The 55,488-nt window shown below is 50.5% G+C and carries 47 protein-coding genes and 1 pseudogene; 12 read left to right on the top strand and 36 right to left on the bottom strand.

The genetic code is table 11. From position 1 onward, the window contains the following. Positions 1-85: 85 nt before the first annotated feature. The 19 genes from meaB to EFBL_RS06040 all read right to left on the bottom strand — a co-directional run bounded on the left by meaB (position 86) and on the right by EFBL_RS06040 (position 25,596). Positions 86-1,039, bottom strand: coding sequence for a methylmalonyl Co-A mutase-associated GTPase MeaB (meaB, locus tag EFBL_RS06130; protein WP_096181256.1), 954 nt, complete (start codon positions 1,037-1,039; stop codon positions 86-88). A 103-nt stretch (positions 1,040-1,142) separates the two neighbouring features. Continuing rightward, a complete protein-coding gene (locus tag EFBL_RS06125) occupies positions 1,143-2,288 on the bottom strand; it encodes an acyl-CoA dehydrogenase (RefSeq protein ID WP_096181255.1) in 1,146 nt (381 codons plus the stop codon). Positions 2,289-2,299: 11 nt separating this feature from the next. Further along, positions 2,300-3,442: an acyl-CoA dehydrogenase gene (locus EFBL_RS06120; RefSeq protein ID WP_096181254.1), complete on the bottom strand. Its 1,143-nt coding sequence runs from the start codon at positions 3,440-3,442 to the stop codon at positions 2,300-2,302. A gap of 229 nt (positions 3,443-3,671) precedes the next feature. Continuing rightward, complete coding sequence (locus EFBL_RS06115) at positions 3,672-4,454, bottom strand: enoyl-CoA hydratase-related protein (protein WP_096181253.1); 783 nt, start codon at positions 4,452-4,454, stop codon at positions 3,672-3,674. An 8-nt stretch (positions 4,455-4,462) separates the two neighbouring features. Then, the gene (locus EFBL_RS06110; RefSeq protein ID WP_096181252.1) at positions 4,463-5,317 is read right to left on the bottom strand and encodes a 3-hydroxybutyryl-CoA dehydrogenase; all 855 of its coding nucleotides are present in this window, start codon (positions 5,315-5,317) and stop codon (positions 4,463-4,465) included. A 15-nt stretch (positions 5,318-5,332) separates the two neighbouring features. Continuing rightward, entirely contained in the window at positions 5,333-6,514 is a 1,182-nt protein-coding gene (locus EFBL_RS06105; RefSeq protein ID WP_096181251.1) for an acetyl-CoA C-acetyltransferase, read from the bottom strand. A 143-nt stretch (positions 6,515-6,657) separates the two neighbouring features. Beyond that, entirely contained in the window at positions 6,658-8,694 is a 2,037-nt protein-coding gene (locus EFBL_RS06100; protein ID WP_096181250.1) for a heterodisulfide reductase-related iron-sulfur binding cluster, read from the bottom strand. A 199-nt stretch (positions 8,695-8,893) separates the two neighbouring features. After that, positions 8,894-9,646 (bottom strand): lysine 5,6-aminomutase subunit beta, encoded by a 753-nt coding sequence (gene kamE, locus EFBL_RS06095; protein WP_096181249.1) that lies wholly within the window; start codon positions 9,644-9,646, stop codon positions 8,894-8,896. Continuing rightward, a complete protein-coding gene (gene kamD / locus EFBL_RS06090) occupies positions 9,643-11,217 on the bottom strand; it encodes a lysine 5,6-aminomutase subunit alpha (RefSeq protein ID WP_096181248.1) in 1,575 nt (524 codons plus the stop codon). The genes kamE and kamD overlap by 4 nt, the downstream gene beginning before the upstream one ends. After that, positions 11,198-12,232 carry a lysine 5,6-aminomutase reactivase subunit KamB gene (gene kamB, locus EFBL_RS06085; RefSeq protein WP_096181247.1) on the bottom strand — a complete coding sequence of 345 codons (1,035 nt, stop codon included), beginning with the start codon at positions 12,230-12,232 and terminating at the stop codon, positions 11,198-11,200. Before kamB ends, kamD begins: the two co-directional genes overlap by 20 nt. 63 nt (positions 12,233-12,295) lie before the next feature. Beyond that, a complete protein-coding gene (kamA, locus tag EFBL_RS06080; protein ID WP_231705697.1) occupies positions 12,296-13,591 on the bottom strand; it encodes a lysine 2,3-aminomutase in 1,296 nt (431 codons plus the stop codon). A 30-nt stretch (positions 13,592-13,621) separates the two neighbouring features. Continuing rightward, positions 13,622-14,662: an L-erythro-3,5-diaminohexanoate dehydrogenase gene (gene kdd, locus EFBL_RS06075; RefSeq protein WP_096181245.1), complete on the bottom strand. Its 1,041-nt coding sequence runs from the start codon at positions 14,660-14,662 to the stop codon at positions 13,622-13,624. Between the two features lie 466 nt (positions 14,663-15,128). Further along, on the bottom strand, positions 15,129-16,562 hold the full coding sequence (locus tag EFBL_RS06070; protein ID WP_096181269.1) for a sigma-54 interaction domain-containing protein: 1,434 nt from the start codon (positions 16,560-16,562) through the stop codon (positions 15,129-15,131). Positions 16,563-16,716: 154 nt separating this feature from the next. Continuing rightward, complete coding sequence (locus EFBL_RS06065) at positions 16,717-17,985, bottom strand: methyl-accepting chemotaxis protein (RefSeq protein WP_096181244.1); 1,269 nt, start codon at positions 17,983-17,985, stop codon at positions 16,717-16,719. Between the two features lie 163 nt (positions 17,986-18,148). Further along, positions 18,149-20,359, bottom strand: coding sequence for a YcdB/YcdC domain-containing protein (locus EFBL_RS06060; RefSeq protein WP_165912712.1), 2,211 nt, complete (start codon positions 20,357-20,359; stop codon positions 18,149-18,151). Between the two features lie 38 nt (positions 20,360-20,397). Further along, positions 20,398-22,656, bottom strand: coding sequence for a YcdB/YcdC domain-containing protein (locus tag EFBL_RS06055; protein WP_165912713.1), 2,259 nt, complete (start codon positions 22,654-22,656; stop codon positions 20,398-20,400). A 144-nt stretch (positions 22,657-22,800) separates the two neighbouring features. Next, complete coding sequence (locus EFBL_RS06050) at positions 22,801-22,968, bottom strand: XapX domain-containing protein (RefSeq protein ID WP_096181268.1); 168 nt, start codon at positions 22,966-22,968, stop codon at positions 22,801-22,803. Positions 22,969-23,013: 45 nt separating this feature from the next. Further along, positions 23,014-23,439 (bottom strand): YwiB family protein, encoded by a 426-nt coding sequence (locus EFBL_RS06045; RefSeq protein WP_165912714.1) that lies wholly within the window; start codon positions 23,437-23,439, stop codon positions 23,014-23,016. Positions 23,440-23,949: 510 nt separating this feature from the next. Then, the gene (locus EFBL_RS06040) at positions 23,950-25,596 is read right to left on the bottom strand and encodes a bifunctional metallophosphatase/5'-nucleotidase (protein WP_096181240.1); all 1,647 of its coding nucleotides are present in this window, start codon (positions 25,594-25,596) and stop codon (positions 23,950-23,952) included. A gap of 227 nt (positions 25,597-25,823) precedes the next feature. Between EFBL_RS06040 and EFBL_RS06035 the strand changes: the two genes are divergently transcribed. Both EFBL_RS06035 and EFBL_RS06030 read left to right on the top strand, forming a co-directional pair. Beyond that, entirely contained in the window at positions 25,824-26,003 is a 180-nt protein-coding gene (locus tag EFBL_RS06035) for a hypothetical protein (RefSeq protein WP_096181239.1), read from the top strand. Between the two features lie 68 nt (positions 26,004-26,071). Beyond that, the gene (locus EFBL_RS06030) at positions 26,072-26,935 is read left to right on the top strand and encodes a YitT family protein (RefSeq protein WP_231705698.1); all 864 of its coding nucleotides are present in this window, start codon (positions 26,072-26,074) and stop codon (positions 26,933-26,935) included. 415 nt (positions 26,936-27,350) lie between these two features. On the opposite strand, the gene speB is transcribed toward EFBL_RS06030, so the two are convergent. From speB to EFBL_RS05970, 9 genes are all read right to left on the bottom strand, one after another. After that, positions 27,351-28,223 carry an agmatinase gene (gene speB, locus EFBL_RS06025; RefSeq protein ID WP_096181267.1) on the bottom strand — a complete coding sequence of 291 codons (873 nt, stop codon included), beginning with the start codon at positions 28,221-28,223 and terminating at the stop codon, positions 27,351-27,353. Between the two features lie 33 nt (positions 28,224-28,256). Next, on the bottom strand, positions 28,257-29,090 hold the full coding sequence (speE, locus tag EFBL_RS06020; protein ID WP_096181237.1) for a polyamine aminopropyltransferase: 834 nt from the start codon (positions 29,088-29,090) through the stop codon (positions 28,257-28,259). Positions 29,091-30,678: 1,588 nt separating this feature from the next. Beyond that, a complete protein-coding gene (locus EFBL_RS06000) occupies positions 30,679-31,173 on the bottom strand; it encodes a hypothetical protein (RefSeq protein WP_131927783.1) in 495 nt (164 codons plus the stop codon). 19 nt (positions 31,174-31,192) lie between these two features. Then, complete coding sequence (locus EFBL_RS05995; protein WP_096181232.1) at positions 31,193-31,729, bottom strand: hypothetical protein; 537 nt, start codon at positions 31,727-31,729, stop codon at positions 31,193-31,195. Positions 31,730-31,741: 12 nt separating this feature from the next. After that, a complete protein-coding gene (locus EFBL_RS05990) occupies positions 31,742-32,236 on the bottom strand; it encodes a hypothetical protein (protein ID WP_096181231.1) in 495 nt (164 codons plus the stop codon). 370 nt (positions 32,237-32,606) lie between these two features. Then, positions 32,607-33,218, bottom strand: coding sequence for a response regulator transcription factor (locus EFBL_RS05985; RefSeq protein ID WP_096181230.1), 612 nt, complete (start codon positions 33,216-33,218; stop codon positions 32,607-32,609). Then, a complete protein-coding gene (locus EFBL_RS05980) occupies positions 33,202-35,409 on the bottom strand; it encodes a sensor histidine kinase (RefSeq protein WP_096181229.1) in 2,208 nt (735 codons plus the stop codon). The genes EFBL_RS05985 and EFBL_RS05980 overlap by 17 nt, the downstream gene beginning before the upstream one ends. Beyond that, a complete protein-coding gene (locus EFBL_RS05975) occupies positions 35,410-36,372 on the bottom strand; it encodes a polyprenyl synthetase family protein (RefSeq protein ID WP_096181228.1) in 963 nt (320 codons plus the stop codon). Beyond that, positions 36,369-36,563, bottom strand: coding sequence for a hypothetical protein (locus EFBL_RS05970; protein ID WP_096181227.1), 195 nt, complete (start codon positions 36,561-36,563; stop codon positions 36,369-36,371). The genes EFBL_RS05975 and EFBL_RS05970 overlap by 4 nt, the downstream gene beginning before the upstream one ends. Before the next feature lie 234 nt (positions 36,564-36,797). Here EFBL_RS05970 and EFBL_RS05965 point away from each other — a divergent pair, with 234 nt between their 5' ends. Then, positions 36,798-38,939: a transglycosylase domain-containing protein gene (locus EFBL_RS05965; protein ID WP_096181226.1), complete on the top strand. Its 2,142-nt coding sequence runs from the start codon at positions 36,798-36,800 to the stop codon at positions 38,937-38,939. Between the two features lie 126 nt (positions 38,940-39,065). Continuing rightward, a complete protein-coding gene (locus EFBL_RS05960) occupies positions 39,066-40,253 on the top strand; it encodes a pyridoxal phosphate-dependent aminotransferase (protein WP_096181225.1) in 1,188 nt (395 codons plus the stop codon). 27 nt (positions 40,254-40,280) lie between these two features. Here the strand turns inward: EFBL_RS05960 and EFBL_RS05955 are convergent, their stop codons facing one another. Beyond that, the gene (locus tag EFBL_RS05955) at positions 40,281-42,827 is read right to left on the bottom strand and encodes a sensor domain-containing protein (protein WP_165912716.1); all 2,547 of its coding nucleotides are present in this window, start codon (positions 42,825-42,827) and stop codon (positions 40,281-40,283) included. A gap of 220 nt (positions 42,828-43,047) precedes the next feature. Between EFBL_RS05955 and EFBL_RS05950 the strand changes: the two genes are divergently transcribed. From EFBL_RS05950 to EFBL_RS05930, 5 genes are all read left to right on the top strand, one after another. Then, positions 43,048-43,257 (top strand): hypothetical protein, encoded by a 210-nt coding sequence (locus tag EFBL_RS05950; protein WP_096181223.1) that lies wholly within the window; start codon positions 43,048-43,050, stop codon positions 43,255-43,257. A 263-nt stretch (positions 43,258-43,520) separates the two neighbouring features. Continuing rightward, positions 43,521-43,793 (top strand): AbrB/MazE/SpoVT family DNA-binding domain-containing protein, encoded by a 273-nt coding sequence (locus EFBL_RS05945; RefSeq protein ID WP_165912717.1) that lies wholly within the window; start codon positions 43,521-43,523, stop codon positions 43,791-43,793. 18 nt (positions 43,794-43,811) lie between these two features. Then, complete coding sequence (locus EFBL_RS05940) at positions 43,812-44,228, top strand: type II toxin-antitoxin system VapC family toxin (RefSeq protein WP_096181221.1); 417 nt, start codon at positions 43,812-43,814, stop codon at positions 44,226-44,228. Positions 44,229-44,474: 246 nt separating this feature from the next. Further along, entirely contained in the window at positions 44,475-44,717 is a 243-nt protein-coding gene (locus EFBL_RS20900; protein ID WP_096181220.1) for a hypothetical protein, read from the top strand. Then, positions 44,689-45,429 carry an SIR2 family NAD-dependent protein deacylase gene (locus EFBL_RS05930; protein ID WP_096181219.1) on the top strand — a complete coding sequence of 247 codons (741 nt, stop codon included), beginning with the start codon at positions 44,689-44,691 and terminating at the stop codon, positions 45,427-45,429. The genes EFBL_RS20900 and EFBL_RS05930 overlap by 29 nt, the downstream gene beginning before the upstream one ends. Before the next feature lie 576 nt (positions 45,430-46,005). Here the strand turns inward: EFBL_RS05930 and EFBL_RS05925 are convergent. The 4 genes from EFBL_RS05925 to EFBL_RS05910 all read right to left on the bottom strand — a co-directional run bounded on the left by EFBL_RS05925 (position 46,006) and on the right by EFBL_RS05910 (position 49,240). Continuing rightward, entirely contained in the window at positions 46,006-46,695 is a 690-nt protein-coding gene (locus tag EFBL_RS05925) for a LutC/YkgG family protein (RefSeq protein WP_096181218.1), read from the bottom strand. Continuing rightward, complete coding sequence (locus EFBL_RS05920) at positions 46,688-48,127, bottom strand: LutB/LldF family L-lactate oxidation iron-sulfur protein (protein ID WP_096181217.1); 1,440 nt, start codon at positions 48,125-48,127, stop codon at positions 46,688-46,690. Before EFBL_RS05920 ends, EFBL_RS05925 begins: the two co-directional genes overlap by 8 nt. Further along, on the bottom strand, positions 48,124-48,864 hold the full coding sequence (locus EFBL_RS05915) for a (Fe-S)-binding protein (protein ID WP_096181216.1): 741 nt from the start codon (positions 48,862-48,864) through the stop codon (positions 48,124-48,126). Before EFBL_RS05915 ends, EFBL_RS05920 begins: the two co-directional genes overlap by 4 nt. 157 nt (positions 48,865-49,021) lie before the next feature. Continuing rightward, on the bottom strand, positions 49,022-49,240 hold the full coding sequence (locus EFBL_RS05910) for a hypothetical protein (protein ID WP_096181215.1): 219 nt from the start codon (positions 49,238-49,240) through the stop codon (positions 49,022-49,024). Between the two features lie 140 nt (positions 49,241-49,380). Here EFBL_RS05910 and EFBL_RS05905 point away from each other — a divergent pair, with 140 nt between their 5' ends. Continuing rightward, positions 49,381-50,082, top strand: coding sequence for a hypothetical protein (locus EFBL_RS05905; RefSeq protein WP_096181214.1), 702 nt, complete (start codon positions 49,381-49,383; stop codon positions 50,080-50,082). A 51-nt stretch (positions 50,083-50,133) separates the two neighbouring features. On the opposite strand, the gene EFBL_RS05900 is transcribed toward EFBL_RS05905, so the two are convergent. Beyond that, entirely contained in the window at positions 50,134-50,520 is a 387-nt protein-coding gene (locus tag EFBL_RS05900) for a hypothetical protein (protein WP_096181213.1), read from the bottom strand. 339 nt (positions 50,521-50,859) lie between these two features. On the opposite strand from EFBL_RS05900, the gene gerQ reads away from it, so the two are divergent. Both gerQ and aceA read left to right on the top strand, forming a co-directional pair. After that, positions 50,860-51,366, top strand: coding sequence for a spore coat protein GerQ (gene gerQ, locus EFBL_RS05895; RefSeq protein WP_096181266.1), 507 nt, complete (start codon positions 50,860-50,862; stop codon positions 51,364-51,366). 767 nt (positions 51,367-52,133) lie between these two features. Then, the gene (gene aceA, locus EFBL_RS05890; protein ID WP_096181212.1) at positions 52,134-53,414 is read left to right on the top strand and encodes an isocitrate lyase; all 1,281 of its coding nucleotides are present in this window, start codon (positions 52,134-52,136) and stop codon (positions 53,412-53,414) included. A gap of 10 nt (positions 53,415-53,424) precedes the next feature. Here the strand turns inward: aceA and EFBL_RS05885 are convergent, their stop codons facing one another. Continuing rightward, entirely contained in the window at positions 53,425-54,966 is a 1,542-nt protein-coding gene (locus tag EFBL_RS05885) for an HD domain-containing phosphohydrolase (protein ID WP_096181265.1), read from the bottom strand. Between the two features lie 302 nt (positions 54,967-55,268). Next, positions 55,269-55,488, bottom strand: a pseudogene (locus EFBL_RS20895) (hypothetical protein); the annotation flags it as partial.

Genomic DNA, 55,488 nt, shown 5'->3' with positions numbered 1-55,488 from the left:
CTTTCAATGCGCGTGCTGTTTCCGACATCCCATTACACTCCTTTCAAACCGACTCAACCTATGTATATGCAACGTATAAATGAAACTACTTTGGGTGACTGACTGTCGTATTATACCATTCAAGAACCTGATCCGCAACTTGATAGGGATCCAGCTTGCCCGCATCCACTTCTGACAGGATTTGCTGCCAGGAATGGTTTTGCACCATCCATTGGCGGATGCTCCTGTGGATCCGGTCTTCGATGATACCCAGTATTTCGTCCTGCCGCCGTTTCTTTCGTTTTGTTTCCCACCGGCCGCTTTTTAGCAAATGGCTTCGGTGGCTGCTGCAGGCCTCCCATAGTGACTGGAAGCTTTTCGGGTTGCGCGAAGTGGTTCGCACCACAGGGGGACGCCACTCGAGATCATGCAGCAAGTCCAGCATGTTGTTGATTTCCCTTTCCGTTTTGTCCGCGCCGGGAAGATCCGCCTTGTTGATGTCAAACACATCTGCAATTTCCATGATACCGGCCTTCATGGTTTGAATGTGGTCCCCCGCCGTCGGATTCATGACCACAACAGTCGTGTCCGCCACATTCATGATATCCAGTTCCGACTGCCCGACTCCGACCGTCTCAATCAGGATGACGTCCGCACCATATGCGTCCAGGACCCGGACGGCTTCTTTCGTCGTCCTGGCAAGCCCCCCCAAACTTCCTCTTGTCCCCATCGAGCGGATAAAGACACCGGGATCCAATGCGTGGTCGTTCATACGCACCCGGTCTCCAAGAATCGCCCCTCCGGTGAAAGGGGAAGTCGGGTCAACCGCAATTACGCCCACGTTCAAGCCAAGTTTACGCAGTAAAAAAATCAGCTGGGCGGTAAGCGTACTCTTGCCTGCTCCCGGAGAACCGGTGATCCCCACCAGATAGGCTTTTCCGGTATGTGCATGCAGGGCTTTCAACAGCGCATGTTTCTCCGGACTGTCGTTTTCAATTAATGTAATGGCCCTTGCCACCGCTCGCCGGTCGCCCTTGACAATCCTTTCCGCCAGTTCCATATCGTCTCACCTTGTCAGTGTCTAATAGAAATAACAGGAGCCCAAAACGGACTCCCCTCTATTGTATCGAACGCTGTTATATTTCAACAACAAACTTTACGGCTTATTTTAAAAGATGGCTGGCAATCACGACACGTTGAATTTCTTGAGTGCCTTCGTAAATCTGGGTAATTTTCGCATCACGCATGAACCGCTCCACCGGGTATTCGCGGGTATATCCATAACCGCCAAATACCTGAACCGCTTCTGTGGTCACTTCCATGGCGATGTCACCGGCATACAGTTTGGCCATGGCTGACGCTTTGCCGTATGGCAGACCTTGCCCTTCCAGCCATGCAGCCTGGTAGGTCAGCAATCGCGCCGCTTCAATCTTGGTCGCCATATCGGCCAACTTGAACTGCATGCCCTGGAAGGAAGCAATGGATTGGCCAAACTGTTCCCGCTGCTTCGCATAGTCCAATGCCAGGTCAAAGGCACCCTGTGCGATTCCCACTGCCTGCGCCGCAATCCCGTTCCGGCCGCCATCCAGCGTCATCATCGCGATTTTGAACCCGAATCCTTCGTCTCCCAAGCGGTTCCCGACAGGAACCTTGCAGTTGTCAAAAATCACTTCGGTGGTGGGGCTGGACTTGATCCCCATTTTCTTCTCCTTCTTGCCAACGGAGAATCCGGGGAAATCCTTCTCTACAATAAATGCGGTAATGCCACGCGTCTTCAGAGCACGATCGGTTGCCGCAAACACGATATACACGTCTGCTTCGCCGCCGTTGGTAATAAAGATCTTGGAACCGTTCAGGACATAATGGCTTCCATCCTCGGACAGGACGGCGGTTGTCCTCATTCCGCCCGCATCCGAACCGGAGCCTGGCTCCGTCAAACAATAGGCCCCCATTTTGCTGCCTTCCGCAAGGGGACGGAGGTATTTTTGCTTCTGCTCTTCCGTTCCAAACTTGTAGAGCGGCCAGCTGGCAAGGGAAATATGGGCGGAAAGAGTAACGCCGATGGAGGAATCTATCCGTGACAGTTCCTCAATGGCAATCACATAGGAGACAAAATCCAGCCCCGCACCGCCGTATTCTTCCGGCCATGGAATCCCGGTCAATCCGATTTGGGCCATCTTGTCAAACAACTTCCGGTCAAACACTTCTTCCTCGTCTCGCTGTGCCGCAGTGGGAGCCACATCTTTCAGCGCAAATTCGCGAACCAGCTTGCGAATCTCTTGATGCTCGGGGGTTAATTGAAAGTTCATGGTATCACTCCTCAGTCTTTCAGAAGATTCTTGGCTACCACTATCCGTTGGATCTGGTTGGTGCCTTCGTAAATCTGCGTTACTTTTGCATCCCGCATAAACCGTTCCACGGGATATTCCTTCATATATCCGTATCCGCCATGCAACTGCACTGCATCCGTCGTGACGGACATGGCTGTATCGGCAGCGTAATATTTCGCCATGGAAGCCTCTTTTGAGCAGGGCAAGCCCTGCTGCCTCAATTGGGCTGCCCGATATACAAGAAGCCTCGCCGCTTCCATTTTAGTGGCCATATCGGCCAACATGAACCGGACCCCCTGGAAATCGGCAATCGGTTGGCCAAACTGTTCCCGCTGTTTCACATAAGCAAGAGTCGTGTCAAAAGCGGCCCGGGCTATCCCCAAAGCCTGGGCGGCAATTCCGATCCGGCCGCCGTCCAGGTTGCTCATGGCAATCTGGAACCCTTCCCCCTCTTCACCCAGAAGCTGGGATGCGGGTATTTTGGCGTCTTCAAACACAAGCGCGGTGGTGGATGAACCATTCAGGCCCATCTTTTTCTCTTTCTTCCCGACGGTAAACCCCGGGGTATCCTTTTCCACAATAAAGGCGGAAATTCCGTTGGGTCCCTTGCCTGAATCTGTTACGGCAAAGGTGATGTAAAGATCCGCCTCACCGCCGTTGGTGATGAAGATCTTCGATCCGTTCAGGACATAGGAATCTCCCTGTTTGACCGCCCTGGTGGTTATGCGGGAAGCATCCGATCCGGCACCCGGTTCCGTTAATGCAAAAGCTCCCAACATTTGACCGGTGGCCAATTTTTCCAAATAACGGTTCTTCTGTTCCCCGTTCCCGAACTTCAGGATGGGCATGGTGCCCACTGATGTGTGAACCGCGAGAATAACGCCAAGGGCGGCGCTTGCATAGGAGATTTCTTCAATAGCCAACATGTACGAGATAAAATCCGATCCGACACCGCCCCATTCTTCCGGTATCGGAATGCCCATCAATCCGAGTTCCCCCATTTTCCTGACCAACTCGCGAGGGAAACGGTCCTCCTCGTCAATTTTGGAAGCCTGGGGAATGATCTCTTTCTGGGCGAATTGACGCACCATATTGCGTATTTCCAGCTGTTCCTGCGTCAGAAGAAAATCCACCTTTGTCTCCCCCTACTAATCCCGTGACTGATTCAGATACCTTGCTTTCGGCCATAATCCCACGGGACGATTGGTTGACCGAGCAGAAAACTCTCCGACCGAACGCTCGATCAGCATTCATTGATAAATGTCCGTTCACTCTGGTCGCTCCGGTTCTCCCATTGTTCACCCTTGCTTCTCTGTGTGTTGCCCTTGGTACGGATGCCCGGACCGCCCCCCGGGTATCCGATTACTTTGCCTTGAAGTTGGCCGAACGCTTCTCAAGAAATGCCGTCATGCCTTCCAGGCGGTCTTCTGTGCCGAACAAGGTGCCGAAGACTTCCGATTCCATGGCCAGAGCACGATCCAGATCCATGTTAAAGCCTTCGTTGACCAGCTTCTTGCTGAATTGAACGGCAAACGGTGCTTTCGACAGCATCTTTGCCGCGATTTCCTTCGCTTTGCCAAGCAGTTCTTCAGGTGCAACAACATGGTTTACAAGCCCAATCTGAGCAGCCCGGTCCGCCGTAATCATGTCGCCTGTCATCAGCAATTCCTTCGCGATACCAGGTCCGACAAGGCGTGGCAGACGCTGCGTACCTCCAAACCCGGCCACGATTCCAAGGTTGACTTCCGGCTGGCCGAATTTTGCATTGGTGCTGGCAACCCGGATATCACAAGCCATTGCCAGCTCGCAACCGCCACCCAGGGCGAACCCGTTGACCGCCGCAATGACCGGTTGGGGCAGCTGTTCGATTTTTCGGAAGATCGCATTCCCAAATTGGGAGAATCCTCGTGCTTCCAGCGGTGACTTTCCATGCATTTCCGAAATGTCCGCTCCCGCCACAAAAGCCTTCTCGCCTGCGCCGGTAATGATTGCCGCCTGCACCGAAGAATCATTGGCAATGGAGTCTATGAGCGTTGAAAGTTCCGTCAGCAGTGCGGAATTCAGTGCATTCAGCGCTTTCGGCCGGTTCAGCGTAATGGTGGCAATGCCTTCTTCCACGGAATAGATCAGGTTTTCAAAGTTCATCCGAATCCCTACCCTTCATAAACGTAGAATCCGCGTCCTGTTTTGCGTCCCAGCCAACCCGCCTTTACATACTTTCGCAGCAGCGGGCACGGACGGTACTTGGAATCGCCCAACCCTTCATGCAGTACTTCCATGATGGCCAGACAAGTATCCAATCCGATAAAATCGGCCAAAGTCAAGGGCCCCATCGGGTGGTTCATGCCAAGCTTCATCACTTCATCGATCGCTTCCGGAGCGGCAACCCCTTCGTATACGCAGTAAATGGCTTCATTAATCATTGGCAGCAGGATGCGGTTGGAGACGAATCCCGGGAAGTCGTTGACTTCCACCGGCACCTTGCCCATCTTCTTCGACAGGTCTTCAATGGTCTGATACGTTTCGTTGCTGGTCGCCAGACCCCGAATCACTTCCACCAGCTTCATGACGGGCACCGGATTCATAAAGTGCATGCCGATTACCAGTTCCGGACGTTTCGTGACAGCCGCTATCTCGGTAATCGGGAGGGAGGAAGTGTTGGTCGCAAGGATGGCGCCTGCAGGCGCAATGGCATCCAGCTTGCGGAACACCTCACACTTGATCTCCATGTTCTCGACAGCCGCTTCGATCACCAATTGCGCATCCCTGGCGTCCTCGAGGCTTGTGGACGGTTGGATCCGGGCCAGAATCGCCTGCTTCTCCGCTTCCGACTTGCGGCCCTTTTCCACGTCGCGGGTCAGGTTTTTTGTGATCACGCCAAGTCCCCGCTGGACAAACTCATCCTTCAGATCGTTCAAAATCACCTGCAGACCGGCTTGCGCCGCAACCTGCGCGATGCCGCTTCCCATCTGGCCGGCACCCACCACCATCAGTTTCTGAATTGTCATAATCCTCCTCCTCCATTATTCCACTCGCAGCAGGATGGCGTCGCCTTGGGCGGCACCGGAACAGATGGCCGCAATGCCAAGTCCGCCGCCCCGGCGGCGCAGTTCGTGAATCAGTGAGCCAACTATGCGCGCACCGCTGGCCCCGATTGGATGCCCCAGCGCGATGGCGCCTCCGTTGACGTTGACCTTTTCCTCTTTCCATCCGACGATTTTCCCGGACGTAAGAGTGACTGCGGCAAACGCCTCGTTCACTTCGAACAACTCAATGTCCGCCAGCTGATACCCCGTTTTTGCCAACAGTTTCTGTATGGCGAGCCCTGGCGTCGTTGCAATATAGGGTGCTTCCGCCCCCACCTCCGCGTGCCCAAGGATTGCAGCCAGAGGCTGTTTGCCTTCCGCCTTGGCCCGTTCTTCTGACATCAGCACCAGTGCGGCGGCTCCATCATTGACACCCGGTGCATTGCCGGCGGTGATGGTTCCATCCTTCTTAAACACAGGCGGCAGTGCTGCCAGCTTCTCAAGAGATGTGTCCCGCCGGGGAGCTTCGTCTGTGTCCACAATCGAGACTTCTCCTTTGCGGCCCGGCACTTGCACCGGAACAATCTCATCCGCCATGCGGCCGGAGTCGATGGCTGCAATCGCCCGTTGATGGGAGCGAAGGGCCCAGGCATCCTGCTCTTCCCTGCCAATTCCGTACTCGGCAGCAACCACCGAACCGTGAACCGCCATGGGAACATCATGGAAAGCGCAGCGCAATCCGTCATAAGTCATCAGGTCAATGACGGCCGAATCCCCCATCCGCATGCCCCATCGGCCATTCGGAAGGGCGAAGGGCGAGTTGGACATCGACTCCATTCCCCCTGCTACCACCAAGTCGGCGTCTCCTGTCCGGATGATCTGGTCGCCCAATGTGACCGCCCTCATTCCGGAGGCACAAACTTTGTTGATGGTCTCGGTTGGAGTGGTCCAGGGAAGTCCCGCCTTGATCGCCGCTTGTCGGGACGGGATCTGCCCGGCACCGCCTTGCAGCACCATTCCCATTAGAACTTCCTCCACCTGTTCAGCGGTGACATTCGCCCGCTCCATCGCACCGCGAATTGCGACTGCCCCCAGATCCACGGCGGGAAGCGCAGACAACGCTCCGCCGAATCTGCCAAAGGGCGTTCTGGCGGTGCTGACTATCACTGTTTTCCGCAAGTGATTCCCCTCCCCCAGAGGAAAAAATTTAAGTCATACCCCAACCTTCTTGCAACGCGGAAGCTGCAAAAAGACAGATGAGGCCGGCACAAGAGGATACATTGTGCCGGCTTGTAAAATAAGTTTGTCGCGTCAAGCAGTTCTTACGCAGTGGCCATGTCGAGCAGTTCGACCACGTCGTAGGTTGCTATATTGTCTTCCACTCCTTTGGCCTTGGTTCCGTCGATCATCATGGTCATGCAGAAAGGACATGCGGTTCCAATCATCGTACAACCGGTTTCCATTGCCTGCTCGGTTCGCATCACGTTGATCCGGTCTGTTCCCTTCAGTTCTTCCTTCCAGAAAGAACCTCCGCCGGCACCGCAGCACATGCCGCGTTCCCTGTTGCGTTCCATCTCAACCACTCGCACACCCGGAATCTGGTCAAGGATATACCGCGGAGCCGTGTAGATTTCGTTGTAGCGTCCCAGGTAACAGGAATCATGGTAAGTGATGATTTCGTTCACTTCTTTGCTCGGCTTGAGCTTGCCTTCATCAATCAGCTTGGCAAGCAGTTCGGTACCGTGGATGACTTCCACTCCTTCAAGCCCGAAATCAGGATATTCGTTTTTGAAGGTGTTGTATGCATGAGGGTCGGTGGTAACTATCTTCTTCACATTGTAAGCCTTAAAGATTTCCACGTTGGCTTCCGCCAATGCCTGGAACAGAAACTCATTCCCCAGACGTCGGGCCGAATCCCCGTCACTTTCTTCTTCCTTGCCGAGGATTGCAAAATCAACGCCCGCCTTATTCAACAGATTAACAAAAGATCTTGCAATCTTTTGGTTCCGCGGGTCAAAAGAACAAGCAGATCCCACGTAATACAGATACTCCACCTCGCCGTCGACTTCCGCCATGGTGCGCACATTGAGGTCTTTCGCCCAATCGGCGCGGGTATTGCGGTTTTGTCCCCATTCGTTGGACTGACGCTCGAGGTTCTGGAATGCACGGTTGATTTCTGCGTTTGCTTTCCCTTCGGTCAATACCATCCAACGGCGAAGGTCCATGATCTTGTCCACATGTTCGTTGTATACGGGACACATTTCTTCACAAGCGCGGCAGGTGGTGCAGGCCCAGATTTCATCTTCACTGTACACATTGCCCATCAGCATTGGCAGTTCTTCCGCCTCCGCAGTCGATGCGGCTGCCAGTTCCACGTTCACGCCGGTGCCTGTCGATGCTGCCATTTTCTGTGCCAGGAATCTGTCGCCCACTTCTGTGAGATGGTCACGCATCTTAAGAATCAGATACTTGGGTGACAACGGTTTTCCGGACAGAGTTGCCGGACAGTTAACGTGACAACGTCCGCACTCGGTGCAGGCATAGCCGTCAAGCAGCTGTTTCCAGGTAAACTGGTCAATCCGGCCAACACCGAACTCTTCCACCGACTCGTCGGACAGGTCCAGCTTGCGCAGTCGGCCATTGGGCGTCAGACGGCGGAAATAAGTATTGATGCCTGCGGCAATCATGTGCAGATGCTTTGAACGCGGGATGAAAATCAGGAATCCGAACAGAATCGCCAGGTGTGCCCAAACAAAAATCTCTTCGAACACTTTCAGAACGGTCTCGTTGCCGCCGGCAAACAGACCGCCAAGGAACGACGCAACGGGCGATACCCAACCGGGATCTTTGCCGGTCAGCGCCACTTCAAGACCCATTACAATCAGGTCGGTAATCACAAGACCGCCGATCAGGCCGAGAATGACGTAAGCTTCAGCGGTTTGATCCAGACGCATCGGACGGATGAAGAAACGGCGCCCGGCCGCAATCAGAATCGCAACCAGCACCAGCATGGAGAACAGTTCATGACTGAACACGAACCAGTTCGTCGTGCCGATGAGCGGCAGGTGGCCGCCAAAAATGTGATGCGCCACAAACTCGAGCGTACCGAAAGAGAGAACGATAAATCCCCAAAAGATAAAGAAGTGTCCGAGACCTGCCGGTTCTGCAAGCACCTTTGCCTGTCCAAGCACGTCGCGGAATACGGAGCGAATCCGTTCATCCTGGCCTTCAGGACGCGACTCCGCCTGCCCCAGCATGAGATATTGATATTTGCGATACAATGCGGTCCAGAACAGATATACGGAACCTGCGGCTACCGCCAGGAACAAGAGAATACGCACCATTTCCACACCTTCCAACCCCTTTCCCGGTTTTTCTCTGCATGAACGCTTGTGAAAGCGACCATTTTCGTATCAAACGGTTGGTTGATTCCCTGCAGAAAAATAGAATCTCCTAGTAATACATATACCGCATTACCAGGAGATTTGCGAAATGAAAAATGAATGACCGTTCAGGATTATGACCCTTGTAGTGCTCCATTCCTCTCTTTAGTCCATTTTACGAAGTTTTTCGCAATCTTTCCACCAGTTCCTGAACGATGAAAGAAGCGACATCCGGAGCCAGGGTCCCCGGTCCGAACCCGGCATCATAGCCCAACTCCAGGGCCAGTTGATGAGAGATTCGCGGTCCCCCGCAGACCAGTACAATCCGGGAGCGCAGCCCTTCCGCTTCCAGCAAATCCACAAGCCGGGTCAGATTTGGCAGATGCACATCTTTCTGTGTGACCACTTGAGATACAAGAATCGCGTCTGCTTTCAGTTCCATTGCTTTTGCCAGCAAAACTTCGTTGTCCACCTGCGCCCCCAGATTGAAGGCGTCAATCATCGGGTACCGCTCGAGACCATATTCTCCCGCATATCCTTTCATGTTCATGATCGCGTCGATTCCCACGGTATGAGCGTCCGTACCGGTGCAGGCGCCAATAACAACAATCTTCCTGCCAATCCGAGTCTTGATGAATTCGTTGATTTCCTTGAAATTCATCCGTTTGGCACTTGTCTTTACGACTTCTACGGTTGTCGAGTCAATTGTATGTCTGCACTTGCCAAACAGGACGAAAAACGTAAACCCTTCCCCGATATCCTGTGCATGAACCACCTGCGGTTCGTCAAATCCCATTTTGAACAAAAGCTGCCGCGCGGCTTCTTTTGCCACATCCCCGTAAGGAAGAGGCAAAGAGAAACTCAATTGTACCATGCCGTCGTCCAACGTATCCCCATAGGGACGGATTCGCGCAAGATCCACCTTCATACGGATGCCCCCCTGCCGAGTCCCAATTCTTCCCGCAGCAACTGCTCCACCGGATTGTAGTATCGTTCAGACCGGTCCACGACTCCCGTCAGCCCTTTCCCACCCGCTACGGTTCGCTTAACATCGGCAAACTTCCCTTGCTCCAACGACTCAAACAGACCGATCGATTCGATCTCCCGCAGCAATCCGGTAGCGTCCGCCAACACTTGCCGGGCGCGGCGGGCGATGATCCCGTCCGGTTTGAATTCAATTTCGTCATGCAAATGACGCGCATTCCGGAAGATGTACCTGGCCGCTTCAATAGCCAGATGACGCTCATGAATCAGCGGCGTATGAATGGCCTCACTCATCATCCCCAACAATTGAATTCCCTGCCCGGTCATGATTCCCACCATGTTAAACAAGGCATCCTGTACATGCCCGCGAAAAATGTTTCCCGTCATGTGTTTGGTGGGAGGCATGTACTTGAGCGGCGCCTTCGGAAAGACCTCCCGCGCCAGCTGTGCTTGCGCCAGTTCCAGCAAGAAGCCGTCCTCCAGCTCCGGATTCATCTCAAACGCATGCCCCAACCCCATCTGCTCTTCTTTCAGCCCCGAGCGGAGCGCCAGTTGTTCGTTGATCAACTGGGAAGCCAACACCGTATGTGCCGCCTGTACCGCATCGGCAGTGGTCAGATAATTGTCCTCGCCGGTATTGATGATCACACCCGCATAGGCATTGATCATCCTTGAGAAATTCTGGTCTACAAGGGTGCGCTGCATATTGATGTCACGGAACAAAATCCCGTAAAGCGCATCGTTCAGCATCACATCCAGCCTCTCCAAAGCCCCCATCGCCGCAATCTCCGGCATGCAAAGCCCGGAACAATAATTGCACAGCCGGATGTATCGCCCCAGCTCTTCTCCAATGTCATCCAAAGCCTGCCGCATAATTTGAAAATTGGCCTGGGTGGCAAACGTCCCCCCAAACCCTTCCGTGGTGGGACCATAAGGGACATAGTCGAGCAGGGACTGTCCGGTGGAGCGGATGACGGCAATGATGTCCGCCCCCTGGCGGGCAGCCGCCCTTGCCTGGACCACATCTTCATAGATGTTGCCGGTTGCCACAATCACATAAAGAAAGGGCTGGGGACGTTCGCCGTATTTCCCGATCAGCTCATTCCTGCGTTCCCGGTTGCGCCGGATCCGCTCCAAGGCGGCACGGGCAAGTTCGGCCCCTTTTTCCCGAATGTTCTGTTCCGGCAGCCAAGGGAGATCAAACAGCCGCAAATCCCCTTTTGCCACCGCTTCACCTGTTTCCTGAACCGTCCGTCCTGTCTGCAGCATTGCATTGACAAACGGCTTCGTCACGCCTTCCGCCAATCGGCTGTGTTCTTTTACACGATCCACCACAATATTTGGCAGCGGTATCCCGTCCTCATCCACACCGTCCAATCCGAACAGGCGGAGTACCGTCCGTTCCACGGCCACCGTTGTCTTGGTTCCGATAAAATCGGTCACGCATCCGGCAATCCTGGCAGCCAACGAGCGTGCCCGGCCCACCTGTTCGGGGTCAAGATTCAGTTTGTTCATGCGCACCCTCCTTACAATCCACCACGGGAAGATCCTTCGCAAGGGCCCGGATGCTTGCCAGCAATTCCTGCTGCGGCAAGCGGTAGCCGGAAAGCGAAACGGAATTCACTGTCACGGCTGCGATGCGAATCGGAACTTCCGCCAGTATGCGGCCTCCCTGGTGCTCAAACCGTTTCCATTGGAGCGGTGAGGCCATCATGCGCGTTCCGTCTTTTACTATAAGGGTGGTTACAACTCCGGTTGCCATCTCCAGCACCCCGTCTGTCACAACTCCCGGCAGTGCCAGTGCCATCGCTTCCTGCGGCCAATCCGGATGAGAATCCGGCGGATGCAATAACAGGTTTATGTCCGGAAGCATTCTTGGCGTGACAGACGGCCCCCCTGCCCAGATGCAACCTGAGGTTCTTGCCAACGCGGCCAACTGCCGCTGCCAGTCCTGCGTCACCGCTGGCATCCGCAAACGGGCCAACGCCGCCTTTGTTTCCCGTACAACACTCTCCACCGTGCGGCCCACACTGGCTCCCGTCGCCAGCACAATTCCGTCCGACAGATCGGGGGAGGCACAAGCCATCCGGTCAAATGCGCCATCAATGATGTGGAGCTGCGCCCCCCATTTTTCAAACCGGCCATTCAATTCTTTCGCGTGTGCCACTTGCCGTACGCCCGCCAACAACACGTTTCCCGCTTCCGCAACACGCAGAATCAGGATCTCCCCCATTGCGGACGGAATGCCTGTGGCTTCCACCAACGTCATGCGGGCCGTGCATTCCTCCAACGCTTCCGCTGCCGTCGCGATCAAGGTTCCGGCGACCGCTTGCACAGCAGGCTTGGCAGCCTTGATCAATGCGTCAAAGCGTTCCCCGTCCACCCCAATGCTTTGCAGAGACAGAGGGATACCCGCCTCAGCGGCTTCCGCTACTATCGTATTCAGGGCTGTCGTTTTTCCCGCATGTTTCGCAATTCCGACGATTGCCAACCGCTTGATGCCCGCGGCCCTCACATGTTCAAACAGCATGGGCGACCCTCCCGCCATCGGCATGTTTGCTTGGAACGAACCGCATTACCTGGACTCCCCGCCTTATTTGTTGGACGGTTTCCGGTGGGAACGCCGGTCTGCCCGCTTCAGCCCTCCGGGCTCGAGGCCCAGCGCCTGATCGTTCAGCAGCTTGGCAACCCCTATCGTCTCTTCGTTCCTGTCATGCGTGCAGGTGGGTGGACAGCCTTTGTCCTCGTAGGTGGGTTCATGGTACACAGAGATGACACCCTCAAAGTTCCGCAGCACCACCTTGCCGTGGCCCTGGGAGATCAAATACTGCGGCATCACGGGCACTTTTCCGCCGCCTCCCGGGGCATCCACGACAAACGTGGGTACGGCATAACCGGATGTATGTCCGCGCAGTTGTTCCATGATCTCAAGCCCTTTGGAGACCGTTGTGCGGAAGTGCTGGATTCCATCAGACAGGTCGCACTGATAGATGTAATACGGACGTACCCGAACCTTTACCAGTTCATGCATCAGCTTCTTCATAATGTGTGCACAGTCATTGACCCCCCGCATCAGGACGGTTTGATTGCCCAAGGGGATGCCTGCATCCACAATCTTCCCGCAGGCCGCTTTTGCTTCCGGTGTCAGTTCCGCCGGATGGTTAAAATGGGTGTTGATCCAGACGGGATGGTACTTTCGCAGCATATTCAACAGATTGTCGGTGATTCGTTGGGGAAACACCACCGGTGCCCGTGTGCCGATCCGAATGATTTCCACATGGGGAATCGCCCGCAGGTTGGAGATGATGTATTCCAGTGTTTTATCGTTGACCAGCAGCCCGTCTCCGCCCGACAACAGCACATCCCGCACTTGCGGCGTCCGCCCGATGTAACTGATGGCCTCATCCAACTGCTGCTTTGGCACCGATTGCCCCGGAACTCCCGAGAAACGGCGGCGTGTACAATGTCTGCAATACATGGAACACTGATTGGTGATCAGAAACAGCACCCGATCCGGATACCGGTGGGTCAGTCCCGGCGCGGGAGCGTCCTCGTCCTCATGCAGAGGGTCCTCCATGTCATAGGGGGAACGGGTCATCTCGTCCGACAGAGGTACCGCCTGCATCCGGATCGGACAGTTGGGATCATCCGGGTCCATCAACATCGCATAGTAGGGGGTGATCCGCAGTGAAATCGTCTCTTTCACATGCTTGATCCCCTCGATCTCCTTCTCCGTAAGGTTGATGACCTTTCCCAGCTGGTCCAGGCTATTGATCGTATGGGTCAACTGCCACATCCAATCGTTCCACTGCTCGTCAGTCACGTCTTTCCACAGTTCAATATCTCGGAAATGACGCTGTTTCTTCGCTTCATTCACAGTTTGGCTCATTGCCATCCTCCCCCTCAGATGGTGTGTCGGTCAGCCACCGTAACGTTCTTTGAAAACCTCGTACAGATTCGGGTCTTCCCTCACCAGTTGCAGGGCCAGCTCCGCATGCCCTTTTGTGTATCCGCTGCCAATCAGCATCCGCACATCCTTGCCCACACCTTCCGCCCCCAAAGCGGCGGCGGCGAAAGACGTGGCCATCGAGAAAAAGTAAACAGTCCCCTCATCTTTGGTCGACAGGATACATGACATCTCGGTGCCTGACACATTCACGCAATTGATTGTCAAATCGGCCATCGCACCGTTTGTAACTGCGGCCACCGCTTCCATGACGGCAATCGGATCGGTTGCATCCACATCCAGCACAAAGTCTGCCCAACCCAGACGCTGCAGCAGTCCACATCCCGCCTCCCCACGGTCAATTGCAATCAGCCGTCCCCGTATCCCCAAATTCTTGCGAGCCTGTTTCAATACCAGAAGGCCGGATTTTCCGAAAGCGCCCAATACCGCAACCGTCTGGCCCGGTTGAACCAGTTTGCGGGTTTGCGCAGGTGCCCCGCACACATCGAGCACAGCCAGCGATATCTTCAATGGCATATCATCTGACAGTTTGGCATAGAGCCCGCTTTCGAACAGAATCGCCTTCCCGCGAATGTCCACTTGCCCCGTTTTCTTATTCACATGGAGGATTTCCTCAATCACAAGAGGGGTCAGGGAGAGGGAAACCAGAGTGGCAATCCGGTCACCAGCTTGAAGCTGGCTCCGGTCCCGCAGATCCTCGCCAATTTCCGCAACGTGTCCAATCAGCATGCCGCCGGACCCGGTTACCGGGTTGTGATGCTTCCCCCGCTCCTTTACAATCCGCTGCATGATCATGCCGATCCGCTCTTCATCATCACCCGCTTCTTCCCGAATCTGCCGGAAGGAAGCCGAATCGATGTTGAGAGTTTCCACATCGATCAGGATTTCATTGCTCCAAACCTCCATACTGTTGTCCACCCGCCATGCCGGTTGCGGCAAGACCCCCTTCGGTTCAAGGGATCTGTGCAATCCGTATCGACTCCCCTTTTTCATGAAGCACCCCCTGCGGCATTGTTCTTCGGGCGCCCCCCCAAAAGACCGCCCTACTACACGAGAAAGCCCGTCGTACCAACTAAATATTGCAACAATCATGCCAAAGAAAAATGCTAAATTTTCGGCACAAAAAAAGGCCCGCTGCAATACGAGGCCTAAACAATTTTGGAATAGGTGATTTTGAGGCTCTTATTGACTGCCTAGAAATGAGGATTTCAGGAATAAGAGATTTTCAAGTATCTATTTGAACGTTGGTACCAACGGGGAATATAAATTTGATCGAATAAGCACCTTGGGATCCCTTATTCAGAAAAAACATTTTATCCGTATGAAATAAGGGCACCAAAGTCTCTTAATTTGAGTATCAGACTCAAAAACAAAAAAAGCGGATCCAAAATCCGCAAACAACTTCTGAAGAAAAGTACTCAATAGAGGATTTTTCGATAGCCTGAAAACCAATTTACCGCTATTCCTTGTTTCTCCCCCTGCCGACCCGATACTGCAGGGTCTGACGAGGCATGCCGAGCCGCTTGGCTGCCTGCACCACATTTCCTTTGGTTCGTTCCAGCCACCGCTCAATGATCGTTCGTTCCACCCGATCCAGATACTCCCGCAGCGACAAACCCGATGCTTCAAATTCTTCCAGCACGCCGAGCCCCTTGGCAGTTGAGTTGCCGGAGCCATCTGAGCCAGCGGCATGCTTCCGTTGAACACCCGCCTCCTGTGCAATTTGGGGCGGAATCAACTCGATTCCAATCGTATCCTCCCGAACGAGATTCATAGCACTTTCTATTGCATGCTGCAGTTCCCGCACATTTCCGGGCCAATGGTAGAGCTGAAAGCAGCGCTCCACCTCCGGTGTCAGCCTGTCAACCCGTTTGTGAAACCGTTCATTGTACAACTCCAGAAAATGCCGGGTCAGCAGACGGATATCTTCCTTGCGCTCCGCCAGTCTTGGCAGGTGCAGGGAAACCACGTTCAGTCTGTAATAAAGGTCTGCCCGCAGAAGCCCTTTTTGGATCGCCTCCAGCGGATCGCTGTTGGTGGCCGCCAGAACCCTCACATTTACAGGCGTCACTTTCGTGTCCCCGATTCTGCGCACATACCCTTCCTGCAGCACGCGAAGCAGCTTCACCTGAAGCTCCAGCGGCATCGAGTTGATTTCGTCAAGAAACAGGGTTCCCCCATCCGCCAGCTCAAACAAACCCGGCCGATTCTCGGCCCCTGTGAAACTCCCTTTGACCGTTCCGAACAGAAGACCTTCCAGCAGCGAAGCCGGCATGGCTGCGCAATTCTGGGCAATAAAAGGACGGTTCCTTCTGAGCGAGAAATTGTGGATCGACTGTACAAACAGTTCCTTGCCGGTACCCGTTTCCCCACAGACAAGCACCGATGAATCGGTGGACGAAGCCCGGGCCGCCAGCTCTTTCAATTCAATCATTCGCGGATTGCATGTGATAATGTCGTCAAAGGTGTAGCGGGCCTCCAATTTTTGACGGGGTTTCGCCTTCCGTTGGGAAATCAGACTGGCCTGCAGGTCAATCAGCTTCTCCGCCAGTTCCTTCACTTGCGTAAGATCCTTGGCTACTTCCAGGGCCCCGATCAATTGACCCCGGGAAAAAATGGGCATTGTGCTGTTGACAGTATGCACCGCCTTCCCATGAACGTTGGTATAAGTTTGTTTGACATGATCGACCGGCTTCCCCGTCGCAAGCACCTGAAGCAGCGTACTCGTATCCGGTCCAAGCGAAGGAAACACGTCCAACACATGCTTGCCGATCACTTCTTCCGGCACCAACCCGTCAAGTTTGCCCGCCACTTCATTGTAAAAGACAGTGATTCCGTCCCGGTTTACCGCATGAATCCCCTCGTCGATCGATCCCAGTATCGCATGCAGCATTTCCAGTGTATTGGCCGCTGACGCTTCCAAGCCGTACACCCCCTTGTTTTCTCAGTATTCACTTTATGAGAAGATGCCAAAAATTGGGCATTCAGATGTCAAAAAACCGGCATTATTCGGAAACCCCCGGCATTGTCCGGAGGTTTCGTCGATTTTACCGGCTGATTTTGAATTTGCTGATCAGTTCCTGCAGTTCCAGGGCATGTTCACTCAAAGAGGAAGCAGACCTGGCGATCTGCTCCATGGAGGCCAACTGTTCCTCCGAGGCAGACGCCACTTGAAGGGAGTGGGTTTCCGATTGTTTGGCAATGCTGGTCATCTGCTCAACAGAGGCCAATACCTGTTCCGACCCGGCTGACATCTGCTGGGAGGCGGCCGAAATCTCCTGAATCTGGCCTGCAACTTGCTGCGAAGCGTTGACGATTCGCGAAAAAGAGATTCCCGCAGTCCGGAAAAGTTCCATTCCTGATTGAACTTCTTCCATGCCTTCATCCATGGATTTCACAGCTTTGGCCGTATCTGCCTGGATTTCCTGGATTAACGCCGCAATTTGACCGGCTGACGCCTCCGATTGCTCCGCAAGTTTCCTTACCTCATCCGCCACGACTGCAAAACCTCTTCCATGTTCGCCTGCCCTTGCCGCCTCAATGGCTGCGTTCAGCGCCAACAAATTGGTTTGCGACGCAATACCGGTGATGACTTCGACAATCTGTCCGATGGCTTCTGAACGTTCCCCCAGATGCTTGACGACTGCTGCGGAATGGGTAACCGCAGCCTGTATCGAATCCATCTGTTGCACTGCCTGCTGAACAGAATGATTCCCTTGTTCCGCCTGCTGTGACATCTCAAGCGAAGCCTCGGAAACGACAGATGAACTCTCCGCCACCCGCTGAATTCCTCCAGCCATTTCTTCCAACGCTTTCTTGCTTTCTTCCGCGCCGCGGGCTTGCATTTCAGCCCCAGTTGCCACCTCGTGAATAGAGGCTGCGATCTGATTGGCTGCCTGTGTGCTTTCTGCGGCACTGGCAGCCAGCTGTTCCGACAAGGCTGCCGTCTGATGAGCCGTTTCGTTTACATGGCCGAGAACATTCTCCCAGGTGCCGACCATTTGATTGATCGAAACCGCAATCGGTTTCAGTTCCCCTACTTTGTCCTCATCAAGTCGAGCGGTCAAATCGCCGTCCGCAATCGCTTGAATGTGGGAGATGATTCCCTTCATGGGTGCCATGAAACGCTTGTAGTTCAGAGCGCTGATGATCAATCCCATCATTCCGCCCCCCAAAGAAACCAATGACAGGTTGATCCAGACAGCCTTTCCCCTGATTTCGTTGCCATATACTATCCCGACACCGATGACCATCGCCCCCAAAGCTCCCAATACGGCAGAACGGATGATGTACTTCGCCACTGTCTTCCTCTGCATGCCCTCACCCCATTATTTTAAACCGACTGTTCAGTCAAATATCGGTATCTAAATATTCACTCAGCTATTTCATTTCTCCTGCTCGAAATTTGTCGAAAAGAAAAAAAATATGAGAAAAGCCTTGATCCCTTTCTTTCAAGGAATCAAGGCTGTTTGTTACCTATTATTGCATGTAGACGCCTGAAGATTGTTTTTCCGCAAGATGGTCCCAAACGCGGTTGATCACCACTGCAGCCTGTGCTTTGGTCACGACTCCCCGTGGATCGAAATTTCCGCCGTAGCCGGTCATGATGCCAAGTGACGAAACAATCGCAATATCCCCCACATATCGGTCTGATGTTATGTCCCGGTACCTGTTTATAAACGTGTTGGGGACAGTGGACAGTTTGCCGTACCCCATAATCGTTACCATCACATCTGCTAGCTCTTCGCGGATTAAGAAATCATTGGGCCGGAACCGTTTGGCCTCCGGATCCACCCATCCGCTGTTGACGGCACTTTGAATAAAGCCGAAATTGAAGTCCGAATCCGGGACATCCGAAAACTCAAACCTGCCCGACCATTGATGGTTGGTTGGAAAGCCCGATTTGATCAGGTAGCGCATCATGTCGCCGCGGGTAACCCCTTCATCCGGATACATCTTTCCGTCTTTCAGGTCTTTGTCGATCATGACGCCGCGATCCAGCATCCATTGCAGATATTTCTCCGCCCAATGGCCTTTGATGTCATTCGCAACCGGACGCTTGGGCGGCTCCGGTACTTCCCATTCCCCCTTCACCGCATCCAAATCGTGTGGGTATTTGTCAGCCGGGGGCGCATAAACCAATGCCACCCCTTTTTGTGGACCTTGCTCATAGGGATTTTTCCCCTTCTCAAAGACCGGCAGATATTGCAGGCGCAGGGGGAACGCTTCCGCGAATTTGCCTCTGGCCTGATCCATGGTCACGATGCCCTCTGCGGGCGCGAATTGAATATCCGCATTCCAATCCCCGCCGCTGAAAAATTCTTTGATGTTCCCCGTGTCCGGGTCCATTGACAATGCAATCGTTCCATCACGAAAAGGAATCCCGTTCACCAAACGGACAAAATGGAAGGCATAAGCAGGTCCGGTCTTCAACCCATGCTTCACATCCCACAAAGGATCCAGCGCAATCAGATGTACCTTCGTCGGTATAGCCTGTTTGACAAACCCGATCGCTTTCTGACGTGCCTGCTCTTCCGACAAGCGGGGGTTCGTTGGAAACTTATACGGTTCTTCACCGAATTCATGCCGAATGAAAAACCTTAATTCTCCGGTTTTGGCATCTATCGAAACCGTTGCTCCGTCGTGCGTCTTCGGGTCATTCGGTTCGCCTTTCTGATACTCGAATGTCCAAACCGAGTTACGCTCGCTGTGTTTCTCATAACGTCCGCTCGTCTGTTTGTACCCCGACAGGTTGAGTTGATAAGCGGCAACCATTTCCGCTGCCTCTTCCTGCGTGAGGTCTTTCAAAACCTTTGGTTCGCCCGGTTTTTCGGCCAGTAAGGAATAACCTGCGGCCGTTTTGGGTTGCACCGGTTCTCCAAATGAGTCAATTTCAACACCTTTCATCGCATCAATCACAGGGAAATTGTGTCCTTCCCGATAAGGACCGTAAAAGAGTTTCGCCTCGTTGCCATCCTTCGAATCGGGCTTGTAGACTCTCTGATAACGAAGTTCCAGGGTAAGCGCCGCTTTGAAGGCTTCCGTTGCCCGTTCCTTGCTGATCGCATCAACAGGCTTCGGAAACTCCAGCCCTTCGGTCCATTCACAATAATAATTTCGCAGCTGTCCTTTGCCATTGACAGTAATGGAAACGTGGTTGGGAGGATACGGAATCCCGTCCACCGTACGAACAAACTTGAATGTATGCATGGTTTGGCCGGATCCGAAGTCCTGAGGCAACTCCTCTTCTGTAACCTGATTTGCTCTGTCGGGAGCCAGTTTGTTCAAATATTCTTTGACCATGGTCCGGGCTTCGTCCCGCGAGATTGCGGAATCCCCCTGCCCATCGTCATTGTCGTGCGCGTTCAGATTCAGAAGAGCACCCGTTTTTCCATGCATTGTAAACGTTATGGAACCATTGTCGGGTTTTCCTTTTTTTTCAAAGCGGATGGTCCACACGCTGTTCTGTCCATAGATTCCCGGATGATCCTTTGACTCGTAATAGGACGCCTCCACCAACTCATACCCATCAGGTATTGAAACCAGTTTTTTCGCCGCCTCGATCGCTTGCTCCTTGGACATTGCCGTTGTGGTTCCGGTGGTAGCCTTTGCCATAACGGAGTATGGCACAGTTGTCAGCAGCATGCACGCTGCCAGGCCGGCTGCCGCCGCTTGTTTCCAATTCTTCATTGCCCTGCCTCCCTCTACTGCGGGATGGACCAAATGGACTATTTCGTCATGAAATAGGGATACTGGTTCTTTTCCTTGACGTGATCCAGCATCTTGGTCAGCACAACGGCAGCCTGCGCTTTGGTCACGCTTTGTTTCGGACTGAATTTGCCTTCCCATCCGCTCATAATGCCAAGCGCATTGACAATGGCAATGTCGCCCATGTATGGCCCGTCATTGGCCACATCCGGGAAATGATTGACGAATGCTTGCTTCGCATCTGCCAGTTTCGCGTAGCCAAGCACTGCTGTCACCATATCCGACAGTTCTTCACGGGTAACCGGATCCTCCGGCCGGAAGTTCTTCACGTTCTTGTCAATCCACTTCCGGGCTGCCGCTTCTTCGATATAGTTGTAGTTCGGGTGGTCCTTGCCGACATCGCCAAAAGATGCGGCCGCTTTCTGTTCAAACGGACGTGGTCCGTCCATGCTCAGCAGCAGGTACTTTACCATGTCGCCGCGGGTGACCGTCCCCTCCGGTTCCAGTTTCCCGTCCTTTACTTTGAACACTCCACGGTCTGCCAGATAGCGGAGTTGCTTTTCCGCCCAGTGTCCCTGAATGTCATTGATTTCAACCGGTTCTGCCGGCGCCTCCCCATAAAGCGTTACCCACTCTCCCGTCACAGCATTCAGCATTTGCATGTTGCCGAAGCTTGCCGGGGCGTAAACAAGAGCCACTCCCGATGGCTTTCCGGGTTCATAGGGGGTTTGGCCTTTGTCGTAGATGGCCATGTATTGGAGACGCAGCTTGTATTTCTCAACATATTTGTTCTTGGCCGTTTCCAGATCCAGTACATTCTCCTTGGGCTGGTATTTGACATTGTCATTCCATCCCCAACCTGCGGAGAATTCCCGAATCTCTCCGGTGTTCGGATCAATCACCACCCTGGCGCCGCCTTCCCGATCCGGCACACCGTTTACCAGGCGCACGAACTCAAAGGAGTGGAATGGGTATCCCAATCCCATCTTCGGATTGCTGTTGAGGCTCAGTTCAAATGCGGGATTTAGCGCAATTTTGTCAATTTGGGTGGGCAGAGCGGACTTGAGGAATTCGATTGCCCTGGATTTTGCCTGTTCCCTTGTCACTTTGGGATCTTTGGGCATTTCTTCCGGTCCTTCCCGCCACTCGTTGCGGTAGTATTCGCGCAACTCACCGGTCTTGGCATCAATTGCGACGGTGATATTTTTCATAGTTTTGTAATCTTTGGGATCTCCCATCCGGTAGTGGAAGCGCCACATGAGGTTTCTGTCCTTGTAATTCTCAAAGTTGACAGTTTCCAGAGTATACCCTTTCAGATCCAGATTGTAGGAATCCACAATCGCCTGGGCTTCTTCCCTGGTCAGTTCTTTGGCAGCTTTCGGCGCACCCGGCTTATCCGCAAGCGGCTTGAACTCCATCGCAGGCTTTGCCGGAACCGGCTTGCCGTCCATGCCGATTGCCTCTCCCTTGGCTGCGTCAATCATGGGGAATGGGCTGCCCATGCCGTAGGTATCCCAAGGGCCGTAGAGGAGTTGGGACTCGATTTCATCCCACGCATAGGGCTTGTAAATGCGTTGGTATTGAAGTTGAAGATTCAGGGAACTCTTGAAAACTTCCCTGGCTTTTGCCGCATCGACAGACGCCTGAAGATCCGGGAACTGCATGTTGTCAGACCAGTTGTAGTTGTACCCGCGAAGTTCGCCTTTGCCGTTGACCCGGATGGTGATGCCGTCTGCAGGATAAGGAATTCCGTTTACAACGCGTTCGAAACGGAACATCTCCATGGCACTGCGGCCATAGGGCCCATAGGCATAATATTTTTCCTGCAATTCCGCCTCTTTGACCTGATTGGCTTTGTCGGGGGCCAGTTTCTTCAGGAATTCCAGCGCCCTGGTTCTGGCTTCGTCCCGGGTGATCGAGTTCTCGATGGTCGAATCGTCCTGCTGGAAGAAATCGAGATTCACAACGATTCCTTTCGCAGCGTCCACGACTGCATGAATGTTGCCTCTTTCATACCGCTCCTCTTTGCCGAAAGTGATCATCCATGCACTGTTTCGTCCATAGGGCCCATAGCCGTCTTTGGCATCATGGAACGACACGTTCAGCACTTTGTAATCTTCCGGAATTGAGACGAACTTCTTGACAACATTGACCGCTTCTTCCTGTGTCATTGTGGATGCGGTCGCTGCCGGTGATTCGGCAAGCGCGGCATACGGCACGGACGTAAACAGCATTCCCAGTGTCAGTGCAACCGCGGTGGTCCGTTTGAACTTTTTCATACAGATCCTCCTTTTTCCTGTCTCCCTATGTACCCCAGTGCTTCCAAAATCTAGTATATTACCCCTACATAGTATTAGACGAGGGAGGCCACAAAAAGTTACCATCTCCGCAAGAAATTTTTTAAAACAAAAAACCGGCCGTGCTTACTGCCACAGCCGGCTGATCCAACTGAACACTACACCGCCAAGCCAGATCCCCACAATCCCAAGCACCCCCGAAAAAACGGGCGGGGCAGGCAGCGGCAGCTTCATTGCCGAGAACAGAAACCCGACAATCAAACCTGTTGCCAATGACAACACCCAAACTCGCATATCCAAAGAAACATTCCCCTTTCCGGTAAAAAAATGAAGCCGCAATCAAATGTCAGTATTCACGTGCATTTCAACTTCCATTCGGCTCACGGAACCTGCCATATCCATGATGTACCCGATTCGGAGCTGCCCGCCTTCAGGCGACAGGTTCTGTTCCAGGCGAAAGGTCTCAAATTGCACCGGCAGATGACCGTGGGGAGTAACCAGTGTGGTGGAATCGCCTGCCCCTTTTTTGAAGAAAGCACGCAGTTCCGTGGCCCCCTGGCGAATCAGGGAAGCCTGCGCAGTTTCCAGCTTCCAGGTGGTCTGAATCCGGTCCGATTCATCTTGACCCTGTTCCTGATAGATGAGGTAAAGCGCGGTTTGTTTCTGATAAAGAAAGCCCGAGTGACTTGATGTAAATGTATGCGTTGTGCCGTCTTCCAATGTTTGCCTGGTGTGGATGCGTATCTTTGCGGGAATCTTTTCCACGTCGTCACCTCCAACGATATGATAGTACCACAAATTATTCTTTCCAAGCTGTTCACAAAGCAAGAAGACCTGCATTAACACCCTCAATTTCTTATAGATTGGAGTTGCCGCACAAAATTACGGAACCTGAAGGTACGAATCCGGTTTGTTTTGGTTACCCTTAGCAGGCAGGAAAGCTACCAGCTGCAAAATAGGACTGCATTTCAGGCTTATATTTGTCGATTCAAAGGTACTCCCGGAAATAAGACTGGTTATCAGTTCTATTTGCTATTTTCTGCCTGCGCCTTGGTAAAATCCCCCGGATAGGACTGATAATCAGTTCTATTTTAAGAGTGAAATCAAAAAATAAAAAATAAGACTGACAATCAGTCCTATTTTTACAATGGGCAGGTTTACGGAAAAATTGGATGCAAGGCTATCAGTTGTAAAGCTTACGTGATTTGTTGAAGAACAAAATAAAAGAGGACACATGTTATTCATATATATGTGTCCTCTCATGATTTTTAAGGTTTACGGTGCCGCAACTTCCGTAATCCGGCCCTCTACTGCAGCCGAGAAGGGCTGCGTCAATTGCTTGATATAATTGACAAGAGCGTCGATATCTGTCGGCCCCACTTCCCTGTTCTGACCCTCTTTCAGAACGGTGAAGTTGTCTCCCCCGTCAGCCAGGAAGCTGTTGACCGTGACCGTATAAGTTGCTTTCGGGTCAATCGGAGTCCCGTCCGGGAGCGTGATGTCAAGAATCTTTCTGGCTGCTTTGTCTCTTGTATATTTCAGACCGGAGATTTGCAAGGTTCTCAAGCCAATGGATCCGTCTGTCTTTGTATACCACTGCTGTTCCAGCAGTTTGCGAATTTGTTCGCCGGTAAGGGTCATCTTGACCAGATCGTTGTTGAAGGGTTGAACGGTGTAGAGTTCGCCCCAGGTGACTTCTCCCTTGTCGATGCTTGTTCGGATGCCTCCCGGGTTCATGAACGAGAAGTCCGTCTTCATCGTGGCCCGTTGGGCGTCCGCAATCAGGTTGCCGATGGCAACTTCTTTCTCGTAACGGTCATCATATGGCAGATCGTCAGCTGCGGTTCCCACCACCTCGTTGACAATCGGAGCCACTTGGGCTTCATACTTTTCAATCATCGCCTTGATTGCAGGGTCAGGTGTCTTGCCTTCGTGGAACGTGGTGACGATTTCCGTTTTCTTGGAGACGATATCCCCGGTTTTCTTGTCAATTTCAAGATCCACGTCAGAGAATGCCGTTCCGTAAGCATAAGACTGGACGATCAGTTTGCCATCCACCACGGCGTTCATAAATTGATGGCTGTGGCCGGCAAAGATCACATCCACTTCATCGTCGATGGCGTTGGCAATCTCGACCGCTTCACCAGTCGGATTGCTGCCGTCCTGTCTGGAGGTTCCCGGATTATGGGCCAGGACGATGATCGACTTAACACCCTTATTTTTCAGGAGTTTCGCATATTTGTTGATGGCTTCCGCTTCGTCTGTAAACTGCACATCCTTGACTCCGCTGGGGATCACAATGCTGGGCGTGTCAGACAGAACCACCCCGATGAAGCCGATCTTCACCCCGTTTACCACCTGCACATGGAACGGCGGCAGAATGGGCTCGTTGGTGCTCTTGTCTACCACATTGGCAAGCACATACGGAAACTTGGCCCCTTTAAATTTTCCGGTCTTCGGGTGATAGCCGCCGTAAATCAGGCGCATCATCTCGTCTACGCCCTCGTCAAACTCATGATTGCCGGGCACTCCAAGATCGAACCCCAGTTCGTTGAGAATTTCAATTGTCGGTTCATCCTGCAGCAAAGAGGATACCGGAGCACTGGCACCAACCACGTCACCGGCATGTACCAGCAATGTGTTTTTGTTTGTAGCTTCCCTTTCCTTCAGATAAGTTGCCAGATAATCGGCACGACCCACATCTTTCCCCCCGACTTTGCGGGTCACGTTCAACTGTCCGTGAAAATCGTTGATTCCCAGAATTTGTACCTGAATGTTCTGGCTTTTAACAGCTTCCGCATCTGCAGCTGCTGCGGATAATTCCGGGTTTGCCGCGGCAACAGGGCTGACTGCCAATACGGCTGCCAATCCCGTAACAGGTATGGCTTTTCGAAGTTTGCGCCAGATTGTTGATTTCCCCATACGATCCCCTCCCAAAAACATTCTATTAGAACATTTTCAGAGTAATGCAAGAGTATGAAGAGAAAATGAAAGGTTTGTAAACTATCGGTAAATCCAACCCACCTGCAAATCCCGACTGCGGTACGTTATGCGCTTGCAAATCGCAGGTCTTTCTTGATTCCATGACAGAGTCGGTATACAATCGTATACAAAAGTATTCCTCTCGCGATAGGGGATGAAATGGGAATATGGCCATGACATACCGGAAAGAAAAGATCCAATCGTTCGTCGAACGCCTTCAGATCAGACGATCGATCCTGCAAAACAAATTGAAAGAACCGGAGTATGCGAACCAGCTTGATTTTCTCAAAGGACAACTGTTCGCGATCGATATGGTCATCGAGGAGCTTTTCCGGGAGTTCAAGTGACGGCCCAGATCCGATCCTTCAAACAAGGAGGGAACTGAATGGAAGGAATTCAGGCAGCAAGCCACAAAATGCCGCAAACAAAAACCAAAACGATTACGAAATACCTGAAAAGGATCCTCTTCATTACCCTCGGAGCCGTGTTAGTGTCTATCGGACTCGAAATTTTCCTCGTTCCCAACCAAATCATCGATGGGGGAATCGTAGGAATTTCCATCATCTTTTCCCACCTTTCCGGATGGCCCCTTGGGATGTTTCTGTTCTTTCTGAATCTGCCTTTTTTATTGATGGGATACAATCAGATCGGCAAAACGTTCGCTTTGTCCACATTGCTTGGGGTATCTGTAATGTCCGTTGGCACACAGCTTCTCCATCCGGTGCCAGGTCTGACGGATGATCCTTTGCTGGCCTCCGTGTTTGGCGGAATTATCCTGGGAATCGGCGTTGGAATGGTCATCCGGTACGGAGGATCGCTTGACGGTACGGAGATGGTAGCGATCATGATCAACAAGAAGACTCCTTTTTCTGTTGGCGAAACCGTGATGTTCTTCAACGTTTTCATTCTGGGCAGCGCCGGCTTTGTATTTGGCTGGGACCGGGCCATGTACTCCTTGATCGCTTATTATATTGCCTTTAAAATGATTGATCTCACAATCGAGGGCTTCCAGGAGTCGAAATCGGTTTGGATCATAAGCGAAAATTACAAGGAAATCGGTGAAACCATCCTGGCCCGCCTGGGACGGGGAGTCACCTATTTGAACGGCGAAGGCGGATTTACAGGCGACGACAAAAAAGTTGTCTTCTGCGTCATTACAAGACTGGAGGAAGCCAAGCTGAAATTGATCGTGGAAGAGGTAGATCCCTCCGCATTTCTGGCCATCGGCACCATTGCGGAAGTCAGGGGTGGCCGCTTCAAGAAGCGCTCTATCCATTAGCCTTCAACAATCTCACCAGGAGGGGTTGGAATGGTTTGCACCAGCTGCAACGGCACCGGAAAGCTAAAGCTGACACTTCCCATGCCGATGGAAGTACCCTGCGGAAGATGCGGGGGTACCGGAAGAGTGAAGCCCAATGACAAGATACAACGCAAAGGAATATCGAAATTCTTCGTGAAAAAACGATCCGATTAAACAGTGGGGCTGTCCCAATATGGGAAAAGGCAAGCATTTTGAAAAATTGCGGTGATTTTCAATGTTATTTTGGAAATCGAAGTGGTGGTTTTCAAAATAGTGATGATTTTCAACTCTAATTTAAGAGATTTTGACAAGAATAGCGTTGAAAAACACCGATATTTCGAAAGGGTACTCTAAGCGGGCTGTCTCAGGACAGCCCGTCTCTATAGAGGTCAACCTATTTCACTAGCCCCAGCAGCACTTCCCGAATCAGCTTCGAGGCCACAATCTGAGATAACTCCGAAGGATCAATGCCCGGGGCCACTTCCACTACGTCAAATCCAACCACGTTGATACCGGCCCCGGCAATGGCATGGATCGACTCAAACAGCTCGGCGGACGTGATGCCTCCCGGTTCTGCGGTTCCCGTGCCGGGCGCAAAGGCGGGGTCCAGCACATCGATGTCCACTGTCACATAGACGGGACGTCCTTGCAGCTCCGGCAGGACTTTCTTCAGCGGTTCCAGCACCTTGAACGGGTAAAAGTTGGTGTTCTCCCGGCCCCACTTGAACTCTTCCCGTGTACCTGAGCGGATACCGAACTGGTAGATATTCTTCGGATTGAGAAAGTCCCTCGCTGCCAGACGGATGACAGCCGAGTGGGAAAGCGGTTCCCCTTCATATTGTTCCCGCAGGTCGGCATGAGCGTCCAGTTGCACCACGACCAGGTCCGGATACTTCTTGTGCAGCGCCTTCAGCGGAGAGTAGGTGACCAGGTGCTCCCCGCCAATGCCCAGCGGGAACTTGCCGTCTGCGACGATCTTGTCCACAAACTCCTCAATTTGTTCCAGGGAACGCCCCGGATTTCCAAAGGCAAGCGGAATGTCCCCCGCATCAAAATACTTCACATCTTCCAGATGCTTGTCCAGATAAGGGCTGTATTCTTCAAGTCCGATGGACACTTCCCGGACTCGTGCCGGACCGAGGCGTGTGCCGCTTCGGAAGGATACGGTCCAGTCCATCGGCATCCCGTAAATCACCACTTGTGCACCCTCATAATCTTGAGTGGCGCCAATAAACTCGTTGCCTGTGTAGGCTGGGTCAAACTTCATTGGGTGAAGTGCCATTTTTCCGCCCCCAAACGGTTATTTCAAGAGTTCTTCCACAAACTTCGGCAAGTTGAAAATCGACTTGTGAATCTTCGGCGAATAGTACTTGGTGCCCGGCGGATCAAACAGCTTGGACTCATCCACTTCCAGCGGGTCGTATTTCTTGGAACCCATGGTAAAGCTCCAGAGCCCCGACGGATAGGTCGGAATCGAACAGGTGTAATACCGGGTAACCGGGAAGATGGATGAAATGTCTTTGAACACCCTGGTAATCAGTTCCCGGTTGAACCAGGGAGACTCCGACTGGGCCACCATGATGCCGTCTTCTTTAAGAGCTTCATAGATGCCCTGGTAAAAGTCCTTTGCAAACAGGCCCACAGCCGGACCGACCGGCTCGGTGGAATCCACGAGAATGATGTCATACTCGTTCTTGTGCTCCATCACATGCTTGATGCCGTCGATCACCTGCACATCCACCTTCGGATTGCCGGTCAGCTCGCTGGCAATCTGCGGCAGGTATTGCTTTGACACTTCTATAACACGACCGTCGATTTCGGCGAGAACCGCTTTTTCCACACTCGGATGCTTGACGATTTCACGGATCGCACCGCCGTCTCCCCCGCCTACCACCAGCACCTTTTTCGGGTTCGGATGGGTGTTAAGCGCTACGTGGGAAATCATCTCATGATAGACAAACTCATCCTTGTCGGTGGTCATGACCATGCCGTCGAGGACCAGCATTTTGCCCCATTGCAGGGTCTCAATCATATCAATCTTCTGGAATTCCGACTGTTCCTCGTGCAGGCTTTTCTTAACCTTGGCAGTGATGCCAAAGTTCTCCGTCTGCTTCTCCGTATACCAAAGTTCCATGGTGCTTTCCCCCAATCATCATCGCTTTTTACAGGTTTCCTCTGTGTTGTGCAACTTATCCAATTGATCCACTTTTCTCCTGCAACAAAAGATCATTATACAGCAAGCTGTTTGATCTAGCAATTTGCTTGAAAGGGGTTACTTGGAAGGGCTTCACAGAGTTGAAATGATAAATGTGACTCATCCATGTGAAAAAGGAAGGTCACATTTGTACTCGCTTTTACTGCTGTAGAAGAATATAAATTACGGCAATAGAGTGTAATCCAATGTAAACAACAAAGAACGCCTTCCAAAAGTCATACCAGAATTCCCCTTTTGAGTATTGCTGTTTCGATAGCATATCAACTTTCTTTTCTAACTCCGCTACTCGTTGCATTAGATTCTGGAGATCGTGCTGTTCCATTATTTCTCCCCTCCCACTTTTCGAAACCAACCGGTATATATTCCTTTAAGGCGGTACCAGACAAAAGTCATTACGAATGCAACAAAGAAGTGAATATACCAGACTTTCATATACTCAGAAAAATTATCTTCTACGTAAAAGCGTCTAAAAAACAGACCAACCAAAACATAAACAATAAAAAAGACCAGAACAATCCGCGCTATCTCTAATAAAAATAAGAGTATTGTTTTCATAATACCCACCTTGTTGAAGTATGTTTTATTCTGTAATCAATCTAAGAGGCAATGAGAGCCCATACGAGAAAAAGCAGCCAAAGAACAATAAATACCGAATGCCAAATTAATCCCGTCGTTCGTAAAAAGTTCTTCTCCCCATTGAACGCAAACACGAGTCCTAATATCGACAAAACGATGATTCCCCAAAAGAAGTACTTACCTGTCACCACCATCCCGCTCAGCAAAACTCCAAATAGAAGAAGCCCAAAATGAAAAACCTGGGTTCATTTGTTGACACCAACCAGTCTTCAGATTCAAACGAGCTTTAATTCGAAAGAACAAAGGGGCGATGCTCAGTAGTTTTTTCTATTTTTAACTTAAGGGGGTACTCTATCTTTATGACCTTTCCATCTTTTGTTGTGAACTTGGAATTAAGGACAGTAAACTCTTTCACATGATCTTTTTCGATGACAAATAAGTGAACATTTTCTTCCCATGTCATAAGTTTTTGCTTAACTCTAGATTCCGGACAACAGCTGTATCCGTACTATTCACACAACCAGCTAACAACAGGAAAACAAAGATAAACAAAAACGGTTTGAAGTGTATCATAATATATATCTCCAAGAAAAATCTTATTTTACCCATCTTCCTAAATAATGCGTAAGCAAAAGTGTTACAATAAACATCACAAACAGTACAATAATTTGTATTACTGCAACCAATGGAGAAATGCCAAAGAATGTATTGAATATCCATTGTGCTATTTTGAAAAAAACGAAAAATATACTACAGAATAAAATAAAAAGGATAACGTTCCTCAAGAATAAAATCCTCCCCTAAATGTGATAGGAACTGAATGTTCAAATACACTCAGTTCCATTTTATCGTTTTACTTATATGTTTGCTGTGAAAGTATCGGTTTGTACAGTGCTTACCTGTCTGGATGTTGCATGATGTCTTATCGCTTTCATTTAAACCTATTAGCAATCTCCACTAATGCTTCTTCGGATGCCAGATCACTACCTGCTCCAACTTGCACAGTAAATAGGATCTCACCATTGGTCCAGTGTATAATCGCGAGCTTTTCATCCTTCCTAAATTTAGCATTTGAATTGTTTAATGTTACTTCTTTTTCCGATTTGTCAGATGGCCAACCTAAATGTCTTAATTTATCTCCTTTTTCCTCACGCACATCAAAAATATATTTGTTATCTGCAGAAGCAAAGGACAAATTGACAGAATTAGGTTTGCCAGTGTTGGGGTCTACACCCACCAACACCTCTTTAAGTTCCATATCGTGTGGCAATGAACTAGGCATTACGATTTTAAAGGGTAATTGATCTTGTGCTTGTTTCAACAACGAATTATTTGGTGGAACATCCACTTGCGTTGGTTGACTTGTACACCCTGTAAACAATGCCACCGATATAATCAGAGCGACAGGCAGCATTTTTAACCTCATCGGGTCACCTCACCGTTATTCACTGCTTAAAAAGTTTCGCAATTTGAACCAGCGTTTCTTCGGAGGAAATATCGCTGTTTGGATTGGTTATCGCGAAGAAATTTACATCTCCTTTCGACCAGGAAATAGCTGCAATTTTGTCGGTCAAAACATATTCCGCACCCTTATTATTTATAGCAAGTTTTTTATTTTTAATTCCTTTGCCTTTGATGGTGTTTGTCGCTTTTCCTTCCCAAACTTGCAGTATATTTTTCTTATCAGGAGAAGCGAACGTTAAAATAGCACGGGCTAATTTTGGATTATTAATCCCAGTTGGAGGGTGGGAAACGACTACTTCTTTAAGAACCAAACCATAAGGCAAGTCACTCGGAGCTATTATTGAGAAGGGTACTTCAGCCTGAACTTCTGCTAATGATTTAGATTTTAATTCTGTATGTTGCCGTTTGATATCAATCTTAGTTTTAGTGGAATCATTGTTACTAGCAAAACTTGATTGAGTAGCCAAAAATGTCAACCCTACCGTTAAGATTGTATAAACTAACCAGCTTTTTTTCATTTTTAATCCCTCCTAGTAAGCTATAAAAACTACAGAATCTACTGCTGTATTTTGGACTTGGTAACCATCTTTAGTTTGTTGTCCTACTCCTATATATTGTTCCATATAAGGATAGGCATTTTCTTGCCACCCTGGAGTCCATGGGTCATTAACTTTTACGTTAAGGCTTGAATTAAGTGCTACACCGTAAACATTACTTATAGGGAAAGTATTGTTTTCATTTACCGAATCCACCAACCAAGTAATTCCAAAAAATAACTGTTTCGGAGAACTAGACCCTCGGTACCAATTGAAATTATTCAGATAAAGAGTACCGTCATTATTGTTGTCACCATCGACAGAAAGATTCCAGCTGTAGCTATTTTTTTGTATGTCTGTTCCGCTAAAAGAAACAGAGCGTGTCATGTAAGTACTAGTAATAGTCATAGTTTTTGATTGGGCATAGGCTAAACTAGAAATGGCGGCAAACCCAATTAAGCTCGACAACAGTATTCTTTTTAACCTCATCTTTTTTCATTACCCTCCTCAATAAATTTATGATCTATCCTGAGAATAGTCGAATCTTATATTGCTTCTTGTAATGAAGAATGTTTTTTGACATTTTGTTGGCGGTTACATCCTTTCATCTCCTCCCTTCTTACCTCTTGTCTAACTTCTTGTTTGACTCTGGAAGCTGCAAAATATGAAGCGCTTACAGCTACTCCCGCTACTAGCATTGTAGATGCTAGAGCTCACCAAAGAATTTTTGTTCTAGCAATAAATTATTTACTGCTATAACTAGATCATAGATTTTGTTTTTTAAAAAAACATCCGTATATACCGCAAAGTTTATTGCGGTATCACGCAAATTTTTTCAATCCAAGGTGAGCTACATAAATTACTCTATTATCCCCTTCTGAAATCCTTTAACTACAGCGCCAATTCGTGAATCAGCTCCAAGCTTTTGAATAATCGAGGAAATATGGTACTCTACTGTTCGCTTCGCCATGTTTAACTCTTTGGCAATATCCCCATTGGTTTTTTCCTGCGCCACCAATTGTAAAACCTGAATTTCCGTTGGGGTAAGGAGTTGATGCGTTTCGTATTGTTTTGTTTTTTCAAAAATCAAGTAATTCCCCAAAGCACTTTGCCTGATTGCATTTAGTATTTGATCGTACGAGGCGTTTTTGGGTACAAATGCATGAACCCCAATTTCAAACGCGGTTCTCTGGTACTCCTCGTATACGTATCCCGATAAAATGACCAGCTTTACCGAATCCCCATATTCTCCTTTTATCTGTCTCGCCAACTCCAATCCATTGATTCCGGGCATGCGGATATCCAAAACAACAACATCCGGGAGTAATTGACGCATCTCCTCAAACGCTGTTATTCCGTTGTCAAAAGCACCGACAACTTGTATATCAGGTTCACCCTCCAACCAGTTCCGCAACCCATTCATAACAAGCGGATGGTCATCGACCAACATGACTTTAATTGGCTTGCTCATGCTCCCACTCCTTTGACCAGACAGGAAGTTCGAACGAAACCCTGGTGCCTTTCCCCGGAGCCGAATGGAAGGAAAGACTCCCTCCCAAATGCTCAATTCGTTTCTGTACAGTTACCAGCCCCAGGTGTTTTCCATTCAGAAATGCGTGAAAATCTATTGGCACATCAATCCCTTTGCCGTCATCGGAAATTTCACATGTCAAAGTATCGTTTTTCAAAACCAATGAAAGTTGAATCGTTTCGGCTTCAGCGTGTTTCAAAGCATTATTGACCAGTTCCTTAATGATTCGAAACAAGCTTACTTTTGTAGTAAAAGGCAGCAAATGTTCGTCTTCCATCTCATACTTCCAATCGATTAAAACGTTTCTCTTTTCCTTAATCTCCCGTACATACCAGCGGATCGCTTCCCGCAATCCGAGATCTTCGATTATGGACGGATACAATTCCGCGCAAATTTCACGTATCTCGTATATGGTGTCGTTAACGTTCCTTACAAGAAAGTCCAGTTTCTCTCTTTCCGCGAGTAACGGGTTGTTGTCCCCTATCCTCTTTAAATCTCGCGACAGAAAGATCAAACTTTGCAAAATTTGGTCGTGCAGGTACTGTGCGATCCTGATTTTTTCTTCTTCCTGGGCCTCAATCAACAACTGGCTTACATCCTTGGAAATCGCGATGTCGTCTTTACCATAAGACCTGTTTGCTCTCGTTTGATATTCTTTTTGAAGTTCATCGTACATGGAAAAGTGAATGTAAATATCAAGCAGATCTTCGGTCAAATTCCTAAGAAATTCTATTTCCTTAGAGGTGAACTGCGATCTGTTTCTTTTGTTTCCAACAACCAAATAGCCATGTGGTTCTTGATTGGAACCTATTACAAAAACCCGGTGAATCAGATTCCCATATGTAAGACGTTTTGAATCAGATCGCCGGGGAAAATCTTTTTCCAACCATTTCTGCAATTCCTTTTCCTTGTTTTCAAAACAGCCTGTACTACTGAAAACAGGGCTTTCTTTTCGATACCAGATCAAAAACATCCCATCAATGTCAATCACCTTGTGGATCAATTCCAATATTAACCGCATGGTCTTATAGGTCTGTTCACCTTGAGTTACCAGCAGCAGTTTTATTTTCTGTTGCCTTAATGCATCTTTCTTTTTGAAAAAACTTCGGTATCCCCCAAGGTAAAATTTCATATCGATAATTTGACGCTTTGTTAAAACGTACGCACATGTCAATGGCAAGATCACAATACTCAGCAAAGTATACTGAAAGGGTATGACATCTGTTTTTAGTATGAGGTCGGGAACAACGGTAAAGATGAAGAACGGTAAGATTCCCGCAAGGAATCCGAATAACAAAACCAAGAATTGATTTCTTTCGGAGGGGGCAATTTTATTCTTGGAACTTCTAAATGCTACAGGCAGGGAAAGCAGCAACAATCCAATTTGCGCAAGCAGTCCATATCGAAACCATTTCACAATTAGAGGGGAAGAGAGATTCACAAGAAGGTACACAAATAGCGATATGGTAAACAAAACGCCAATCAATCGAAACACGTTACGAATTCTATGAAAAGAAGGATTATCAAATTTTTCGAGAAATTGTTGAACAAAAGAAACCGTGAGAAACGGAATCCAGGCTACAGATAAGATCACAAGGATTCGGGCAGGAAGAAGGCCATGGCTGGAAGGAATGGAGGCCATCATCGCAAAAGAGATGGCTGTCATCAGCAACCAGAAATATTTGATCAAGGTGAAACGCGGTTTGCGGATATACGTATAAGTAGCAATTGCCCAAAAGGCAAAAGATAAAGCGGTCAAAGATAGCATCTTGCTGGAGGAAGAAACAGCGCCTCCCTCTTTAACCTTTAGCTCATAATAGACACCTTCAGTTGTCAGAAGATTTAGCGAATCTACATTCTCCAGAATTCCCCACTTGTAAACATTATAGTTCTCTTCCGGCGCAGCCCCATCCACCAAGAAAACTAAATCTCCCTGTTTGATTCCCCACTGATGCCCAACCCCAAAAGATTCAACTTCTTGAACAATCCATTTCCCTTGATTCAACTCCAGAAACACACCCATGAAGGGGGTATTTTGAACATACCAGATAAAGTAAAGAGTACAGCACAAGAATAGGACACTAAGCAGGAATACCAGACGGTTAAATCTTTCTGCAACAAAAGAAATCATCTACCTCTCTCCTGCAAACAGTTTGCGAAGCTGTAAACATTTCTCTGATCGGCCATAAAAAGCTTCAATCAACTGAAATGCTTTTTCCGTATACAACCGGCTTAGAATGAATGTGTAATCAAAAGCTCCACAGTTGATTATGTATTCCCTTATTTGAACCCGATTGGCCCACAACAAATTCTGGTCCTGGCTCACTCTTTGCATGAGTTCAGAAAAACCGTCACCGGATTCATAACTATTCTCCAATGACTTGATGAGGGGGAGCGTCATTTTTAATTTCATCAAATCATTTTTACTGTCCCTCATGAAATCGGCCGCATCGTTCTTCAGCTGTTCGGCCATTCCCAAATAGCAACCAGCGTTCCGCCACAAGTTTACTTGTTGTTCATCACAAGCCAACAAGGCAACTGCCAAGCAGGCCAACTCCCCAAACTTTCCAGACTTAAGGCGTATTACATCCAGATACTTCTCTTCCGTGATAATTTTAGGGAAACAACAATCCTCGTCCAGCCATTGACCCCAAGACGCTTGTAAGATCGCGCGATTCAACTCGGTCATAATTGCTTGTTTCACGTCACTTTGAATATTCCGGGTCGTCAACACGCTCCGAAAAGCCAACATTAAAGTCCAATTGGCGAACAATAAGCTTTTTTCGACTGGGAGATTTGGCTCCTGCAGCGGGAAGTTATCTTTGTCAATCATATCATCGTAAACGTCGCCGCTCAGGACAATAAGTTCAACAGCCAGGGACATAGGAAAAGCTTGTTCCATGTTTATGTCCAGCAAATCACCAATAGCTAAAGTGAACCCCATCCAGCTTGACTGAGGCTGTGGGCCAAGAGCTTTTCCCTCTTCAGACAATTTAGCCAACAAGATCTCCATAAATTGTGGAGAAGGGATTTCCCTTTGCACTGTTTGCAAAAGAAAATCCCTGGTCATGGCTTGAATCATCTGCGAATTCATACCCACTTGCTCGATGTACCAATAATCTTGTTATCCGTGCGTTTATCTACAAAATGCTCAATCACAACTTTACGTTCCATGTTTGTCAAACGACCAAGCGCATAAGCATTCTCTCCATCTTGAATCACTTCGTTACTATTTACCCTGCTCTGTACCAAATTGCTTACCGCTTTCCACAAATCGCCTCTCATAATCTTCGTCCTCCCCACCCCTATTTTCAAAACAAATAAACAGTCATGTTAATTATACCTTACATTTATATTTATGCAAACAATATTTAGTGAAATGTAACAATTTTGACATCCGAAACAAACCAGGTTTGTATTTTGAGAAAATCCCCATTTTGCCATGAACTGTGAAGTTTACCTCCTACCATTTCTGCCCATACTGGTTGCTAGTGTACCAGTGCGTAAGGAGGTGGCATCATGATCGACAAACCGAATCTGACAGAAGATACCTGGACCGGGTCGGAGCCGTTGGCAGCGCCCAAACAGTCCCCAGCTAGGACGGTGGAGGCACATTCCCTGCCAACCGCCATGCAGGATCGCGTCCGCAGAAGAAAGACCCTGTTGATCCGATTGGGGCTTTATTTTGCTGCCGTTACTTTTCTATCCGGTTTCCTTCTTTATTTATACATGCGCTTTGCACCGCTGCCCGCAAGCGACTTGACCACGCATTCCCGAATTGTCTCCGCCGATGGGGCACTGTTGGCCGATCTGCTGAACAACGGGCAAAATCGGGTCCGAGTGGACATTCGTGAAGTGCCGCAAGACCTGCAGAATGCCACCATTGCCATTGAAGATGCCCAATTCTACCAGCACAGCGGGTTGAATCTGCGCGGAATCGCCCGGGCGCTCTATGTCAACTTGAAAAACAGGGAACTGATTGAAGGCGGTTCCTCCATTACTCAACAGCTGGCGAAGGTGATGTACCTTTCCCACGACCGCACCTGGTCGCGGAAATTTCGTGAGATGCTGCTCACCATCCAACTGGAAACCCGTTACTCCAAGCAGGAAATCCTGGAGTTATACCTGAATGCCGTCTACTACGGCCACGGCGCCAACGGGGTCGGAACGGCTGCCAAGATCTATTTCAACAAATCAGCGACGGATCTCAATCTGGCAGAGTCGGCCCTGTTGGCGGGAATCCCGAAGGGCCCGACCTTCTTCTCCCCCTTCAGCGACCAGAACAAGGCGAAAGAACGGCAGCAGCAAGTCCTGCAAGCCATGGTGCGACACGGCTACATCACGCAGGAACAGGCAGATGCGGCCTATAAGCAGAATCTCCATTTTGCCGAAAAAAAGGACATTCAGAACGGTGCGGCTCCCTACTTTACCCGGTACGCCACCTGGTCGGCCATCAACCTGCACGGGGTTCCTGAGGAGGAATTGTACCGGAGCGGGCTGACCCTGCAGACTACCCTGGATTTGCACATGCAGAAAGCGGCGGAAGCGGCCATCCAGAAACATCTGCCGCAGGTTCCCGGATTGCAGGCGGCACTGGTGGCGCTGGATCCCAAAACCGGCCACATTAAAGCGATGGTCGGCGGACGGGACTTCAGCCAGTCTTCCTTTAACCGGGTGCTGGCGACCCGGCAGCCCGGCTCCTCGTTCAAGCCCTTTGTTTACCTTTCCGCACTGGAAAACGGAGCGTCACCGGTCCGTATGGTCAAGAGTGAACCGACCACCTTCAACTACGAGAAAGACAAGTATTATGAAGTGAAAAACTTCAATGACCAATACGCCTATGACTATATAACCATGCGGGAAGCCATCCGCAAATCCGACAATGTCTACGCGGTGGCAACCATCATGGAAATCACTCCGCAGCAAGTGATCGAAACGGCAAGGCGATTTGGCATCGAAAGCGAACTGAAACCCTATCCTTCCCTGGCTCTTGGCGTGTTCCCCGTCTCTCCTCTGGAGATGGCCAAGGCATATGCCGCACTGGCCAATGGCGGAACGCTCCTGGAGCCTACAGCAATCCGGCAGGTAGTGAATGCCTACGGCCGCGAAATCTACCATCGGGAAAGGGCGTCTCAGCAAGCGGCCAACCCGCAGAACGTGTTCATACTGACCGATCTTATGAAAAGCGTCTTTGAGCCGGGGGGAACAGCGGCCCGGGTTGCGCCATCCGTTGCCAACCGCGTCGTGGCAGGAAAAACCGGGACCACCGATACGGATGCCTGGATGGCGGGATACTCCCCCAACCTGGTGGCAGTGGTTTGGGTGGGATATGACAAAAACCATCTGCTGAACACAAGAGAATCCTACGCGGCAGCCCAGATCTGGGGAGAATTCATGAAGACGGCCCTGGAAAACACACCGGCAAGCGATTTCGAACGTCCGGAAGGACTGTTGGAGCTTACTATTGATCCTACAACCGGGATGCTGGCTACACCCAACTGTCCTCAGGTACAACGGGAATTCTTTCGGATTGGAACCGAACCAACAGACGAATGCACCGAACATCCGGCCTCGGGCTTCAATCTGGACATCCTGAATCCGGAACAAGGAAAGTCCGGTATCAAAAAGTTCTGGAAATGGTTCCGCGGGGGAACCGACTGACCATTGTTTCACTGAATTGTACCCTGCTGCCAGTTGACGGCTCCCTTTCCTTGGCGTACTGTAGATATAATGGAGTTTTCCAGAATATCGGAAACAGCACCGAATCTGGTTATGGAGGGAATCTGGATGGCATTTGGATTATCTGATCGGATCAAGGCGATTGCCCCGTCACCCACGCTGGCCATTGACGCGAAGACCAAGGAATTGGTGGCGCAGGGTGTCGACATTATCAATTTGAGCGTAGGGGAGCCGGACTTTGGCACTCCTGAACCCGCTGCACAGGCAGCGATCGAAGCAATCAAGCAGGGATTCACCAAATACACAGCGGTGCCGGGCATCAACGACCTGCGCAAAGCCATTGCCAAGAAGTTGAAGGACGAGAACGGCCTGGATTACGAGATGGATGACATTATCGTGTCCAACGGCGCGAAGCACTCTCTTTACAACGCTTTCATGGCCATTCTCAACCCGGGGGACGAAGTGATCCTACCGGCCCCTTACTGGGTGAGTTACCCGGAAATGATTCGCCTGGCGGAAGGCGAACCGGTGGTCATCGCAACCGACGAATCGACCGGCTTCAAGATCACGCCGGAGATGCTGAAACAAGCGATCACACCCAAAACAAAAGCGCTGCTGCTCAATTCGCCGAGCAACCCGACGGGTGCCGTTTACTCTCCGGAGGATCTGAAGGCGCTGGCGGAAGTGATGGAACAGCATGAGTTCTATGTCATATCGGACGAAATCTACGAAAAAATGGTCTACGGCGTAGAACAGATGTCGATAGCATCCGTGTCGGAAGCCATGAAGAAGCGGACCATTCTGGTTAACGGATTCTCCAAAGCGTTTGCCATGACAGGCTGGCGCGTGGGATATATCGCCGCTGACCGTGCCATCGTGAAAGCGATGACCAGTTTCCAAAGCCAGACTACATCCAATCCCGCTTCCATTTCCCAGAAGGCGGCGCTGAAGGCTCTGGACGCGTTTGACCCCAACGTCATTGAAGCGTTCCGCAAACGTCTGGACTATGTGATGAAGCGGCTTGAGGAGATGCCGCTGATCAAGTGCATCCGTCCGCAGGGCGCATTCTATGTGTTCCCGAACGTGGCGGACATCATTGGCAAGTCCTACAAAGGGACGAAGATTGATTCGGCCAATACCTTTGCCACCCTGCTTCTGGAGAAGGCCAACATCGCCCTGGTTCCGGGCGAAGGCTTTGGCGCCCCCAACAACATCCGCATCTCCTATGCGGTGTCTGACGAGAATCTGGCGAAAGCGATGGATCGTCTGGAAGGATTCCTGAAAGAGGTCGAATAATACAACCAACAGAAAGGCACGCATCGCTTACACGTGCGTGCCTTTTTTGCTTTTCATGCTCTTCAGCATGGATTCAATTTCCTCGCCCGGGACCGGTTTGCTGAAGAAATACCCCTGTACAACGTCACATCGCCGTTGTTTCAGGAAGTCCAGCTGTTCCTGGGTTTCCACTCCTTCCGCCACCACTTTCAAATTCAGGCTGTGAGCCACCGCAATCATGGCATTGACAATGACGGCATCATCTGAGTCCTGATTGATATCATGGACAAAGGTTTGATCGATCTTCAGAAAATCCACCGGGAACCGTTTGAGATAGTTCAGTGAAGAATACCCGGTGCCGAAATCGTCGATGGAAATGGAGACCCCAAGCTTCTTTATCTGCTGCAGAATATCAATGACATTTTCCGCCTGGTGCATGGCTGCGCTCTCCGTAAGCTCCAGCTCCAGCCAGCGGGGATCCAGCCCGGTTTCCCGCAGGACATTTTGCACCGTTTGGGCCAGGTTGCCCTGTTGGAATTGGCGGGCCGACGTGTTGACCGCAATCCTCATTTTTGCATATCCTGCGTCCTGCCACTCCCGGTTTTGTCTGCAGGCTTCCCACAGAACCCATTCCCCAATGGGGACAATCAAGCCCGTCTCTTCCGCAAGAGGAATGAACTGGGCGGGAGATATCAAGCCCTTCTCCGGGTGATGCCAGCGGATAAGGGCTTCCAGCCCAATAACACGGCCTGTTCGAATACTGATCTGAGGCTGGTAATAGATCTTGAATTCTTTGCGTTCCAGCGCTTTGCGCAGATCGTTCTCCAATGTCAGCCATTGAACCCAGTCAGAGCTGAGAACCGGAGCAAAGAATTGGTAATTGTTCTTTCCCTGTTCTTTGGCCCTGTACATGGCAGAGTCCGCATGCTTCATCAACGTCTCCGCATCCTCGCCGTCATTGGGGTACACCGCAATCCCGATGCTGGTTGTGATATGAACCTCCAATCCATTGATAAAAATCGGTTCTTTCAGTGCCCGGAAGACCCTCTGAACAGTGCCCAACGCATCTTCCGCTTCCTTGATGCCCGGAATCAACAGAGTGAATTCGTCCCCGCCCATTCGCGCCACAACTTCGTTGTCACCCCTACAGTCCTGCAGACGATCCGCAATGATTTGCAGCAAGCGATCCCCCGCTCCGTGACCGTAAGTATCGTTAATGACTTTGAAGCGATCGAGGTCGAGAAATACAACGGCCAATTTTTCCCCTTGTGCCTTGGCATGTTGCAGCCCCACCCGCAACTGTTCCTGGAAGAAGCGACGGTTGGGCAAATCGGTCAGTATGTCGTGATAGGCCATGTGGTTGATGGTCTCGATTGCCTTGTTGCGGGCGGTAACATCCCTTGCAATTCCATAAACCCCAACAATCCGGTTGTTCACCACAATCGGTACATTCTTGACGTGAATTTGCAATATCTGTCCTTCATTGTGAATGACAGACACCTCATAATCCTGGGGGTCGCCTGCCTTGGCTTTATTAAAGTGGGTGATTGCTTTTTCCACGTCTTCCGGTACTACCAATTCGATCATGTTCCGGTTGCACAGTTCTTTCGCATGGTACCCGGTAAGTTTCTCCGCTGCAGGGTTGACCGTCAGCAATTTGCCATACAGATCCACTGAGTAAATCGCGTCCGAGTTGTTCTCGACAATCGATTTGTACCGCTGTTCACTCTCTTCCAATTGCAGCTTGGCCCTTTTCTTGTCGGTAATGTCACGGACGATCCCACGGAAACCAACCGGTTGATCGTAGACATCCTTAATCAAAGACACCGAAATCTCAGCAACCCGGGACTCCCCTTGTTTCCCCTTTTGGGTATGATACTCGAACTCCATGCTTTTCACAGGTTCACCCGTTACAAATACCCGGTTAAAGGCGTGCAAGAGCTTCTTGGCGTTCTCTTCATCGGTATAATTCCGGTGATTCAGCCCTATCAGTTCATCCTCCTTATACCCCAACATGTTGCATAAGGAGGAATTGGCGAATGTGAAGTTCCCATAGATATCGACTTCATAGTAACCGTCTTTCAGATTCTCAATGATCGTATAGTACTTTTCGTCACTCTCCCGGAGAACTTTCTCCGTAAGCTTCCGGTCTGAGATGTCGCGGGAGATTGCCAGCAGCATCTTCTGGTTATTGGATACCACATACCGGAGATTCGTCTCTACCGGAATTCTTGTATTCTGCTTGGTGAAGAAGATCCATTCGTAAGTGGCCTCCCCTTTTGACGACAATTGTTGCTTGACTTCGTCCATTGGAATGACACATTCGGGGGCGAAGATCTTCAACGACGGCAGCGCCATTAACTCCTGCCTGGAGTATCCCAGTTTCTCACAGGCCCGGCTGTTCACCTCAATCAGTTTCGGCTCGTAGTCGGGAGAAACCTCATATATAAAGATCATATCGTTGGCATAATGAAGCAACCCCAGAAACCGGTTTTCACTGGATTGAAGCGCTCGCTCCGCTTTGCGCTTGTCCAGGTAGCCGGTAACGGCAAAATAAAGCAGCAGGGAGCCCAACAGGTATACAGCAGTGGTCACATGCATCACACCCGGTTTCTTTATTAGGTGAATGTAATTATATCATAATTCAGATAAATTTTTCCAAATTGAAATTTTCAGGGGATTCCCTGACCTTTTTCAGGGAATTCACCGATGTTTAAAATTTTTGTCACGAAATATACTAATTCCAAGATACCAACAAATAGTTAAATTGATCAGTTAACTCAGGGACCATTGCGGGGAAGGAGGAAGAACGTCAATGATCGGAGATTACGGAATCGAATTGGGTCTGATATTGATGCTGCTGAGCCTTGCCACTTTTATTGTTCTTTTGGTCCGGGAAGAGGATTTTTCCCGTAACGAAAAAAAAGTGCCAGAAGGAAAACAGAAAACGCTGACTCCCAGTCCCAGCCATCGAACTTGTCAGCACACCAATTGTCCTTATCGAATTTCTTGTCAGTCTGCATAACTGGGGCGTCCGTCCAATTGCCAAAAGTCTCTTTATGTGACGCGGTTTGGGCCAAATTTGTGCTTTGGTTGGTATAACCTTTCATTGGTTAGATAAATACTATAACGTAATACAAAAATATTATGGTAAGAAAAAATATAAACATTTTACTTTTGCGTTTTGTGTGATATAGTATTACTTGATTGGGGGGTAATTGAATGACCAAGGAGGGTATGAGGAACTTTGAGGGACGAGTATTTTCCGGACCTGAAAGGAGGGTCGGAATGCTAACAACCAAAGTATCTTCAAAAGGCCAAATCGTGATTCCGTCGGATATCCGTAAGGCAATTAAATTAGAGGAGGGAGATACTGTTACATTAGAAATCTTGGGGGAAGGAAAAGTACTATTGCGACCAGTCAAAATGAAGCCTTTGAAGTCGCTGCGCGGCGCATTAGCTCCCAAAGATGGAATCGGTGTGGAACTGGATTACAAAGCACTTCGTAACGAGGCATGGCAGGCAGTGGCGGATAAGAAACGTTCCAGAAAGGAAGAGTGATTATGTTTGTATCCTAATATGTTCTTCGCAGACACAAATTTTTTGGTAAGCTATTTTGCAGGTGATTCTAACTCGCATCATGCAGAAAGGGTCATGGAAGAGATTGAAGCTGGGAAAATCAGGTTAATTATCCCAGTTGGTGTGATTCAGGAGTGTTGTCATATCTTTGAGAAGGCAGAGCGTTTTGCACTTCCCAAAGAGAAGATTGCAAATACCTTAATCCCCTTTCTGCTGACCTCAGGAATCGAAGCAGAAGACCGAGATGTTGTAGTGGCAGCGCTCCGAAAATTCCATGAGAAAAACGTGGATTTCATGGATGCGTACCTTGCAGCTCGTTCTTCTGCTTCTGGTGTTCCAATTGTATCATTCGATAAAGATTTCAAGAAGTTGGATTGCCAAGTCTACAACCCTCAAAAAGACAAGGTGGGACGATAACGAAGAGAATTGATGCAGGACGACAACTGAATATTGGCCAACGGGGATCCTGTCAAAAGTTACAGGGTCTTTTTATTTTAAGGAAGTGTGTAACCGCTATGTTCTTATCACGGATTACTGTCGTTGCCGTTCAATTGTCAGCTTTCGGCTGGCAGTTTTTTTTTGCGATGTACCAGCACGGGGTCGTATACCAGTAACTGGAACCCTGTTGTATACTTGGGTTACCAAACTGAGGAGGAGATTTGTGTGGGAATATTTGTTGCATTGGTGGCATTTGTGGTTATACTTGCCATCATTGGAAGCATAACGGGAAGCAGAAAATCTTCATCCGGAAATAGACGGCGGGGTCATGACGGGGATAGCGGGTATGTGGGAACTGGATATGACAACGACTCCGAATCCCGGAAGTCCTGGTTCGACGGTTGGGGGGACAGTGGCGGTTCCGACGGTGGAGGCGGCGATGGCGGAGGTGGCGGAGGTGGGGATTAAGCAATTGGCACGATGGCTTCAAGAGTCCGGTTATACGGTTGTGCTTACGGGGGCTGGCATGTCGACGGAGAGCGGCATCCCCGATTTTCGATCAAAAAGCGGCTGGTGGCGGAATATCGACCCGGGAACAGTTGCGTCAATTGAAGCTCTCGAGCGACACTATCCCCTTTTTCACGAGTTTTACAGCACCCGAATCAAAGCCCTCAGCACCATTCAACCTCATCAAGGGCATCTGATTCTTGCAGACTGGGAGCGACACGGCCTGGTTCGTTGCGTAGCCACCCAGAATGTGGACGGACTGCACCAGGCAGCCGGAAGCGAAAATGTCCTGGAACTGCATGGTTCCATCCGGTCGGTTCGCTGCCAAGGGTGTGACAATCCAGCACTCATGGACGATTTCCTGGCCAAGAAACCCTGTCCCACCTGCGGCGGGCGTTTGCGGCCAAATGTGGTCCTGTTCGGGGAGATGCTGCCGGAAGACGCGTGGAACGAGGCCCTTGCAAATATCACCCGGGCCGATCTGGTGCTTGTTATCGGCACCAGTCTCCAGGTCTACCCCGTCAACCAGCTTCCCTCCGTAACCCGTGGGCGAATTGCCATCCTCAACGCAGAAGCCACCGACATGGACTCCATGTTTGACCTTGTGATACACGGCAAGGCGGGGCAGACGCTGAAGTCGATTGATGAGTTGCTTAAGACAGGAAATACTTAGTCAATAGAAGAGGCTATCCCAAAACAATGGGACGGCCTCCTTCACAATTAACGGCATTCGGTGCCGCTATTGCAAGTCAACTCCTGCCTTAACTGCACCCTGTGCCGCTATTGTATGCCAGCTTCTGCCTTAACGGCACCTTGTGCCGCTATTGCAAGCCAACTTCTACCTTAACGGCACTCTGTGCCGCTATTGCAAGCCAACTTCTACCTTAACGGCACTCTGTGCCGCTATTGTATGCCAGCTTCTGCCTTAACGGCACCTTGTGCCGCTATTGTATGCCAGCTTCTGCCTTAACGGCACCTTGTGCCGCTATTGTATGCCAGCTTCTACCTTAACGGCACTCGGTGCCGCTATTGCAAGCCAACTTCTACCTTAACGGCACTCTGTGCCGCTATTTGACCCGAGATGGGCTGGTTCGGAGGAATAAAAACATGCGGTGCCGCTATTTGACCCGAAACGGGCTGGTTCGGAGGAATAAAAACATGCGGTGCCGCTATTTGACCCGAAACGGGCTGGTTCGGAGGAATAACGGCACCCAGTACCGCTATTATGAACCAGTTGCTGCTCTTGGCGTTACTTAATTATCAAAGCGTACACCTTCTTCGGTCCGTGAACGCCGATGGACAGGTCATTCTCGATGTCGGCACTGCGGGATGGACCTGTGATGAAGTTGACTCCGGCCGGCAGTCCGCCTTCGCGGCCCATCTGGTCCATCTTTACCATGACTTCCCCGATTCTTGTCACCAACTGCTCCGCCCGAAAGATCGCAATGTGAATGGGCGGCAAAAGGCTTACCGACCGCGCCTTCTCACGCGAAGAGAACAGCGCCAGGGTGCCTGTGTCTGCCACCGCGTAATCCGCCCAGGTAATTCCCGCTTCCGCATCGTTGGCAATCTCTTTCATGGATCGGGTCTCACCCCGTCCCCAAATTTCCATTTTCGCGCCAAGGGATTCGAATAAGCTGTCGACCCCTAAATTTTCAAGCTCGGGATGATCCCAGCGGATCAGGTGCTTCAGATTTTCTTCCTGAGCCCACCGCTTGAGGACCTCAAGCGCTTCCGCCTCCGAGTCCACAACTTCGGCCACGCCGGTCAGCGCCCTCCAGCTTTCGCAGAAACGCTGGATCTTTTCTTCCTCCGACAACTTAAACTCGCGCCAGAAGTCAGGGGCACCGATTGCGTCACGTTTTGGTTTCTCCTTAAGCGGTTCGGTGCGACCCAACCGGTTGGCAATCCGTTGCAGAAGGGCTTGTTCCTTATTCATGGTCCCCGCCTCCCTTCAACTCTCCCGAAAGCTTACTCCACTGCTCTCGGAATGATTGCTTCGCAGGGGACGGGAAGTGGCGGGCATGGGTCCAGCCCATCATATTCAACGGCCCCTTCTCAATAAATCCGTCCCTGGCCATAAACGGCACCATCAACCGCGCCGCTTTCATCGACAGTTTGTACCTTCCCGGCCTCGCAAATGTTTTGCTCCAAGCTTTAAAGGCCATCTGTTCCCATTTCGGGGCAAGGCCCAGCTTCACATAGCGGGCACGGTGACGAACCAGCATGTCATGCAGAGGAATTCGCACCGGACATGCTTCTGTGCATGCGCCGCAAAGACTGGATGCGTAAGGCAGATCCCCCCATGTTTCCATATCATCGCGAAGCAGCGGCGTCAGAACGGCCCCAATCGGCCCCGGATATACGTCGCCATAAGCGTGACCGCCAATGTGACGGTAGACGGGACATACGTTGAGACATGCACCACAGCGGATACAATTCAACACTTCCTGGAACTCTTCATCGCCAAGAATCTTGCTGCGTCCGTTATCTACAATGATCAGATGGAATTCCTGCGCACCATCCAGATCCCCTTCCTGACGGGCGCCGTTGATGACGGACACGTAGGTGGTGATCTTCTGCCCGGTGGCGCTGCGCGGCAGCAGGTTCACGAAGGTTTCCAGGTCTTCAAAAGAAGGAATCAGCCGCTCCATACCCATAAACGCGACATGCACCGGCGGCAGAGTGGTTACCATTCGCCCGTTTCCTTCGTTGGTAAACATCACAATCGATCCGGTTTCGGCAATGGCAAAGTTACAACCGGATACCCCGATATCTGCTTGCAGGAACGCTTTCCGCAGCTGCCTGCGGGCGAAAGCGGTCAGGGTCGGCGTGTCTTCCGTCAGGTTTTCCCCGCTGATTTCGTTGAATTTGTCCTTGATCTGATAGCGGTTCTTGTGAATGGCGGGCACGATGATATGAGAGGGGGCCTCACCGAACAGCTGGATGATGTATTCCCCGAGATCGCTCTCGATCACTTCCACCCCGATGTCTTCCAATGCCTTGTTCACATGCACTTCTTCCGACACCATGGATTTCGACTTGATCACACTCTTTGCGTTCTTCTCCCTGGTGATCCGGAGGAAGATGTCCACCGCTTCCTTGGCGGAATCGGCAATATGCACATGGCCCCCTCGCTTCTTCACATTCTCGATCAACTGACCGAGATAATAGTCAAGATGTTCCACCACATGGGAACGAATGCGGCTCCCCTGTTTTCGCCATTCCTCCCAATTGCCGAGTGCTTCGCTTGAAGACAGCTTTCCGCCTTCCAGCCGATCCGTTGTCTTCTTCACCGCCGCTATCAGCGTCTCATCGGCAATCGCATGCTTCATCCTCTCTTTCAGAGGAAGCGCCGGTTTTACGCTCATGCTTTCACCCCTTCCCGTACGCCTTCCCAGAGAACTTCCGCCACGTGCATTACTCTGACGGGCGCTCCCTCATAGCGCAAACGCCCACCGATGTTCATCAAACAGCCCATGTCGGTTCCGCAAAGAATCTCCGCCTTCGTCTCCAGTACATGCTGTGCCTTCTCCGCCACCATGGCAGCCGATACTTCGTGCATTTTCACGGCAAAGGTTCCGCCAAATCCGCAGCAATCTTCGGCAAAAGGCAGGTCTACCAATTGCAGACCCTGCACATTTTTCAAAAGTTCAAGCGGCTCGTGCTTAATCCCCATCATCCGCATTGCATGGCAGGAAGGATGATAGGTGACCGTCTTATCCAACCGTGCACCCAGGTAGGTCTTGCCAACCACATTTACGATGAACTGCGTTAATTCATAGGATTTCTTCACAAACTTGAGAGCCCGGTCTTCCCACTTCCGATCCCCTTCAAACAGCAACGGGTAATATTCATGAATCATCCCTACACAGGAGCCTGATGGCCCCACCACGTACTCACTCTGCTCAAATGCTTCAATCATCGTCTTGGCGACTTCCTTCGCCTCATCACGGTACCCGGAGTTAAAGGCCGGTTGTCCGCAGCAAGTCTGCCCTTCGGGAAAATCCACCTGCACACCCAGCCGGTCCAACAGGCGAACTGTGCTTTCGCCCACATTCGGGTAAAAACTGTCGGCCAGACAGGTAATAAACAAAGATGCCTTCATACAGAACCTCCCTCAATATTCCAATCAATTTCCAGACGTAAGCGATTTCATTTTACTATTCATTATACATGAACTTTGTCCGAAAAGGTATGATGACCTGATGATATACAGAAAAAACACCTGCAAGTTTGCAGGTGTTTATCCCGTTCCGGTTTGCTTAACATTCTTCACTGCCTTCCAGTTCGCCTTCCCCGTCCGCAAACTTGCCGTCGTTGACAATGGAGATGAGACCCTCCTTGTCCAGTTCGCCAAGGACCTCGAACAGGCTGTCTTTCTTCGTGCCGGGAAGTTGGGCCACAAAGCTGTTGATTTCCTCCGCAGTCGCTTTCTTCAGGAAATGAACTCCGCCATGTTTTCCGTAGAAAGATTGCTCCATCGATCATACCCCCCAACCAAATGGTTCTTTGTCTAATGTGCCCAATCTTGGTTGTTTTACACACTTCTCCGAAGGCACTTCCATACCATGAAAAAGAGGGCAACCGTCTAGCAGCATCCCTCGTTTCAGGAGGTGGCAACGTGGACCCACGAAGACCGAACGGCCGGGGAAGCCGCATGGAAAACCAGCTGGCAGCATCCAGACGAAACGGGGGTTCTTCCCGGAAGAAAGCAAACGGTCGGAAACCGGCCCCCTCACCGAAGACCGGCAAACCGTCCGCTTCCCCTTTATCAGGTAACTGGTTCTCGGCTGAAAATATCAACAACCTGCGAAACATGTGCAAAAACGGCTTGAAATTCCTTCAGCAGGCGGACATGTGGCTGGACACACTTTATCTTGCGTCTGACAGCCTTTCCAAAAGCGGTGTTCTCAAGAAACTCGTCCAGACGAAGGGCAAAGGCCTGTCCACCGGTGATTTCGCAAGCCTCTTGATGGCATTTATGAACACGCCGGTGGCTGACCAATTTTTCAAGGGTGGGGCAACCGATTCCAATCCGGAAGGGACATCGAATTCCAAAACGCAATCACCAGCCGGCACACCTGACCAACGTCCTCAGCAGCAAGCTCTGCCGAGTCCACAAGAGCAATTCCCAGGCTTTCCGTCGGCACCCTACCCGACCGCACCAGGAGCCAGACCTGCCCAACCTGGCGGACAGCCGGGGCCACAAGCATGGCCTGGACATATGTACGGGGTTCCCCCCCAATATCCGCCATTTCCCCCATACGGATATGTACCGGCACCCGGAACCAGGCAAGAACACCCCACACAACAACCCAACTAGCAAAAAGAAAGACTGCGAACTTGTCGCAGCCTTTTTTCTTGTTGTTGATGGTTACTTGATAAACTTGTTAAATTCGTCCATCGATTTCGGATCGATTTTGCCTTGTCCGTATTTTTGCAGAACCTCTTTCGGGTCTTGCGGTTGGCCGCCTTTTGTGGCGTCCTTGTAGGCTTTCATGAACTGGTCCAGGCGCTCTTCACTGACCGGCAGCTTCATTGAAGTTGCCAGCTGTTTGGCCAGATCTTTTACTTTGTCTACATCCTTCCAGTCTTCCGGTTTTGTATTTTTCACCTGGTTGAGGGCATCCAAGAGGCTGCTTTTGTTGGCTTGCTTCATCCGCTCCTTGAGAACTTGCATTGCGTTGACGGGCTCCTGCCGCTTGGGTGTCTCCGGCGCCTTGGCTTGCGACCCTACTTTGGATTTGCGTTTTTTTGCCACGAGTCGACCTCCTGTCTTGTGTCATGAGATATCAATACATACTACACTCCACGCAAGAGGTTCGACCCATGCATTCGCCCAAACTCGGAAAAAAACCCAAATTGGAATCTCCAATAAAATTGGGCTCCATGTGGGCGCACCTTTTTCATATGGGCAAGTTCCCATTTTTTATCCTTGCAATACATTGGTATTGAAGTTCGTTTTGGGCGAGGTGGAGACATGGCCGTTATAAAGGCAACATCTGAAGACAGGAAGCTGCTCGGGCGACTGCCCAAGAGTTTATTTATCAGATAAAAGGAGTGAATCACTTTGTATTACTGGGTCCCCGATTACAGACAGATGACCTATCCTTACTATCCCTATTCCCAATATGGCATGATGCCGCAAACCATTATGCCCGGTGTGGTGCAACCGGAACTGGAAACCGACATCCCAACGCAGTACACCCAGCCGCAATTGCCCACTGGTCAACAACTACCTTCCATTCCGGTTCCAAGCGGCGCCGAGCTCCCCATGGTTCCGGATGCAGCAGCAGTTCCCACGGCGGAAGAGTCCTACATCGAGAACATCCTCCGCTTTAATCGAGGGAAAATCGGCACATTTTACTTCACCTATGAAAACAACAGCCAGTGGAACGCCAAAGTTTATCGTGGGCGTATCGAAACAGCAGGACGCGACCATATCATCATCAGCGATCCGCAAACGGGCAAACGTTACCTGCTTCTGATGGTCAATCTGGATTGGGCGGAATTTGACGAACCTCTGGCTTACATCCCACCCCAAGTTCCGCCGTTCTTGCAGCTGACGACCGGAGGCGAAATGATGAGAGATACTCCCCAAGACTAACCTGCCCATCGGAAGGGTCAAGACACATCCCCCGCCGTCTTGGCCCTTCTTTGCTGTTCTCCCACTATTTGACCTAATAAATGTATCTGAAAATACGCCGGACGGTTTGTGGAAAGTCTTCGGCGGCAAGATGCCCCCCTTGGCCGATAAAACCAGATTCAATGGAGTCTGTCGTGAAATAACGATTTCACCGAATTTTTTCAATAGGGGCCATCCTGGTGATAGCCCCTTTGTTTTTTACTCAAGTTTTACAATAGGACTGCATTTCGGTCTTATTTTGTCGATTCAAAGATACTCCCAGAAATAGGACTGTTTTTCAGTCCTATATGTTATTTCTTGCTTGTTCACCTGGAAACTCACCCGAATAAGACTGAAAATCAGTTCTATTCTTGAAATCAAGGGGTTCTCTGCCAAATTAGGCTTGGTCGCACCGAAAGTTAAATTCTTTACATAACCTAGTCCCCTATACCTCCCTGCTAAATCAATTTGTTATCCAACATTGTGGATGATCTCGCATCCACAATTCTCATCCTTACTTCTGATCCAAATACTCATCAACAAGTTCCCACCCACAACGTTCTATAACAAATCTGATCGATCCGGATGGCAGTACCTCTGCCTCAATCCGAAAAAAATTTCAAATAACTATTGTGCAAACAAAACCAACTGTGTTATAGTACACACATAAACAATAATCTGTTATATAATACATTAGAGTCAAGCGGCCTAAGGAACGTAAGCGGCCAATTAAGAGGAGGAGAGGAAACATGACTCGGGAAGAACAAGTAAAGCAACTGCAGGAAAGTTGGAAGGCTGACCGTTGGAAAGGAATTGAGCGTCCGTACACGGCGGAAGACGTGGTTCGCCTCCGCGGATCCGTGCAGATCGAGCACACCCTTGCCCGGCTTGGCGCAGAGCGCCTGTGGAAGCTGTTGCATACGGAACACCATGTGCATGCGCTTGGGGCATTGACCGGAAACCAGGCGGTTCAACAGGTCAAGGCCGGACTGAAAGCGATTTACCTCAGTGGCTGGCAGGTCGCCGCCGATGCCAACCTGGCAGGCCAGATGTATCCGGACCAGTCCCTCTATCCGGCCAACAGTGTGCCGCATGTTGTGAAGCGAATCAACCAGGCACTCCAACGTGCCGATCAGATTCAACATTCGGAAGGCAAAGGTGACACCTACTGGTTCGCACCCATCGTGGCGGATGCGGAAGCAGGCTTTGGCGGCCCGCTGAACGTGTTCGAACTGATGAAGGGCATGATCGAAGCGGGTGCTGCTGGGGTACACTTCGAAGATCAACTTGCATCCGAGAAAAAATGCGGCCACATGGGCGGCAAGGTACTCATTCCAACCCAAGCGGCCATCCGCAACCTGGTCGCAGCCCGACTGGCTGCCGACGTCATGGGGGTTCCGACAATTCTTGTGGCTCGTACCGACGCTAACGCAGCGAACCTGCTGACAAGCGATGTGGATCCGCGTGACCAGGAGTTCATTACAGGCGAACGTACAACTGAAGGTTTCTTCCGCGTGAAGGCGGGCCTCGATCAGGCGATTGCCCGCGGTCTTGCATACGCACCTTATGCAGATCTCATCTGGTGTGAAACTTCCGAGCCGAATCTTGACGAAGCACGTCGCTTCGCCGAAGCGATCCATGCGAAGTTCCCGGGCAAACTGCTCGCTTACAACTGCTCTCCTTCCTTCAACTGGAAGAAGAAACTGGACGACGCCACTATCGAGAAGTTCCAATATAAGTTGGGAGAAATGGGCTACAAGTTCCAATTCGTTACTCTGGCCGGATTCCATGCCCTCAACTACAGCATGTTCGAACTGGCTCGCGGCTACAGAGACCGCGGCATGGGCGCCTACTCCGATCTGCAGCAAGCTGAATTCGCAGCTGAAGTTCATGGTTACACCGCAACCCGCCACCAGCGGGAAGTGGGAACCGGCTACTTCGATGAAGTGGCGCAAGTCATCGCAGGAGGCACTTCCTCCACCACCGCTCTTACCGGTTCCACCGAAGAAGAGCAGTTTACAACCGTTTAACCATCGGGTGTCACCCAGGCATCTCTTCAGGCTCCACCCCCTCGTGAGCCTGGGAGATGCCTGTTTTTCCTTCCTCAAAGGATTCAATAAACAGCCTCGTCAACTCTGGATCCCACTGGGTCCCCTTGCCTTCATTCAGAATCAAGAGGGCTTTCTCCACAGGCATTCCCATTCGGTAGGGACGGTCACTGGTCATGGCGTCAAAAGAATCAGCCACTGCGATAATTCTTCCAAACAAGGGGATTTGGTTCCCCACCAAACCGTCCGGATATCCCTTTCCGTCATACCGTTCATGGTGGGATCGGACACCAGGCAGCAGCGGGGCCATGGCTTCCGCAGGCTGGATCTTGCGCAGCAGGCTCTCTCCCAACTCCGGATGGAGTTTGATCCACAGAAACTCTTCGTCTGTCAGTTTGCCTTCTTTGAGCAGGATGGCGTCGGGGATCGCGATTTTGCCGATGTCGTGCAGGAGAGCCGATTTTTTCAGGTAAGCCAGTTCTGTCTGGGACAGTCCGGCTGCTTGTCCAATTCTTACCGAATATTCCGCCACTCGGACCGAATGCCCTGCCGTATAGGGATCCCGGGCATCCAATGCTCCCGCCAGTGTGACAAAATAACTGTCAATGAGCTGCTGGTTCATCAGGTCCCGTCGCTGCAGCCCTTCCACCATGTGGTTAAAGCCTGCCACAACTCGCGAGAATTCATCGGAATAAGTGTCTGCCGCCCGGACCTGCAAATCCCCTTCCTTAACCCTTTGCATCACATGCTGCATATGTTCGATCGGCTGTTGAATGTTGCGGGACAGAAGCCACGCCCCCAGGGTGGCAAAGCCGATTCCGATGATCAGAATGATTCCCGCCCATTGCCAGTAGTTCCAAAAATCAATGCCCGACATTCGACCCAAATGAAACAGAGATGCAAGACAAAACAGACTAAGGGGCACGGTTCCAATCAACAGGGCGCTTACCAGAAATTTTTCCCTTAGGGAAACAATGACCGCCCCCTCCAGCGGAACGTCCACCATATACATTTCTCTTGTCAGATAGCGGATGTGATCCAAGACGGGCCGGATTGCTTCCGTCGTCAGGAAAAATTCGATCACCGAGTGCATCCCCGCAATCAGCAGCGCCCCGACAGCTGCAAAAACCACGTAATAATAAGGCACTTGAAAAAGTCCCTGCTGAACACCCCATATCGACAATGCCATAGCCGGCAATGAGAAGCCGAATGCGTGCGGTCCGACAATTCGCTTGGCAGAAAGAACCGGAAATTTGAGTGTCTGCAGGTATCCATTCCGGATTTCCTCCAATGTGGGGATCGGCTCCTCAAAAGTCCTGCGAATCGGTCGTATTTGTCTGAAAAAAACGATTGACTCCACAGCAAACATCATCAGGGAAGACAGTACAAAGACTGCCGCCACGAACCACATTTCCGGCCGGGTCAAATGCAGGGTGGAGAAGTTCAGGATCCCCCCAACCCCCACAACGGTGATCATAGTTCCAAGTATATAGTTGCGAAGCAAGGTACGAAGAAAAACGTTGTATACATTCATGCTGTCATCCGAATCCCTTGCAAATTTATTCAATTCTTCTTTTTTCGGCAAAATTTGACAAATTCCTTTCCAACCCCAAGGGTCTTTTGGTTTTTTTTGTGATGTCCCCCAAATTTTGATCTCTTAAACGAATCCTATGAGTGTCGTAGAATCGACTACGTACCAATTATTTTTATTCATAAAGGAGCCAAGTCTGAAATCCTTATCAAACGCACGTAACAATGAAAATGAGCATGCCAAATAAGCCGTGCAACTAGACGACCAAATATAAAAAAATGTATTACATGCAGCTTTGAAGGAAATCAGGTTGCAACCGCCATAATCCGGTACCCCTGGGTTTTGGCTAACGAAATCGCTTGTTCTACCGTGATTTCACGGTGTACTGGACGAACATCGGATTTTTTATACAAATCAGGGTTATAGGGTTCTCTTTGTTCTTCAAGATGTGATAGATGGCCGTTAGCAGCATACGAGCAATGGCAATAATGGCGCGCTTGTGGCCTCTGCGTTTCTTCAGTTGCA

The sequence above is a fragment of the Effusibacillus lacus genome, assembly GCF_002335525.1.
GTDB classification, from domain to species: domain Bacteria; phylum Bacillota; class Bacilli; order Tumebacillales; family Effusibacillaceae; genus Effusibacillus; species Effusibacillus lacus.
The sequence above is the reverse complement of the archived record's forward strand: the minus strand, read 5'-3'. Positions and strand labels throughout refer to the sequence as shown.

Bases quoted from the DNA above. Each gene is read 5' to 3' on its own strand.
- kdd (WP_096181245.1), bottom strand. From the start codon at position 14,662: ATGAAAAAGGGGAGTCGATACGGATTGCACAGATCCCTTGAACCGAAG.
- EFBL_RS05970 (WP_096181227.1), bottom strand. From the start codon at position 36,563: ATGAGAGGCGATTTGTGGAAAGCGGTAAGCAATTTGGTACAGAGCAGG.
- kamA (WP_231705697.1), bottom strand. From the start codon at position 13,591: ATGAGCCAAACTGTGAATGAAGCGAAGAAACAGCGTCATTTCCGAGAT.
- EFBL_RS06060 (WP_165912712.1), bottom strand. From the start codon at position 20,359: ATGAAGAATTGGAAACAAGCGGCGGCAGCCGGCCTGGCAGCGTGCATG.
- EFBL_RS06115 (WP_096181253.1), bottom strand. From the start codon at position 4,454: ATGAACTTTGAAAACCTGATCTATTCCGTGGAAGAAGGCATTGCCACC.
- meaB (WP_096181256.1), bottom strand. From the start codon at position 1,039: ATGGAACTGGCGGAAAGGATTGTCAAGGGCGACCGGCGAGCGGTGGCA.
- EFBL_RS05940 (WP_096181221.1), top strand. From the start codon at position 43,812: ATGTTCTTCGCAGACACAAATTTTTTGGTAAGCTATTTTGCAGGTGAT.
- EFBL_RS06040 (WP_096181240.1), bottom strand. From the start codon at position 25,596: ATGGGGAAATCAACAATCTGGCGCAAACTTCGAAAAGCCATACCTGTT.
- EFBL_RS05995 (WP_096181232.1), bottom strand. From the start codon at position 31,729: ATGAAAAAAAGCTGGTTAGTTTATACAATCTTAACGGTAGGGTTGACA.
- EFBL_RS06070 (WP_096181269.1), bottom strand. From the start codon at position 16,562: ATGCTGCATGCGATACTGGGATCGATCGACGAGGGGATTCATGCGGTA.
- EFBL_RS05960 (WP_096181225.1), top strand. From the start codon at position 39,066: ATGGCATTTGGATTATCTGATCGGATCAAGGCGATTGCCCCGTCACCC.
- EFBL_RS06055 (WP_165912713.1), bottom strand. From the start codon at position 22,656: ATGAAAAAGTTCAAACGGACCACCGCGGTTGCACTGACACTGGGAATG.
- EFBL_RS06030 (WP_231705698.1), top strand. From the start codon at position 26,072: ATGCCGCAAACAAAAACCAAAACGATTACGAAATACCTGAAAAGGATC.
- EFBL_RS05990 (WP_096181231.1), bottom strand. From the start codon at position 32,236: ATGAGGTTAAAAAGAATACTGTTGTCGAGCTTAATTGGGTTTGCCGCC.
- EFBL_RS06110 (WP_096181252.1), bottom strand. From the start codon at position 5,317: ATGACAATTCAGAAACTGATGGTGGTGGGTGCCGGCCAGATGGGAAGC.
- EFBL_RS05885 (WP_096181265.1), bottom strand. From the start codon at position 54,966: ATGAATGTATACAACGTTTTTCTTCGTACCTTGCTTCGCAACTATATA.
- EFBL_RS05975 (WP_096181228.1), bottom strand. From the start codon at position 36,372: ATGAATTCGCAGATGATTCAAGCCATGACCAGGGATTTTCTTTTGCAA.
- EFBL_RS05920 (WP_096181217.1), bottom strand. From the start codon at position 48,127: ATGAGCGTAAAACCGGCGCTTCCTCTGAAAGAGAGGATGAAGCATGCG.
- EFBL_RS05925 (WP_096181218.1), bottom strand. From the start codon at position 46,695: ATGAATAAGGAACAAGCCCTTCTGCAACGGATTGCCAACCGGTTGGGT.
- kamD (WP_096181248.1), bottom strand. From the start codon at position 11,217: ATGAACAAACTGAATCTTGACCCCGAACAGGTGGGCCGGGCACGCTCG.
- speE (WP_096181237.1), bottom strand. From the start codon at position 29,090: ATGGAACTTTGGTATACGGAGAAGCAGACGGAGAACTTTGGCATCACT.
- EFBL_RS05965 (WP_096181226.1), top strand. From the start codon at position 36,798: ATGATCGACAAACCGAATCTGACAGAAGATACCTGGACCGGGTCGGAG.
- EFBL_RS05915 (WP_096181216.1), bottom strand. From the start codon at position 48,864: ATGAAGGCATCTTTGTTTATTACCTGTCTGGCCGACAGTTTTTACCCG.
- speB (WP_096181267.1), bottom strand. From the start codon at position 28,223: ATGAAGTTTGACCCAGCCTACACAGGCAACGAGTTTATTGGCGCCACT.
- gerQ (WP_096181266.1), top strand. From the start codon at position 50,860: ATGACCTATCCTTACTATCCCTATTCCCAATATGGCATGATGCCGCAA.
- EFBL_RS06000 (WP_131927783.1), bottom strand. From the start codon at position 31,173: ATGAGGTTAAAAATGCTGCCTGTCGCTCTGATTATATCGGTGGCATTG.
- EFBL_RS05950 (WP_096181223.1), top strand. From the start codon at position 43,048: ATGATCGGAGATTACGGAATCGAATTGGGTCTGATATTGATGCTGCTG.
- kamE (WP_096181249.1), bottom strand. From the start codon at position 9,646: ATGAAGGTGGATCTTGCGCGAATCCGTCCCTATGGGGATACGTTGGAC.
- aceA (WP_096181212.1), top strand. From the start codon at position 52,134: ATGACTCGGGAAGAACAAGTAAAGCAACTGCAGGAAAGTTGGAAGGCT.
- EFBL_RS06035 (WP_096181239.1), top strand. From the start codon at position 25,824: ATGGCCATGACATACCGGAAAGAAAAGATCCAATCGTTCGTCGAACGC.
- EFBL_RS06065 (WP_096181244.1), bottom strand. From the start codon at position 17,985: ATGCAGAGGAAGACAGTGGCGAAGTACATCATCCGTTCTGCCGTATTG.
- EFBL_RS05980 (WP_096181229.1), bottom strand. From the start codon at position 35,409: ATGATTTCTTTTGTTGCAGAAAGATTTAACCGTCTGGTATTCCTGCTT.
- EFBL_RS05985 (WP_096181230.1), bottom strand. From the start codon at position 33,218: ATGAGCAAGCCAATTAAAGTCATGTTGGTCGATGACCATCCGCTTGTT.
- EFBL_RS05930 (WP_096181219.1), top strand. From the start codon at position 44,689: ATGGCGGAGGTGGCGGAGGTGGGGATTAAGCAATTGGCACGATGGCTT.
- EFBL_RS06125 (WP_096181255.1), bottom strand. From the start codon at position 2,288: ATGAACTTTCAATTAACCCCCGAGCATCAAGAGATTCGCAAGCTGGTT.
- EFBL_RS05910 (WP_096181215.1), bottom strand. From the start codon at position 49,240: ATGGAGCAATCTTTCTACGGAAAACATGGCGGAGTTCATTTCCTGAAG.
- kamB (WP_096181247.1), bottom strand. From the start codon at position 12,232: ATGCTGTTTGAACATGTGAGGGCCGCGGGCATCAAGCGGTTGGCAATC.
- EFBL_RS06050 (WP_096181268.1), bottom strand. From the start codon at position 22,968: ATGCGAGTTTGGGTGTTGTCATTGGCAACAGGTTTGATTGTCGGGTTT.
- EFBL_RS05945 (WP_165912717.1), top strand. From the start codon at position 43,521: ATGCTAACAACCAAAGTATCTTCAAAAGGCCAAATCGTGATTCCGTCG.